The sequence below is a fragment of the Kitasatospora sp. NEAU-CNBT7 genome, from assembly GCF_057220535.1.
Window position 1 is genome coordinate 56,788 of sequence record NZ_JBXQQB010000025.1, and the last position, 57,671, is coordinate 114,458.

A 57,671-nucleotide genomic window follows, 5' to 3' on the forward strand; every position below is an offset into this window, starting at 1 on the left:
GAAGTCGGTCACCAGGTTGCGGGCGCCGAAGCCGATCGCCACACCGGCGACACCGGCGCTGGCCAGCAGCGGCGCCAGGTTCACCCCGAGGGCGGAGAGCACCATCAGCGCGGCGGTCCCCAGGATGGTGAACGAGGCCACGCTGCGCAGCACCGAGCCGATCGCCTCCGAGCGCTGCTGGCGGCGCTCGGTGTTGACCATGCCGCTGTTGGCCAGCAGCCCGCCCAGCCGGCCGAGCTCGGCCTCGGCCTCCGAGGGGCGGCCCATCCGGGCGATCAGCTTGTCGATCAGCTTGCGGACCATCGCCCGCAGCACCAGGGCCAGCAGCACGATGAACAGGATCCGCAGCGCACCCTCGACCCAGCCCTGCCAGTTCGCGTCGAGCCAGCTCGCGGCCTGTTTGGTCGAGCTGCTCACCTCGTCCGCGCTGGTCGGCAGGGTGAACGTCAGCGACGGCGAGGCGGGGGCGGGTGAGGGGGTGGCGTCAGCGAGCAGGCTGACCGGGGCGGACCGAACCACGTGCAGGGCTTCCTTCCGGGCGGGAGCAGTAACGGGCCGCCCGGCCGGGGCGGACCGTTCCCGCAACCCTAGCGGCCGATCCCCGCCCGGGCGGACGCGCCGTCAGCCGGCCGGACTCCCCTGCACCCGCTCCCACCAGGCATCCCGGGTGCAGGGGAGGCGACGGTTGGGCATACCGGGTATGACGGAACGCACACCGGCGTGCGTGGATAGCAGCACTGTCCGTTACCGAACGATCTGTTAGGAAGGAAATGGTGGCGCCACACGAAGACGTAAGGCGACACTGGGGGAGATCGCGCTCAAAATGCGCGGTCACCCGCTCGTCCCGGCGCGAGCCACGCGCCGCAGGCGTCCAAGGAGGCCTCCGTGCCGCATGTCCTGGTCCTCAACGCGTCGTACGAGCCACTCGGCGTCGTATCGATGCGCCGCGCACTCATCCTGGTCCTCAGTCACAAGGCGGTCTGCCTGGAGGACTCCGGAATCACTCTGCACAGCGCCACCAGCGCCGTCCCGGCGCCGTCCGTCGTCCGACTGACCCGTTTCGTCCGGGTCCCCTACCGCGGGCCCGTCCCGCTCACCCGCCGCGCACTGTTCGCCCGTGACCACGGGCGCTGCGTCTACTGCGGGGCCGCCGCCACCAGCGTCGACCACGTCATCCCGCGCAGCCGGGGCGGCCAGCACCGGTGGGACAACGTGGTCGCGGCCTGCCGCCGCTGCAACCACACCAAGGCCGACCGGCACCTCACCGAACTCGGCTGGCGGATGAAGCACCCCCCGGCCGCGCCGAGCGGCCTCGCCTGGCGGGTGATCGGCACCGGGATCAAGGACCCGCGCTGGCGCCCCTACCTGGAGCCGTACGGCGGTCTCGACCAGCTGCACCAGCAGCTGAGCGGCTTCGAGCACCACGACCATACCGACACCGGGGGCGTCCTGCCGGGCCCGCACGGCCGGTCCCGCCCCATCCGCCGCGGTGAGCAGCCCGAGCCGCTCTCCGCCTGACAGACAAGGGCCTGCCCGACACATCAATCGGTACGCCTCATGGGCCGCCTGTGCACCCCCAGCGGGAGCGCAGGCGGCCCGCCGTCTGCCCCGGGGACCCCGACACGGCGGTCGCGCCCGGCGCACGGAAGCTCACCAGGGCGCGCGGAGCCTCCCGCACGCCGCAGCCGGACCGCAGTCGGCCCGCCGGAGGGCTCCCGGGGGCCGCCCGGGTGTCACGGCGTGACCGCGTAGGCCTCCACGCCCCAGAGCGAGTAGCCGTAGGCGGTAGCCCTGGCCACGCCCTGGACCCGCAGGTACTGGGTGTCCGGGGCGTCGAAGCGCACCGTCTCGGTGCCGCCGGTGCTGTCGTCCACCACGGCCGCGGTGGTCCAGGTGACACCGTCCGGCGAGGTCTCCAGCCGGTACGCGGAGGCGTACGCCTCCTGCCAGTGCAGTACCGCCGAGCCCAGCCGGACCTTCTGCGGCAGCTTGATCTGCACCCACGCGTCGTCCGTCGCCTTGGCGGACCAGCGGGTCTTCGGGTCGCCGTCGGTGACCGCCGAGGCGGGCTGGGACGCCGACGCGTCGCCGGAGGAGCTGGCGGTGCCGGTCCTGGCCAGGTCCGGGCCGCCGGTCGGCGGCACCACGTGCACCTGGAGCACCTGGCGCACGGTCAGCGTCCCCACGGTGAAGGTGATCGGCACCTGGTAGGTGCCCGAGGGCGTGGTCGCCGCCGCGGTGACCAGCACCGGGGACCCGACCTTCGCGCCGCGCGGCACCGTGACGGCCCCCGCCGGGGTCACCGTCAGCCCCTGGGCGACGGCCGGCACCTCGGCCTTCAGCTGGCCGGCCGCGCCCTCCGGGCGGCCCGCCTCCAGCACGGCCTTGGTCTGCGCCGGGGCCGTCTGGCCGGCCACCACGTCGAGGGTGGCGGCGGACAGGCTGAGCCGGGCGGCCGGGACGTCGGCGTACCAGGGGATGATCTGGTTGACCACGGGGGCCTCGCCGCCCGGCTCCCAGACCAGCCGGATCGCCTCGGCCGGGACGCCCCCGCCCGGCAGCTCGTTGTAGCCGGGCTTCACCGCGCCGATCGCCACCCAGCTGCCGTCCGGGCGCCGCACCTCGGCGGTGGCCGCGGCCCGGACCGTCGGGTCGGTGAGCACGGTCACCCGGTCCAGCGGGCGCGCCGCGCCCAGCTCGACGGTCAGCGGCGCGGTGGCGCTGTTCGGCGCGCCGGCCGCCCGCCAGGCGGTGTCCGGGTCGCCGTCCAGTACGGCCGCCGCGGAGGAGCCCGGTGCGGCGGGCGGCGCGCTGACGCTCGCCGGGCTGTCACCGGGCGCGGCCACGGTGAACTCGCGGATCGCCACCGCGGTCTTCTGCCCGGCGGTGGCCCGCAGCCGGACGGCCTTGGCGACCGTGCCCGCCGGGGCGTCCACCGAGATGCTCTGCTGGTTGTGCACCCGGGCCAGCTGGCGCCAGCCGCCCGACCCGGTGGAGTACTCCAGCACCGCGTCGCGCAGGTAGTCCCCGGCCGCGGCGGCCGCGTCCGGGCCGTCGCCCCACGACCCCATCAGGACGGTGACCCGGCCGATCGGCCGGGCGGTGCCCAGGTCCAGTCCGACGGTGTCGCCCGCGGTCGGCGGTCCGGCGCTCCAGTAGAAGGTGGAGGCGTCGCCGTCGGCCATCAGCCCCGGCACGTGGTCGTGCGCACTGCCGAAGGTGGTGGCGGCGGTCGCGCCGCCGGCGGTGATCCCGGACCAGGTGTCGGCGGACTGCACCGCCCGTTCGAGGAAGCCGTCCAGCACGCTGCCGCCGATCGTCACCGGGCTGGCGTCCAGCTGCTCGCGCAGGCTGCGCAGCCGGATCCGGTCGTCCCAGGCGGCGTTGCCGTCCCCGCCGCGCTGGGCCACCAGCATGTCGACGGCGGCCTGCCCGGCCTGCCCGTACGCGGCGAGCTTGGCCAGCCACGGGCCGGTCTCGGGGCCGATCGCGTCGCCCGACAGCACCTGCGGGGCCGAGGTCATGGTGGCGAACGCGTCCCGCAGCGGGCCGGCCGCCTCGGTCAGCTTGGCCAGGTCGGGCGGGGTGCCGCCGGTCGGCTCCAGGACCGCCCAGAACCGCTCCAGCAGCGGCGCCAGGTAACCGGACTCCTCCCGGGACAGCGGGGAGGAGGAGCTGTTGCCGGCCAGCGCGGTGAGCGCCGCCAGCTCGGCCGGGTCGGCGGCCAGCGCGTGCAGCGCGGCGCGCCAGGAGTCCAGCGGCTGGTAGCCGTCCGGCTGCCAGCCGAAGTCCGCGGCGGTCGCCAGCGGGAGCCGGGAGGCGACCGGCTGGCTCATCGCGGCCGTCAGCAGCACCGCCGAACGCTTGGCCACCGCGGCGTCCCGGCCGGTGTAGGCGCCCAGGTAGAGCCGCTCCGGGGTGGAGTCGTTCACCGGGTAGTTGTCCATCGTCACCAGCGGCCGGCTGAACAGCGCCGCGGTGTCGTCGAGCTGGCTGCCCGCCACCTTCGCCGGGATGGCCGCCCCGCCGCTCCACGCCACCAGGACGTCCACCGGCAGCGCCGCCGCCAGCGCGCTGCGGTACGGGGTGGCGCCCTGCTTCTGGTACTCCGTCGGCATCACCGACAGCGGTGCCATCTCCGGCTGCTTGGACAGCCGCTCGCGGACCTTGCCGACCAGCCCGGCCTGCGCCTTGGCGGCGGCCGCCGGCCCGGTGCCGAAGAGCTTGCGGTCCGCCCCGCAGTGCCACTCGTCGTAGCTGGCGTCCAGGAACTGCAGCTGGAAGGAGCGGAAGCCGATCCGGCGCAGCGACTCCAGCTTGGCCAGCAGCGCGTCGACGTCCTTGCCGGAGCTGTAGCAGAACGACTGTCCGGGGTCGATCGCGTAGCCGAGGGTGACGTGGTTGGCCCGGGCCCGGGCGGCCAGCTCGGCCAGCTCCTGGGCCTGCGCCGCGGGGTAGGCCTCGCGCCAGCGGGACAGCCGGTACGGGTCGCCGCCCGGCGCGTACAGGAAGAAGTTCTGCTTGGTGCGGCCGAGGAAGTCGATCTGCGCCAGCCGCTCCGCGGCGGTCCACGGGGTGCCGTAGAAGCTCTCGGCGGTGCCGCGCACGGGGGCGCCGCTCGGCCAGTCCCGGACCGCGATGCCGGGGAAGCCCTTGGCGCCCTCGCCCTGCCCCTGGCCCGGGGCGAGCGGGGAGAGCAGCTGGCGCAGGCTCTGCGCGGCGTAGAAGGTGCCGGGGCCGTCCGCACCCGCCAGCACCACCGCGCCGTACGTGCCGCCCCCGGCGGCGGGCAGCTGCCCGGCCGCCAGGACGTACCCGCCGGCCGGCAGGCCCGCGCTGTCCTGGCCGGCGCCGCCGGCGGCGGCCAGGTCGTGCAGCATCCGGTCCGCCTGCGCGCCCGCTGCGCCCACGTACACCACCAGCGAACCGGCGGCGGGCGACGGCGCCTCCGGCATCGGCGTCACCTCGGCGGCCCCGGCGGAGGCCAGCACCTGCCGGACCACGTCGAGCGCCGCCGGGTCCGCGCCGTCACCGGTCACCAGGCTGACGGCCTGCGGTACCGAGACAGGCCGGCCGGCGGACTTGAGCTGCTGCGGGCGCGGGTACACCTGCGGGTCGGCGATCGAGCCGAGCGGGGTGACCTCGGCGGGCGCGCTGGCCACCCGCTGGTCGCCGGGCGGGGCGGCGTACCCGGGCGGCGCGGTGATCAGCAGGCCGCCGACCACGGCGGCGGCCGAGAGCGTCGCGGCCAGCTGCAGGGTGCTGCTGCGGCGGCCGGACCGGCGCTCGGCGCGCACCGAGGCGAGCAGCGGGGCGGTGCCCTTGATGTCGGCGATGAACCGGTCGGCGGCCCTGGGGGCCAGCTGGCGGGCGGTCCGGGCGGCGGTCCGGCGGGCGGCCAGCGCGGCCGGGTGCCACAGCACCTCGCGCAGGGCGGGGCTGTGCTCGATCCGGTGCCTCAGCCGCCGTCCCGCCGCCTCAGAAACGCGCGCCTGCACAGGAGCCTCCTCGCACCGAAAGCGCAGCTCACCGACCGCCGCCGCGGATCACCGAACTGCCGCACCACTCTGACCCGCCTCGGCGGCCCAGCCCACCAGCTACCTCGTCCGGTGTCAACGCCGTTGGCTTCATTGCGATGAATGTCGGAATTGTCGTCGTCTCGGCCGGCCGGGCCGGTCCCGGGGCGGCAGGGCCCGCTCCTGACCGAACCCGGTGACGGGCCTGTCCCGAGGGGCCATAGTTACCGTCACTGACGGATGTTCACGACCGGCGTGGACACCGGACCTCCTGATGGACGGTGCAGCTCGATGGGTCGACGGGTCTATCGGGCCGCCCGTGCGCGCAGCGGCGCCCTGCCGGGCGCCCTGTCCGGCTCCGCCGGGCTGGCGCTCGCCGCCCTGGCCCCCGCGCCCACCTGGTTCGGCCGAATCTCCGTCGTGCTGGCGGCCGTGCTCGGCGCGACGGCGGCCGCCCTGCTGGTACGGGCCCGGACGGTGCTGCGGATCGGCCCGGCCGGCCTGTTGCTCGCGCTCCCCGGCGCCCGCCCGGCCGCCGGGCGGATGACACTGCCCTGGCGGCACGTCAGGTCGCTGGCCTTCCGGGAGATCAGGCTCTGCGGCGTCGACGTCCCGTTCCTGACGGTCGGGTTCGCGGCCGAGGACGCCGCCGCCCCGCCCGACCTCGATCTCGGCGACGCGGACGGGATCGCGCTGGCCGGCCTCCCGGTGCGAGGCTGGGCACCGGACCTCGCCCGCGTCTCGGCCCTGCTGGCCGTGTACGCGCCCGGGCTGGAGATCCGCGGGCCACTGCCGGCGGAGCTGCGCCGCCGGGAGGAGCAGCGGGCGGCCGACGCGAGCGACCGGGCGGCTCGGCCCTGGGGGGCCGACCTCGCGGGGGTCGCCCGGTTCGGCTGGGAGTACCTCGGCGGCGCCGTCGCGTGGGTCCTGCTGGTCCTGGTGTTCTTCGGCCTGGCACAGCCGGACCTCTCCGCCCGCTTCGGCCACGGCCGGCCGGGCGTCTGGACGGTCACCGGCAGCCGCTGCGGCGCCGACGGGAGCTGCAACACCTGGGGCGACTTCGCGAGCACCGACGGCGGGCCGGCCCGCGGCCACCTCACCCTGCGGGGCGCGCCCGGCCCGCTCCCCCCGGGGCAGCGGTACGCGGCCGTCGACGTGGGCGCGCCCGAGCGGGTCTACCCGCCCGGCGGCGGTGGCGGCTGGCTGAGGAGCGGCCCGCTGGTGCTGTTCCTCGCCGCCGTACTCGCCGCCTGGCTGTGGGCGGTCCCCGTCCGGGCGGCGAAACGTTTCCTGGCCGGAACCCCGGCCGACTGACCCTTCGACCACCAGGAGCAGATCAGGTGGAATCCGGCGTATTGGTGTTCACCCAGTCCCGCGGGGAGCGGCTGCGGATCCTCGGCCTCTCACTCGTGGCCGGAGCGGTCGTGGCCCTGATCGGGTACGCGGTCCCGGGCGGCCGGGGAACCGCCGCCGCGGCCGTGGCGGTGCTGTGCGGCGTGGCAGCCCAGGCCGGGGTGTGGATGTACAACGCGGGCTCGACGTCGCTCGGTCCGGACGGTGTCCGGATGAGCCGGGGAGGGCTGATGCGGCGCTCCGTGGCCTGGGACGAGGTCGGGTCGATCGACGTGCAGGAGTCCGCCCATCCCGGCTTCGGCGTCATCAGGACGGTACAGCTGCGCACCCTCGACGGACGCGATCTGCGCATGCCCCCGCTGGAGGACGGGATCCGGCGCGGCGATCCCTCCTTCGACGACAAGTACGCCGCGATGGTGCGGTACTGGCAGTCGGTCAGGCCGGGAGCCTGGCCGCGGAAGGAGGGGACATGATGTCCGGAACGGGCCCCGGCTCCGGGGCGTTCGCCTGGACCGGGGTGGTCCTGCTGCTCGCGGGTGCGCTCCTGGCCTCCGACCTGGGCGGGGCCGCCGGGCGGCTGCTCGCCTTCCTCGGCCGGATCCTTCCCGCCCGCAGGGCCACGGCGGACACGCTCAGGTGGGTGGGGGCGGGCTGGGTGCTCGTGGGTCTGATGTTCATCGCTCCTGCCCTGCTGGGTCACTGACGGATGGTCAGTGGAGCCCGGGGCGCCGCCGCCCCGTGTCGGTCGGGGTCGCGGGCCCCCGGTACGGGTAGGACTGTGGCTGTCCGCAGCATCGGGTGCCCTTCAGACCTGTGGGAGCCGCAGAGTGGCAGCATTCCTGGACCGTGACGAGACCGGTGGCAACGGGCAGCAGGTGCCCGCCGAGGACAGTCCGGCGCCGCCGCCGGAGCTGGTCGCGCTGGCGCACGCGTACGGGGTGGACAGTACCTACGACCCGGGCAGCGGGCCGGTCCCGGTGGCACCGGACACCCTGGTCGCGGTGCTGGCCGCGCTCGGCGTGGACGCCGCCACCCCCGGGTCGGTCGCGGCGGAGCTGGAGCGGCACCGGGCCGCGCAGGCCGCCCGCCTGCTGCCGCCGTGCATCGTGGCGCGGGCCGGCCGCCGTACCGCGCTGGACGTGCCGGCCGGCGTCCGCCTGGGCATCGAGCTGGAGGACGGCGGCACCTGGACCCTGCCCACCGGCCACTCGCACTGGCTGCCCGCCGACCTCCCGCTCGGCCGCCACCGGCTCACCGCCCGGCTGGGGGAGCGCGAGGGAGCCGCCGCGCTGATCGTGGCGCCGCAGAAGGTCCCGGAGCCGTCCGGCCGCAGCTGGGGCTTCCTGGCGCAGCTCTACTCGGTGCTGTCCGGGCGCTCCTGGGGGATGGGCGACCTGGGCGACCTGGCCGAGCTCGCCCAGTGGGCGGGCAACGAGCTGGGCGCCGGCTTCGTCCAGATCAACCCGCTGCACGCGGGCCTGCCCGGGGCCCCCTCCGACCCGTCGCCGTACCGCCCGTCCTCGCGCCGCTTCGCCGACCCGGTGCACCTGCGGATCGAGGCGGTGCCCGAGCACGCGTACGCCGACCTCGGTGACCTGCCGCGCCGGGCGGCCGCGCTGCGCGAGGAGGTGCTGCGGCACGACGGCCTGATCGACCGGGACGCGGTCTGGGCGCTCAAGCGCCAGGCGCTGGAGATCCTGCACACCGTCCCGCGGGGCGTCGGCCGCGAGGCGGCGTACCGGGCGTTCGTCGCCCGCGAGGGCGAGTGGCTGGAGCAGTACGCCACCTGGTGCGCGCTGGCCGAGGTGCACGGCAGCGACTGGCACCGCTGGCCGAAGGGGCTGCGCCACCCCGGCAGCCCCCAGGTGGTCAGGGCCGGTCAGGAGTCGGCGGCGTCCGTGGAGTTCCACCGCTGGCTGGCCTGGCTGGTGGACGAGCAGCTGGGCCTCGCCCAGCAGGCGGCCGAGCGGGCCGGGATGGCGGTCGGCCTGATCCACGACCTGGCGGTCGGCGTGCACCCGGACGGCGCGGACGCCTGGGCGCTGCAGGACGTCCTGGCCGAGGGCATCTCGGTGGGCGCCCCGCCGGACGCCTTCAACGCGCACGGCCAGGACTGGGGCCTGCCGCCCTGGCGCCCGGACGCGCTCGCGGAGGCCGGCTACGCCCCGTACGCCGAGCTGCTGCGGGCCGCGGCCCGGCACGCGGGGGCGGTCCGGATCGACCACGTGATGGGCCTGTTCCGGCTCTGGTGGGTGCCGGCCGGGCAGCCGCCGACCCGGGGCGCGTACGTGCGCTACGACGCGGAGGCGATGCTCGGCGTGCTGGCGCTGGAGGCGCATCGCGCCGGGACCGCGGTGATCGGCGAGGACCTGGGCACGGTCGAGCCGGGGGTGCGCGAGGAGCTGACGGCCCGCGGCGTCCTCGGGACCTCCGTGCTGTGGTTCGAGCGGGACTGGCAGGACAAGGGCGCGATCCTGCCGCCGGAGCGCTGGCGGTCCGGCTGCCTGGCCACCCTGACCACCCATGACCTGCCGAGCACCGCGGCCCGGCTGACCGGGGAGCACGTCGAGCTGCGGCACCGGCTCGGGCTGCTGGCCCGTCCGCTCGGCGAGGAACAGGCCGAGGCGGCGGCCGAGCTGACCGAGTGGCACGCCGAGCTGATCCGGGCCGGGCTGATCGGCGCCGGCGAGGACCTCACCCCGGAGGCGCTGTACGGCTTCCTGCTCGCCACCCCGGCCGACCTGGTCGGGGTGTGGCTGCCGGACACGGTCGGCGACCCGCGTCCGCAGAACCTGCCCGGCACCTGGGACCAGTACCCGAACTGGCGGCTGCCGGTGGCGGACGCCTCCGGCTGCCCGGTCACCCTGGAGCAGCTGGCCGCCGCGCCCGGGACCGCGCGGCTGGCGGCGCTGGCGCCCCGGCACTCCGGAAGGCGGACCCCGGCGCGCGGGGCCCGGTAGGCGGCCGGTACCTTGGGAAACGTGGACAAGAGGAACGCAATGCGCGCTGGTGCGGTCTCCGCAGCGGCCACGCTGATGATGCTGATGTCGTCGCCCGCCATGGCGCTGGTCCGGGACGACGGTGACGACCCCGGGCAGAGCCTGAGCGTCGCCCAGACGCTCGGTCTGTTCGTGGCGCTCCCGATCGTGCTCTTCGCGGTGATCGCCGGCCTGTGCCTGCTGCCCACGCTCGGCAAGAACAAGAAGTAACGGCAGCCCGTACCGACGACCCCCGTCGCCTCCTCGGAGGCGGCGGGGGTCGTCGTGTCGCAGCGGCCGTCGTGTCGCAGCGGCCGTCGTGTCGCAGCGGCCGTCGTGTCGCAGCGGTCCCGTCCGGGCGGCGGCCCGGACGTTGACGGGGGGTCCGGCCCCGGGTCAGCGGGCGCCCGCCGCGCGGTCCGCCGCCTGGGCCTTCAGCGCGCGCTCGATGCCCGCGCGGGCCTCCACCACCTGCCGGCGCAGCGCCGGGGCCGGGTCGGCCGAGGCCAGCCAGGCGTCGGTGGCGTCCAGGGTGGCCTGCTCGACCTGCGAGGACGGGTACAGGCCGACGATGATCTGCTGGGAGATCTCGTGGCTGCGGGTCTCGTAGATCCCCTTGACCGCGGCGAAGTACTTGGCGGTGTAGGGGGCGAGCAGCTCGCGCTGGTCGGACTGCTGGAAGCCGCCGATGACGGCCTCCTGGACGTAGTTGGTGAGCTCGTCCGACTCCACCACCGAGGCCCAGGCCTCGGCCTTGGCGGCCGCGGTCGGGCGCGAGGCCCGGCAGCTGGCGGCGTGCTCCTGGCCGGCCGCGGTGTGGTCGCGGACCAGCTCGTCGTCGATCGCCTTGTCGTCGGCGCGGCCGGTCGCGACCAGGCGGCCGAGCAGGCTCCAGCGCAGCTCGGTGTCGACGGCCAGGCCGTCCAGCACCGTGGAGCCGTCCAGCAGGCCGGCCAGCAGCGCGAGCTGCTCGTCGGTGCGGGCGACGCCGGCCAGCGTCCGGGCCCAGGCCAGCTGGTGGTCGCTGCCGGGGGCGGCGGCGCGCAGCTGCTCCTCGGCGGCGGCGGCCCAGCGGGCCAGGCCCTGCTCGCGCCAGGCCGGGTCGGCGTAGGCGTCCAGGGCCAGCTTGACCTGGCGCTGCACCGACTGGACCACGCCGATGTCGGACTCCCGGCCGAGGCCGGACAGCGCCAGCGACAGGTAGTCGCGGGCGGCCAGCTCGCCGTCGCGGGTCATGTCCCAGGCGGAGGCCCAGCACAGGGCGCGCGGCAGCGACTCGGTGAAGCCGCCGAGGTGCTCGGTGACGACGGCCAGCGAGCCCTCGTCGAGGCGGACCTTGGCGTAGGACAGGTCGTCGTCGTTGAGCAGCAGCACGGCGGGCTTGGCGCGGCCGGCCAGCTGCGGGACCTCGGTGCGCGCTCCGTCGACGTCGAGCTCGATCCGGTCGGTGCGCACCAGCGCGCCGTCCTGCAGCTCGTAGACGCCGATGGCGATCCGGTGCGGGCGCAGCACGGCCTCGCCCTTGGCGCCGGCCGGGAGGGCCGGGGCCTCCTGGAGGACCGCGAAGGAGGCGATGGTGCCGTCGGCGGCGACCTCGAGGGCCGGGCGCAGGACGTTGATGCCGGCCGTCTCCAGCCAGGCCTTGGACCAGGTCTTCAGGTCCCGGCCGCTGGCCTTCTCCAGGGCGCCGAGCAGGTCGCTGAGGCGGGTGTTGCCCCAGGCGTGCTGCTTGAAGTAGGCGCGCACGCCCTCGAAGAAGGCGTCCTGGCCGACGTACGCCACCAGCTGCTTGAGCACCGAGGCGCCCTTGGCGTAGGTGATGCCGTCGAAGTTGACCTGGACGTCCTCCAGGTCGTTGATCTCCGCCATGATCGGGTGGGTGGACGGCAGCTGGTCCTGCCGGTACGCCCAGGTCTTCATCTGGTTGGCGAAGGTGGTCCAGGAGTTCGGCCACTTGGAGCCGGGCGCCTCGGCCTGGCAGACCGCCTCGGCGAAGGTGGCGAACGACTCGTTCAGCCACAGGTCGTTCCACCACTCCATGGTGACCAGGTCGCCGAACCACATGTGGGCGAGCTCGTGCAGGATGGTGGCGGCGCGGCCCTCGTAGGCGGCGTCGGTGACCTTGGAGCGGAACACGTACTGGTCGCGCAGGGTGACCGCGCCCGCGTTCTCCATCGCGCCGGCGTTGAACTCCGGGACGAAGAGCTGGTCGTACTTGGCGAACGGGTAGGGGAAGTCGAACTTCTCCTGGAAGTAGTCGAAGCCCTGCCGGGTGACCTCGAAGACCGCGTCGGCGTCCAGGAACTCGCGCAGCGACGGGCGGCAGTAGACGCCGAGCGGCACCCGCTGGTCGCCGTTGGCGTACTCGTCGAAGACGCCCACGTACGGGCCGGCCACCAGCGCCGTGATGTACGAGGAGATCCGCGGGGTGGGCTCGAAGGACCACACCTGGGTGTCGCCCTCGCCCGCCGGGACGGGGGTGGGGGAGTTGGAGACCACGACCCAGCCGGTCGGGGCGGTCACGGTGAACCGGAAGGTGGCCTTCAGGTCGGGCTGCTCGAAGCTGGCGAACACCCGGCGGGCGTCCGGCACCTCGAACTGGGTGTACAGGTAGGTCTCGCCGTCGACCGGGTCGACGAAGCGGTGCAGGCCCTCGCCGGTGTTGGTGTACGCGCAGTCGGCGACCACGCGCAGTTCGTTCTGCGCCTTCAGGCCCGGCAGGGCGATCCGGCTGTCGGCGAACAGGGCGAGGTCGAGCGACTCGCCGTTGAGCACGATCTCGGAGACGCTCGGCGCCACCAGGTCGATGAAGCTGTCGGCGCCCGGCGTCGTGGCGGAGAACCGGACCACGGTGGTGGACCGGAACGTGCCCCCCGCCCGGGCGGTGCCCAGGTCGAGGTCGATCTCGTACGCGTCCACGTGCAGGAGCTGGGCCCGGGTGCGGGCCTCCTCACGGGTCAAGTTGGTGCCAGGCACTCGCAGGACTCCTTTGTCAGGCTCGGATGCAGAGGCATCCTCCCATGCCGGGTCCGGCGCGGACCTGCGTATATCCGGGGTCGTGCGGGGGCGCACCCAGGTTTCGGAACGGTCCCGGTTGGCGTTTGACCCGGCGCCGGGTGGGGGGCTGAGCTTAGAGTTCAGAAGTTGAAGCTGAACAGCTGGTTGAGGGATCAACACCGCCGGGTGACGACCACCGAAGCCACGGAGCTCCGCCGCAATGGCGCGGCAGGGGCGGGGACGGTCGAGTCCCCGTGCCCTGGGAGGGTGAATCATGTCGATGGACACACCGGGATCGCAGTCGTCGCTGCACCGGGCCAACCTCGAAAGGGTCCTGCGTGCGGTGCGGATGGCCGGCTCGCTGACCCAGGCCGAGATCGCCCGTGGCACCGGACTGTCGGCCGCCACGGTGTCCAACATCGTCCGGGAGCTCAAGGAGAGCGGGACCGTCGTGGTCGCCGACACCTCCTCGGGCGGGCGCCGGGCGCGCAGCGTCTCGCTCAGCGGGGACGCCGGGATCGTGGTGGGTGTCGACTTCGGCCACACCCACCTGCGGGTCGCGGTCGGCAACCTGGCGCACCGGGTGCTGGCCGAGGAGAGCGAGCCGATCGACGTCGACGTCTCGGCCCAGCAGGGCTTCGACCGGGCCGAGGCCATGGTCGAGCGGCTGCTGACCCAGGCGGGCTTCCGGCCGGACAAGGTGATCGGCGTCGGCCTCGGCGTGCCCGGGCCGATCGACCTGGAGACCGGCGCGCTCGGCTCCACCGCGATCCTGCCCGGCTGGACCGGCATCGCACCGGGCAAGGAGCTGGCCCAGCGCCTGGGCATGGAGGTGCACGTCGACAACGACGCCAACCTCGGCGCGCTGGGCGAGCTGGTCTGGGGCGCCGGGCGCGGGCTCGGCGACCTGGCGTACATCAAGGTGGCCAGCGGTGTCGGCTCCGGGCTGGTGATAAACGGCCAGATCTACCGGGGGCCCGGCGGTACGGCGGGCGAGATCGGGCACATCACGCTGGACGAGGCCGGGCCGGTCTGCCGCTGCGGCAACCGCGGCTGCCTGGAGACCTTCGTCGGCTCCCGCTACCTGCTCAACCTCTTGAACGCCAACCACCCGGGGGAGTTGACCCTGACCAAGGTGGTGCAGCTGGCCCAGCAGGGCGACCTCGGCTGCCGCCGGGTGATCGCCGACGCGGGCCGGCAGATCGGGATGGGCGTGGCCACCCTGTGCAACCTGCTCAACCCGCGCCGGATCATCCTCGGCGGGGACCTCGCCGAGGCCGGTGAGCTGGTGCTTTCCCCGATCCGGGACTCCGTGGCCCGGTACGCGATCCCGAGCGCGGCGCGGCAGCTGTCGGTGGTCCCCGGCACCCTCGGGGGCCGCGCCGAGGTGCTGGGCGCGCTCGCCCTGGTGATGAGCGAGATGGGTGAATCCGGCGCAATCCGGCAGACCGGCCCGGCGGTGGCGGCCCAGGCCTGACCGGTCGGCAGAGGTGGCGCCGGGGCCGGTTGGTCTCGGCTTCGCCTTCAGGAAGATAACGAAAGGGTTCGAATCCCCCGAGTTCCGGTTTTACTTATTGACGACAAGCCGACGAGACGGGTTGACTCCCTTCCACCTCGCCGCAACGTTGCGGCTCTGTCAGGGAGGCACCCCCACCATGAACGCAATGATGCGTCGCGCTGTCATCGGTACCGCCGCGGTCTCGATGGCCCTCTCCATGGCCGCCTGCGGCAAGGCCGGCAGTGACAAGAAGGACAGCGCCGCGTCCGGCGACACCAAGTCGATCGGCCTGCTGCTCCCCGAGAACGCCTCGTCCACCCGTTACGAGTCCTTCGACAAGCCCTTCATCGAGGCCAAGGTCAAGGCGCTCTGCGCGGACTGCAACGTCAAGTACTCCAACGCCGAGGGTTCCGCGGCCAAGCAGAAGCAGCAGTTCGACACCCTGATCGCGCAGGGTGTGAAGGTGATCATCCTGGACGCCTTCGACGCCAAGTCGACCCAGTCCTGGGTCAAGGAGGCGGCCGACAAGGGCGTCAAGGTCATCGCGTACGACCGCCTGGCCACCGGCCCGGTCGCCGCGTACGTCTCGTTCGACAACGAGAAGGTCGGCGAGCTGCAGGGGCAGGCCCTGGTCGACGCCCTGGGTGCCAAGGCCGCCGACGCCAACATCGTGATGATCAACGGTGACGACGCCGACCCGAACGCCGGCAAGTTCAAGGCCGGTGCGCACAAGGTCCTCGACGGCAAGGTCAAGAAGGTCGTCTACGAGCAGTCCGGTGAGTGGAAGCCCACCGTCGCGGGCCAGAAGGTCGGCGCCGCCATCACCCAGCTCGGCAAGGACGGCTTCCAGGCCGTCTACTCCGCCAACGACGGCATGGCCGCCGCGATCATCACCCAGCTCAAGGGCGCGGGCATCACCGTCCCGGTCGGCGGCCAGGACGCCGGCCTCGACGCCATCCAGCGCCTGGTGTCGGGCGACCAGGCCTACACCATCTACAAGGCCTACCGCCCGCTGGCCGACTCGGCCGCCGAGCTCGCCGTCGACCTGCTGCAGGGCAAGGACATCAAGTCCGTCGCCTCCGCCAGCATCGACAGCGACACCGACAAGGGCATCCCGGCCAAGCTGCTCGACCCGAAGGTCGTCACCAAGGCCAACATCAAGGACACGGTGATCGCCGACGGCCTCTACAAGGCCTCGGACATCTGCACCGCGGACTTCGCCGCCGCCTGCACCGCGGCCGGCCTGCAGTAATCCCCCGAGCGGGCGGCGCCTCCCTCCCCGGGAGGCGCCGCCCGCCCCGGCGTGACGTGCCCACCCCCTGCCTTCCGGACGTGAAGGCAGCCGCCACGCCCCCCACCCTTTTCGCACTACCCCTTCGCGCCCGGGCCGGCGCGCGGGCGGCCGTGCCGCGCCCGGTAGCGGGCGGCGCGGAACGAAGGAGATGGTTCACGTGACAGGCGCACCCGTACTGGCGTTGCGCGGGGTCTCCAAGCGCTTCGGCGCCGTCCAGGCGCTGACCGATGTTCAGCTGGAGGTCCACGCCGGCGAGGTGGTCGCCCTGGTCGGCGACAACGGCGCCGGCAAGTCGACCCTGGTGAAGACCATCGCGGGCGTCCACCCGATCGACGAGGGCGTCATCGAGTGGGACGGCAAGCCGGTCGGCATCAACCGCCCGCAGGACGCCCAGCACCTCGGCGTCGCCACCGTCTACCAGGACCTGGCGCTCTGCGACAACCTCGACGTGGTCGGCAACCTCTTCCTCGGCCGCGAGCTGAAGAAGTTCGGCACGCTCGACGAGGTCGGCATGGAGAAGCGCGCCAAGGAGCTGCTCGACACCCTGTCGATCCGCATCCCCAGCGTCCGCATCCCGATCGCCGCGCTCTCCGGCGGCCAGCGCCAGGTGGTCGCCATCGCCCGCGCCCTGGTCGGCGACCCGAAGATCGTCATCCTGGACGAGCCCACCGCGGCCCTCGGCGTCGAGCAGACCGCCCAGGTGCTCGACCTGGTCGAGCGGCTCCGCGAGCGGGGCCTCGGCGTGATCCTGATCAGCCACAACATGGCCGACGTCAAGGCCGTCGCCGACACCGTCGCGGTGCTGCGCCTCGGCCGCAACAACGGTGTCTTCGAGGTGGCCTCCACCTCGCACGAGGAGATCATCTCCGCCATCACCGGCGCCACCGAGAACGCCGTGACCCGGCGTCAGGCACGTCTCGCGGAGGACGCGAAGTGACCACCAACCAGACCACCACCGACACGCCGCCGGCCGCGATCGACCCCCGGCTGCTGGTCCGCGAGGCGGGCTTCGCGGGCTACCTCGAAGAGTTCAAGCGGAAGATGAAGAGCGGCGACCTCGGCTCGGTGCCGGTCGTGCTCGGACTGATCCTGATCGCCGCCATCTTCCAGACCGTCTCCGGCGACTTCCTGAACGCCGACAACCTCACCAACATCACCAAGTGGATCGCCGGCCCCGGCCTGATCGCGGTCGGCATCGTCTTCGTGCTGCTGCTCGGTGAGATCGACCTGTCGCTCGGCTCGGTGGCCGGTGTCTCGGCCGCCATGGCCTCGGTGCTCTCGGTGCGCTCCGGCCTCAACGAGTGGCTGGCCGTCCTGATCGCGATGGGCGTCGGCATCGGCATGGGCGCCCTGCACGGCTTCTTCTTCGCCAAGATCGGCGTCCCGGCCTTCGTGGTCACCCTGGCCGGCATGCTGGCCTGGATGGGCCTGCAGAACTCCGTCCTCGGCGACAAGGGCACCGTCAACCTGCTCAACGACGGCGTGATCGCCAAGCTCGACACCTACTTCCTCGGTGACGGCGACGTCTTCTTCACCTGGGCCTTCGCGCTCCTCGGCATCGCGCTGTTCGGCGCCGGCCAACTGATCGACAGCCGCCGCCGCTCGGCCGCCGGCCTCGCCGCCCGCCCGATGAGCGAGATCGCCCTGCGCACCGGCGTGATCGCGGTGATCGGCCTGGTCGCGGCGTACATGCTGAACCAGGACCGCGGCCTGCCGCTGCCCCTGGTGGTCTTCTTCGGCATCGTCGTGGTCACCGACTTCGTGCTGCGCCGCACGTCCTACGGCCGGCAGATCTTCGCGGTCGGCGGTGGCGTCGAGGCGGCCCGCCGCGCGGGCATCAACGTCGCCTGGGTCCGGATCTCGGTCTTCATGATCTCGGCCGGCATGGCCTCGCTCGGCGGCCTGTTCATCGCCTCCCAGCAGGGTTCGGCGGACAAGCTGCTCGGTGGCGGCAGCGTGCTGATGAACTCGATCGCCGCGGCGGTCATCGGCGGCACCAGCCTGTTCGGCGGCCGCGGCAAGACCTGGTCGGCGCTGCTCGGCATCCTGGTGATCCAGTCGATCATCACCGGCCTGGACCTGGTCCACGTCAACCAGGCCATCCAGTACATGATCACCGGCGCGGTCCTGCTCGGCGCGGTGGTCCTGGACTCGGTCTCGCGCCGGACCCAGAAGTCCTCCGGCCGCGGCTGACAACCGCCGTACGGTGTGAGGCTCGGCACCCGAACCATTCGGGTGCCGGGCCTCGTCGTGTCGGTGGAGGGTCCATCGGTGCTGATGGGACGGCGTCGGACGACCGGCCGCCGGCCCGGACGCCACCGGTGCGATCAGTACGACAACCGCCGTGCCGCATGGCGTCCGGCAGGCGGACATTAGACTCGACCGGTCAAGGGTGTGCCGGCCCCGCGCCGAAGCACCCCGCACCCACGGGCGACGCCGCCCGTCGGGCTCGTCCCGGGCCCGGGAACTTGTGAACGAGGAGGAACGGGTGGCCCTGCTGACCCGCATTAGGGGACCGCGCGATCTCGACCGGCTCACCCCGGCGCAGCTGGCCGCACTGGCCGAGGAGATCCGCGGCTTCCTGGTCGAGGAGGTCTCCAAGACCGGTGGCCACCTCGGCCCCAACCTCGGCGTGGTCGAGCTGACCATCGCGCTGCACCGGGTCTTCGACTCGCCGCGCGACCGCATCCTCTTCGACACCGGCCACCAGAGCTACGTCCACAAGCTGCTCACCGGCCGCCAGGACTTCTCGCAGCTGCGGATGAAGGGCGGCCTGTCCGGCTACCCGTCCCGCGCCGAGTCCGAGCACGACGTGATCGAGAACTCGCACGCCTCCACCGTGCTCGGCTACGCCGACGGCCTGGCCAAGGCCAACCAGCTCCAAGGCCACAAGGACCGCCCCGTGGTCGCCGTGATCGGCGACGGCGCGCTCACCGGCGGCATGGCCTGGGAGGCGCTCAACAACATCGCCGACGCCAAGGACCGCCCGCTGGTCATCGTCGTCAACGACAACGAGCGCTCCTACTCGCCGACCATCGGCGGCCTCGCCAACCACCTCGCCACCCTGCGCACCACCCAGGGCTACGAGCGCTTCCTGTCCTGGGGCAAGGACGCGCTGCAGCGCACCCCGGTGGTCGGCCAGCAGCTGTTCGAGACGCTGCACGGCGCGAAGAAGGGCCTGAAGGACTTCATCGCCCCGCAGGGCATGTTCGAGGACCTCGGGATCAAGTACATCGGCCCGATCGACGGCCACGACCTCACCGCCCTGGAGTCCGCGCTCACCAAGGCGCGCGGCTTCGGCGGCCCGGTGATCGTGCACTGCCTGACCGAGAAGGGCCGCGGCTACCACGCCGCCGAGAACAACGACGAGGACCGCTTCCACGCGGTCGGCGTCATCCACCCGGAGACCGGGCTGCCGATCAAGACCGCGGGCAAGGACTGGACCTCGGTCTTCGGCGAGGAGATGGTCGCCCTCGGCCGCGAGCGCAAGGACATCGTCGGCATCACCGCCGCGATGCTGCACCCGGTGGGCCTGGCGCCGTTCGCCAAGGCCTTCCCGAACCGGATCTTCGACGTCGGCATCGCCGAGCAGCACGCCGCCGTCTCCGCCGCGGGCCTGGCCACCAACGGTCTGCACCCGGTGGTCGCGGTCTACGCGACCTTCCTCAACCGGGCCTTCGACCAGGTCCTGATGGACGTCGCCCTGCACAAGCTGGGCGTCACCTTCGTGCTCGACCGGGCCGGGGTCACCGGCACCGACGGCGCCTCGCACAACGGCATGTGGGACATGTCGATCCTCCAGGTCGTCCCCGGGCTGCGGCTGGCCGCCCCGCGCGACGCCGACCAGCTCCGCGCCCAGCTGCGCGAGGCCGTCGAGGTCGACGACGCGCCCACCGTGGTCCGCTACTCCAAGGGCACCGTCGGCCCCGCGGTCCCCGCCGTGGGCACCGTCGGCTCCATGGACGTGCTGCGCGAGAGCGAGCCCTCGGACGACGGCCGCCGCGCCGACGTGCTGATCGTCTCGGTCGGCGCGATGGCCCCGCTCTGCCTGGAGCTGGCCGACCTGCTCGCCGCCCAGGGCATCACCGCCACCGTGGTCGACCCGCGCTGGGTGAAGCCGGTCGACCCGGCGCTGCCCGGCCTCGCGGCCGAGCACCGGGTGGTCGTCACGGTCGAGGACAACGGCCGGGCCGGCGGCGTCGGCTCGGCGGTCGCCCAGGCCCTGCGCGACGCCGACGTCGACCTGCCGCTGCGCGACTTCGGCATCCCGCAGCAGTTCCTGGACCACGCCACCCGCGACCAGATCCTCGCCGAGATCGGCCTGACCGCCCCGGACATCGCCCGGCAGGTCACCGCACTGGTCGCCCGGCTCGGCGCCGAGGCCGTCCAGGCCTGACCGGCCCGCCCGACCCGGCCGGCCCCGGGAGCGGTACCGCCGCTCCCGGGGCCGCTCCGCACCCGGCGCCGGGACCGCCCGGGGGACCCGGGGCCGGACCCGCCCGGGCCCGGATCGCCGCTCCGGGAACCGTCGTCCGTGACCGGACCATCCGTACCGATGCCGGGACCGCCGGCGCCCGCCCACTGACCGCCCGGTAGGTTGTCACTCGTGCCCATCAACACCAGCCGCCTCAGCGCCGCCCTGACCGCACGCGTACCCGAACGCGTCCGGACCGGGTACTGGACCAGGGTGGTCCCGGTGCTCGCGCTGATCGCGGTGGTCACCCACCTCCCGTCCTTCCTGCGGCCGGTGTGGAGCCCCGACGAGGGCTACCTCGCGACGCAGGCCCGGATGCTGGCCGACGGCGGCGTGCTGTACGACACCGTGGTGGACCGCAAGCCCCCGCTGCTGCCCTGGCTGTACGAGGCCTGCTTCGCGGTCTTCGGCTCGGCCTCGCTGTGGCCGCTGCGCACCCTGGCGATAGTCGCCCACCTGGTCACGGCGGTCCTGCTGGCCTCGCTGGCCCGCGGCCGCTGGGGCAACCGGGCCGGAGCCGCGGCGGGCGCGTTCTACCTGCTGCTGTCCATCGGGCTGTCCCCGGAGGACACCCAGGCGGCGACCTTCGAGGTCTTCATGCTGCCCGCCATGGTGGCCGCCTTCCGGTACGCCGAGCGGCGGCGCTGGCTGGCCGCGGGGATCGCGGTCGCGCTCTGCTCGCTGACCAAGCAGACCGGCGGGGCGGTGATGCTGCCGGTGCTGTGGATGCTGTTCCAGGACGTCCGGCACCGCGGGGTGCCCTGGCGGCCCGCGCTGTTCAAGACCGCCTTCGGCTTCGCCCTGCCGATAGCGCTGGTCGCGGCCATCCTCACCAAGCCCAAGGGCTTCCTGTTCTGGGTGGTCACCGGCAGCGGGGACTACGCCACCCTCGGCTCCAACTGGCTGCAGATGCTCGGCCGCGCCCTCGGCAACTCCGGCATCCTGCTCGCGGCCGGCCTCGGCTTCCTCGCCCCCGTCGGGTACCGCTTCTGGCTGCGGCGGCGCGGCACGCTGCCGACGGCGCAGGAGGAGCACGGCTCCACCAGCGACCTGTGGATCTGGCTGCTGTCCTCGGTGGTCGCGGTCAGCGTCGGGTTCCACTTCTTCGGCCACTACTACCTGCAGCTGATGCCGCCGCTGGTGCTGCTGGGCGTCGGCGCGGTCTCCACCTCGGCGGTCCGCTGGCGGCCGGTGGCCGTCTACTCGGCGGTCGCCGCGACCTTCTTCTGGGGTCTCGCGGTCTTCTGGCCCGGCCAGCGGCTCTACCAGACCACCGAGGTCGCCACCGCGGTCGCCGCCCAGACCACGCCCAAGGACACCGTGCTGGTCTGGGGCATGCACCCCGAGCTGTACTGGCTGGCCGACCGCCGCCCGGTCTCCCGCTACCTGACGGCCGGCTTCCTGACCAACTTCAGCGGAGGCAAGGACGGCCGCCAGGTCGGCGAGCAGTACAGCGTCTCCGAGGCCTGGCAGACCTTCGACGCGGAGCTCGCCAAGGGCTACCCCGAGGTGGTCGTCGACGACTCCGGCACCGCCCCGTACAACCCCGAGCTGGTGCCCCGGATCGAGAGCCTGCTGGAGTCCCACTACGAGGTCGTCGGCATGACCGGCGACACCGTCATCTACCGCCTCAAGCGCTGACCCGCACGCCCGCCCCGGGGGCGCGTAGCGGCACCTCCCGGGCGGGGCCCGGGGGAGAACCGCGCACCCGCCCCGCCGCCCCTGACGCACCGCCCCCGCCGTACCGCCCCCGGACATGCGAAACGGCGGAGCAGCCCCCGCCGGGGCCACTCCGCCGTCCGTCCCTCAGGCCGTGGGTCAGGCCGGGATCGAGGCCACACCCGGGGCGAGGAACCGCTTCCCGTTGACCCGCTCCGAGACACCCTCACGGTCCAGGTACGGGGTGATCCCGCCCAGGTGGAAGGGCCAGCCGGCGCCGGTGATCATGCACAGGTCGATGTCCTGCGCCTCGCCGACGACGCCCTCGTCCAGCATCAGGCCGATCTCCTGCGCGACGGCCTCCAGCGCCCGGGCGAGGACCTGCTCCTCGGTCAGCACGGTGTCGCCGAACGACAGCAGCGCCAGCACCTCGGGGTCCAGCACCTGCTGGCCGTCCTGCCACACGTAGAAGCCCCGCTTGCCGGCCTTGACCAGCTTGCCGAGGTTCTCGGAGACGGTGAACCGCTCCGGGAACGCCGCGGCCAGCGTCTCCGACACGTGCAGCGCGATGGCCGGGCCGACCAGCTCCAGCAGCACGATCGGCGACATCGGCAGGCCGAGCGGCAGCACGGCCTTCTCGACCGTCTCGATCGGGGTGCCCTCGTCGATGGCGCCCTGGATGGCGTCCATGAAGCGCAGCAGGATCCGGTTGACCACGAACGCCGGGGCGTCCTTGGTCAGCACGGCCGTCTTCTTGAGCTTGCGGGCGACCCCGAACGCGGTGGCCAGCGAGCCGTCGTCGGTCTTCTCGGCGCGGACGATCTCGAGCAGCGGGAGGATCGCGACCGGGTTGAAGAAGTGGAAGCCGACGACCCGCTCCGGGTGCTCCAGCTTCGACGCCATCTCGGTGACCGACAGCGAGGACGTGTTGGTGGCCAGGATGGTGGTCGGCGCGACCACCGCCTCCAGCTCGGCCAGCACGTTCTGCTTGACGCCCATCTCCTCGAACACGGCCTCGATCACGAAGTCCGCGTCCCCGAAGGCGACGGCCTTGTCCAGGTGGCCGGAGACCAGGCCCTTGAGCTTGTTGGCCTTGTCCTTGCCGATCCGGCCCTTCTCCAGCAGCTTGTCGATCTCGCCGTGGACGTAGCCCACGCCCTTGTCGATGCGCTCCTGGTCGATGTCGGTCAGGACGACCGGCACCTCCATCCGGCGGGCGAACAGCAGCGCCAGCTGGGAGGCCATCAGACCGGCGCCGACCACGCCGACCTTGGAGACCGGGCGGGCCAGCGACTTGTCCGGCGCACCGAACGGCTTCTTGGCCCGGCGCTGCACCAGGTTGAAGGCGTAGATGCCGCTGCGCAGCTCGCCGCTCATGATGAGGTCGGCCAGGGCCGCGTCCTCGGCGTCGAAGCCGGCCTGCAGGTCCTGGTCCTTGACCTGGGCGATGATGTCCAGCGCCTTGTACGCGGCGGGGGCCGCGCCGTGCACCTTGGAGTCGGCGACCAGCCGGCCCCAGGCGACGGCGTCGTCCCAGGCCTTGCCGCGGTCGATCTCCTCGCGCGCCACCTCGGTGGCGCCGGTGAGCACGGAGGCCGCCCAGTTCAGCGACTGCTCCAGGAAGTCGGCCGGCTCGAAGATCGCGTCCGCGATGCCGAGCTCGAACACCTCCTTGCCCTTGAGCTGCTTGTTCTGGCTCATCGAGTTCTCGATGATGACCTTGACGGCCTTGGCCGGGCCGATCAGGTTCGGCAGGATGGTGCAGCCGCCCCAGCCCGGGACCAGGCCGAGGAAGACCTCGGGCAGCGAGAACGCCGGGACGCCGGAGCTGACGGTGCGGTAGGTGGCGTGCAGGCCGACCTCGACGCCGCCGCCCATCGCCGCGCCGTTGTAGAAGGCGAAGCTGGGGACGGGCAGCGCGGCGATCCGCTTGAAGACGTCGTGGCCGCCCTTGCCGATGGCCAGCGCGTCGCTGTGCTCCTTGAGCACCTCGACGCCCTTGAGGTCGGCGCCGACCGCGAAGATGAACGGCTTGCCGGTGATCGCGACGGCGACGATGTCACCGGCGGCGGCCTCGGCCTCGACCTGGTCCAGCGCCTCGGACAGCTTGGCCAGCGAGCCCGGGCCGAAGGTGGTCGGCTTGGTGTGGTCGAAGCCGTTGTCCAGGGTGATCAGCGCCAGCTTGCCGGCCGCGAGCGGCAGGTCCAGGTGGCGTACGTGCGCGGTGGTGACGACCTCGCCGGGGAACAGCTCGGCGGCGCGCTTCAGCAGCTCAGTGGTGCTCATGGTCACTTACCACCCTCGAAGTGCGGGTTCTCCCAGATGATGGTCCCGCCCATGCCGAAACCGATGCACATGGTGGTCAGGCCGTACCGGACGTCGGGGCGCTGCTCGAAGCGGCGGGCCAGCTGGTTCATCAGGCGCACGCCCGAGGAGGCCAGCGGGTGGCCGAAGGCGATCGCGCCGCCGTACGGGTTGACGCGCTCGTCGTCGTCGGCGATGCCGTAGTGGTCCAGGAACGCCAGCACCTGGACGGCGAACGCCTCGTTGACCTCGAAGGCCTGGATGTCGTCGATCGTCAGGCCGGCCTTGGCCAGCGCCTTCTCGGTCGCCGGGACGGGGCCGATGCCCATCACCTCGGGCTCGACGCCGGCGAAGGCGTACGAGACCATGCGCATCCTGACCGGGAGGCCGAGCTCCTCGGCGACGTCCTCGGCGGCCAGCAGCGAGGCGGTGGCGCCGTCGTTGAGACCGGCCGAGTTGCCCGCGGTGATGTTGCCGTGCGGGCGGAACGGGGTCTTCAGACCGGCCAGGTTCGCCATCGTGGTGCCCGGGCGCATCGGCTCGTCCGTGGTCGCCAGGCCCCAGCCGGTCTCGCCGGCGTCGGGGTTGGTGTTGCGGATCGCGATCGGCACCAGGTCGGGCTGGATGTCGCCGTTGGCGTACGCCTTGGCGGCCTTCTCCTGGGAGCGCACGGCGTAGGCGTCGCAGCGCTCCTTGGTGAGGTGCGGGAAGCGGTCGTGCAGGTTCTCGGCGGTCATGCCCATGAACAGGGCGGACTCGTCGACCAGCTTCTCCGAGACGAAGCGCGGGTTCGGGTCCACGCCCTCGCCCATCGGGTGGCGGCCCATGTGCTCGACGCCACCGGCGACCACGATGTCGTACGCGCCGAAGGCGATGCCGCCCGCGGTCGCGGTGACGGCGGTCAGCGCACCGGCACACATCCGGTCGATGGAGTAGCCCGGGACGGACTTCGGCAGGCCGGCCAGCAGCGCGGCGGTGCGGCCGATGGTCAGACCCTGGTCGCCGATCTGCGTGGTGGCCGCGACGGCGACCTCGTCGATCCGCTCGACGGGCAGGTTCGGGTTGCGGCGCACGAGCTCACGGATGCACTTGACGACGAGGTCGTCGGCCCGGGTCTCGTGGTAGATGCCCTTCGGGCCGGCCTTGCCGAACGGGGTGCGGACGCCGTCGACGAAGACGACGTCCCTCGCGGTACGAGGCACGGGGGCTCTCCTCCCAGGGGGACATGACGTTGGACGCAGGGATCGGCTCACGGGTGGAGCTGCGCTGCTTCACGGTCATGCTACCCGCCGGTAACTAGGTTGCCCATAGCCGACCACCGGTTCGGCCCGTGTGTCCCCGGACACGTGCCCGCGGGAAGCGGCGAGGGGGCGCCGGGAAGACTCCCGGCGCCCCCTCGCGGCGGGCCCGCCGCTACTCGGCCGAGGCCGGCGCCGGCGGCTCGACGAAGGCGGCGGCCAGCGCCGGACCGACCAGGTCGACCTGCCACTGGCGGGCGCCGAGCCGCCGCAGGGCCGCCGAGACGTGCTCCGCGCTCGCGTCGGCCGGCGGCTCCCAGGCCACCCGGCGGACCAGGTCCGGGGTGATCAGGTTCTCGGCCGGCAGGTTGTGCTCCTCGGCCAGCGCGGCGACCGCGGCGCGGGCGGCGGTCAGCCGGGCCGCGGCGACCGGGTCCTTGTCGGCCCAGGCGCGCGGCGGCGGCGGCCCGTCGTGCGGGGCGGAGGACGGCGGCAGCTGGTTCTCCGGGATCTCCCGGGCGCGCTGGAGGGCGGCCAGCCACTGGTCCAGCTGCTTGCGGTTGACCCGCGGCCCGAAGCCGGAGACCGCCAGCAGGGCGGGCGCGTTCAGCGGCATCGCCAGGGCGGCGTTGACGATCGCGACGTCGGGCAGCACCCGGCCGGGGGAGACGTCCCGCTCCCGGGCGATCCGGTCGCGGGCCTGCCAGAGTTCGCGGACGGCGGCGAGCTGGCGCCGGCGGCGGACCTTGTGCAGCTGGGAGGTGCGCCGCCAGGGGTCGACCCGCGGTGCGGGCCGGGGTGCGTCGGCCAGCGCGGCGAACTCCTCCAGCGCCCAGCCGAGCTTGCCCTGGGCGTCCAGCTCCCGCTCGAGCGCGTCCCGCAGCTCGACCAGCACCTCGACGTCCAGCGCGGCGTACCGCAGCCACGGCTCCGGCAGCGGACGGGTGGACCAGTCCACCGCGGAGTGCTCCTTGGCCAGCGAGAGGCCGAGCACGTTCTCGGTCATCGGGCCGAGCCCGACCCGCGGGAACCCGGCCAGGCGCCCGGCCAGCTCGGTGTCGAACAGCCGGCGCGGACGCATGCCGACCTCGGAGAGGCACGGCAGGTCCTGGGTGGCGGCGTGCACCACCCACTCGGTGTCGGCCAGCGCCTCGCCGAGCCCGCTCAGGTCGGGACAGGCGATCGGGTCGACCAGCGCGGTGCCGGCCCCGGCCCGCCGCAGCTGGATCAGGTAGGCGCGCTGGCCGTAGCGGTAGCCGGAGGCCCGTTCGGCGTCCACGGCGACCGGACCGGTGCCCGCTGCGAAGGCCGCGACCGTCGCGGCCAGCGCGTCCTGGTCCGCCACCACGGGTGGCAGCCCCTCCCTCGGCTCGAGGAGCGGGACCGGGGCTGTCTCTTCTGGGATGGCTGCTACGGCGTCGGTCACCCCCCAAGGGTACGACGGTACCCGCGCCCGGGAGTGTTGTCGGACTGGTCAGACCGGGTTCCGACATATGCCCCGGGCGCGGGCGGGCAGGTCGCAGGGGGATGGACGGTGAAAAAGACGGCGGCCCGGAGGAAACGTTCCTCCGGGCCGCCACCACTGTGTCGGGCATGTGTGGACCGGGTCAGTGGATGATGCCCGTCCGCAGCGCGACGGCGACCATGCCCGCCCGGTCGCCGGTGCCGAGCTTGCGGGCGATCCGCGCCAGGTGGCTCTTGACCGTCAGCGCGGACAGGCCCATGGCGACGCCGATCGCCTTGTTGGACTGGCCCTCGGCGACCAGCCGGAGCACCTCGACCTCGCGGCCGGACAGCTCGCGGTACGCGGAGGACTGCGTCCCGGGTGCGCCCGGCGCACCGGGCGCACCCGGGGCTCCGGCGGCGCCGGGGACGCCCGGCATGCCGGGGCGGCGCATCCGCCCGGCCATCCCGGCCGCGCCCAGCGGCATGCCGGGACGGCCCGGCATCGCCACGTTGGTGCGGGTGCCGGTGACCACGTATCCCTTGACGCCGCCGGCCAGCGCGCTGCGGACCGCGCCGATGTCGTCGGCGGCGGACAGCGCCAGACCGTTCGGCCAGCCCGCGGCGCGAGTCTCGGCCAGGATGGTCAGCCCGGAGCCGTCGGGCAGGTGGACATCGGCGATGCAGATGTCGCGGGGGGTGGTGACCCGGGGACGGGCCTCGGCGATCGAGGAGACCTCGATGACGTCGCGCACACCCAGGGCCCACAGGTGGCGGGTGACGGTGTTTCGGACGCGCGGGTCGGCGATGACCACCATGGCGGTGGGCTTCGTCGGACGGTACGCGACCACGTTTGCGGGGTGCTCGAGAAGGACCGACACCAGGCCTCCTGTGGGGAGTGGCGGACGGAACCCCGAGGGGGCGGTCGGAGTGTTCCGCGTGTGGAAAGGGTCACTGACACCTTCGGCAGCATGCGTGCCCGGCTTTAGCGAATGATCACGATCTAGTGAGTAACAATACGGACAATTCGCGCAGATGACTGATACGACATGCCCGGAAATCGCACAGGCTCGATCGTTTCCGAAGCCCGATGGTCGCGTCTGGCCAGGTAATTGACACAGAGCGCGACGGAAGTCACACTCCGTCAGCCCTGCGGGTGGCGCTGCGGTGAGCGCGGCGTGACGTCCCTCAGTGGGGGCGCGGGCGACGGCGCGCGGGCATCGGCACCACTCCGCCGAGTGACGGGGCGTCGGCTGCCGGGAGCGGCGCGGGCACCGCCGGCGGCAGGCCGGCGCAGATGCACAGCAGGTCGCCCCAGGCGGCCAGGTGCCGTTCGAACCGGCCGTCGGACGGGGTCCAGGAGGCGCGCAGTTCGATCTCGGTGGACGAGGGCCGGTCGGCGAGCGCGCCGAAGTACTGCGAGGCGCAGTGGCTCACCGTGCCGCCCGGCGCGGTGTACCCGGCGCCGTGCGCCTGCAGCGCGTCCATCAGCCAGGACCAGCCGACCTCGGAGAGCATCGGGTCGCCGGCCATCTCCGGCTCCAGCTCGGCCCGGGCCATGGTGACCACCCGGAAGTCCCCGTTCCAGGGCTCCTGGCCGGCCGGGTCGTGCAGCAGCACCAGCCGGCCGTCGGCCAGCTCCTCGCCGTCCACCTCGACCGTGGCGCCGATCGCGTACGCGAACGGGGCCAGCCGGCGCGGCGCGGGCGTGGCGGACAGCACGAGCTCGGGGCGCAACCTCGCCCCGGCCAGCGCCTCGACCGCGTCCTGGAACTCGATCGGCGCCGACTCCTTGCCCGTTCCTCCACCGTGTGCGGGGTGCCCGCCGACCGCTGCCATGGTCTGAAGACTAGGTGCCCCGGCGCCGCATTCCGAGCACCTTTCGCAGGTCCGGCGTGCCGGAGCGGCCGCGCGAGGGCGCATCCCGGCCGCATCTTGGACGAAAGCACCACTTCCCGGGGCCGGGCGCGCGCGGGGCGCGTGCGAAGATTTGGAGCGTGAGCGAGACTTCCGCGGCCACCCCCGCAGCCCAGACCGGTCAGCAGCCCCTCGCGCGCCGGGGCGCCGCGTACGACTCCGCCTTCCTGCGGGCCGCCCGCGGCGAGCCGGTGCCGCACACCCCGGTGTGGTTCATGCGGCAGGCCGGCCGCTCGCTGCCCGAGTACCTGAAGGTGCGCGAGGGCATCCCGATGCTGGACTCCTGCATGCGGCCCGACCTGGTCAAGGAGATCACCCTGCAGCCGGTGCGCCGGCACAAGGTGGACGCCGCGATCTTCTTCAGCGACATCGTGGTGCCGCTCAAGGCCGTCGGCATCGACGTCGAGATCAAGGGCGGCGTCGGCCCGGTGATCGCCGACCCGATCCGCACCGCCGCCGACCTGCAGCGGCTGCGCCCGCTGGAGCCCGACGACATGCCGTACATCACCGAGGCGGTCGGCCTGCTGGTGGACGAGCTCGGTACCACGCCGCTGATCGGCTTCGCCGGGGCGCCGTTCACGCTGGCCAGTTACCTGGTCGAGGGCGGCCCGTCGAAGAGCTACGAGAACACCAAGGCGATGATGTACGGCGCGCCCGAGCTGTGGGCCGAGCTGGTCGACCGGCTGGCCGTCATCACCTCCGCCTTCCTGAAGATCCAGATCGAGGCCGGCGCCTCCGCGGTCCAGCTCTTCGACTCCTGGGCCGGCGCGCTGGCCCCCGAGGACTACCGCCGCTCGGTGCTGCCCGCCAGCGCCAAGGTGTTCGACGCGGTCGCGCCCTACGGCGTGCCGCGGATCCACTTCGGCGTCAACACGGGTGAGCTGCTCGGACTGATGGGCGAGGCCGGCGCGGACATCGTGGGCGTCGACTGGCGGGTGCCGCTGGACGTCGCCGCCGAGCGGGTCGGCCCCGGCAAGGGCCTGCAGGGCAACCTCGACCCGGCCGTCCTGTACGCCCCCACCGCGGTGGTCGAGGCCAAGGCCCGCGAGGTGCTGGACGCCGCGGCCAAGGCGGTCGGCGACAGCCACCACATCTTCAACCTCGGCCACGGCGTGATGCCGAGCATGGACCCGGACGCGCTGAGCCGGCTGGTCGCCTTCGTACACGAGGCCTCCGCCCGCTGAGCCCGCGCGGGCCCGGCCCGTCCCTGACCGCCCGGCCGCCCCGCCCCCGTGGGGCGCGGCCGCCGGGCGGCGCCGTCGGATCAGTTCGGCGGGGCGGCGTCCTCCGCCGGGGGCGCCGGCGGTGTTTCCGGTACGGCGGGCGCCGCCGGAGCGGCCCACGGGCCGGCGCCCGTCACCCGGACCGGGGCGGCCGCGCGCACGGCGGCGGGACGCGCGGAGCGGCGCCGCAGCAGCACCCGGACCAGGACCCCGACCGGTACGGCCACCAGCAGGAACGGCGCGACCGCCGCCAGCGCCACCAGCACCCCCTGGACCAGCAGCACCAGGACGTGCCAGCCGCCCGCGGCGGCGTGCCCGACCGAGGCCGCCAGGCCGGTCCTCTTCTTCGCGGCGGGCGGCGGCGCCGGCGCGTGTTCGGTGTGCAGCTCCAGCGTGATGGTGGAGAACGAGGTCCGCGCCGACAGCTCCTGCTGCTGGCGCTTGAGCGACTCCAGGTCGGCCTCGCGCCGGCTCAGCTCGCTCTCCAGCGAGACCACCTCGGCCAGCGTCCTGGCGTCCGCCATCAGCGCCCGGACCCGGTCCACGCTGGCCTGCTGGGTCTTCACCCGGCTGTCGACGTCCACCATCTGCTGGGTGAGGTCCTCGGCCTGGCTGGTCAGCCGGAGCGTCCTGGTACCGAGCGCGGCCAGCTGGTCCAGCATCCGCTGGTGCCCGGCGGAGGGCACCTTGAGGGTCAGCTGGGCGTCGCCGGCGGACACCGACTGGCTGCCGACGTAGCCGCCGGCCGCCTGCACCGCGTCGGTGGCCGCGGTCACCGTCCGGCCGACGTCCTGCACCTCCAGGCTCAACTGGGCCTTGTACTCGATGTACTTGGGGTCCACCGCCGGGGCCTGCGCCGCGCCGCCCCCGGACTGCTTCGCCTCGGCCGGCGCCTTGCCGTCCGCCGCGGCCGGCTGCCCGCCGCCCGGAGCGGCCGCGGCCGGCGCCGCCGCCCGGTCGCCCGCCGCCGACTTCGTGCTCCCCGACTCCGCCGAGCAGCCGCTCAGCAGGAGCACCGCCGCGACCCCCACGGCTGCCGCGATTCTTCGTCCCGTCACGATTCCAGGCCCTCCCCGTTGTTCTCGGCCGCGCCCGCCGTGGGCGCGTACTGCGGGTTCGACGCAGTCGCCTCCCCGCAGGATCCCGTCGGTTGATCCCAACCTGGTCACGTACCGGACGCGTTCGGATGTAGACCGGGAGGCGGGAACGGCATCGGCGGGGACTGTTCACCGGATTCGCGCTCCAGGCCCACCGGGTGGCGACCGGTCGGACCGCGCCGCCGGCGCCGGGCCCTCGCCCACCCCGCCCGCGGACGGCACCCCGCGGGCGGCCGCCGGGAGGAGAGCGGGCACGTCCGGGACCTGCGCGCCGCGGCGGCCGAGGGCGGGCTCAGCCGCGCGCCGTCTGCGCCACCACCCACGCCAGATAGCCGGGACTGCCCGCCGTGACCGGCGTCGCCAGGACCTCCGGGGTGTCGTACGGGTGGCCTTCCACCAGGTGCGCCTCCAGCTCCGGATAGCGTGCCACGGTGGTCTTGAGCACCACCCGCCACTCCCGGGCCGTCTCCAGCTCGCCCTGCCAGCGGTAGACGGAGGTGATCGGGCCGTCCACCTGGGCGCAGGCGGCCAGGCCCGCGGTCACGGCGGAGCGGGCCAGCGCGGCCGCGAACTCCGCGCTGTCGGTGGTGGTCGTCACGGTCAGCACGTCGGTCATACCGCGATCCTGGCACCCCCGGGTGGTCCCGGTCTCCTTCCGTCCGTCCGCCGGACCCCGCCACCGCGACCGGTCTACGCTGCCGGGCAGATGATCGTCCGTCGACATGGACCGGGGGCAGGGATGACCGAGCGGCTGGCAGTGGTGTCGGGTGGCGGCAGCGGGATCGGGCGGGCCGTCGCCGGCCGGCTCGCCGAGGACGGCTGCCGGGTGGTGCTGCTCGGCCGCCGGGCCGAGCCGCTGGAGCGCACGGCCCGGGAGATCGGGCGGCGGACCGGGCCCGGTACGGCCCTCGCCGTCCCCGCCGACCTGACCGACCCCGGGCAGGTGGAGGCCGCGGCCGACCGGATCCGGGCGCTCGGGCCGGTCGACGTCCTGGTCAACAACGCCGGTGCGATCATCACCCCGCCCGCCGACGGCACCCTCGCCGCCCTCGCCGACTCCTGGCGGCGGGACCTGGACACCAACCTGCTCACCGCGGTGCTGCTCACCAGTGCCCTGCAGGGTTCGCTGCGCCGGCCCGGGGCCCGGCTGGTGGTGATCAGTTCGGCGGCCGCCCAGCGCGGCGGCGCGGGCCCGCACTCGGCGGGATCGTACGCGGCGGCCAAGGCGGCGCTGCACGGCTGGGCGTTCGGCCTGGCCCGGCAGCTCGGTCCGGACGGTGTCACGGTCAACGTGCTCGCCCCCGGGTACGTCGCGGACACCGAGATCTTCGGCGCCGGCTGGACCCCGGAGTTCCACGCCGGCAAGGTCGCCGACACCCTGGTCGGCCGGGCCGGCACCCCGGCGGACGTCGCCGCCGCCGTCGGCTACCTCGCCTCGCCCGACGCCGGCTACCTGACCGGCCAGGTCATCGGCCTCAACGGCGGCGCGGTGCTCGGCCGCTAGACCGCGGACCCCGCCCGCCCGCCGGGCTGTCGGTGCGGCGCACTAGCATCCCCGGCATGACCACCCAGGGCACGGCCGCGGCCGGCTACCGCATCATCGGCGCGGCCGAGGCCGAGGCCCGCTTCCACGTCTCGGCCGAGGTCGAGTACCCCTACCGGGAGTTCGCCGACGAGCAGGAGATCCGCCTCTACGAGGGCGGGCTGGAGGTCCCCGGGGACCTGGCGGCGGAGAGCGACGGCGACTGGGTCCCGTACAACGTCATCGTCGACGGCGATCTGGCCGTCGGCGGCGCGCTGGACTGGTGGGACTCGGCGGGCGGCAACTTCCTGCTGGTCACCGGCGATCTGACGGCCCGTGCGGTGCTGCTCTCCGGCTGCCCCAACGTGGTGGTCCGCGGCGATCTGACCGCCGCCGACGGCGTCCAGGGCAGCTACGGCGACGACGGCGGCCTGCTGGTGGTCGGCGGCCGCACCACCGCACCGGTGGTCATCAGCGGCCTGTACTTCTCGATGTCCTTCGGCGAGCAGCCCGCCGCGCTGCTCGCCGCCGACCCCCACCGCACCGACCACCCGGTCGACTTCACCGACGACGAACTGGACCAGGTCGTCCTGCCCGCGCTGCTGGACGCCGACGGCGACGTGGACCTCCGCCGCACCGCCGCCGAGCTGCGGGCCGGCCGGCCCGTGCTGCGGCCCGGCGTCCGGCCCGCGCACCTGGCCGCCCTCGACGAACTGGACGCCCTGCTCGTCCGCGCCGACGGGATCACCGAACTCGACCTGTCCGGGCGCAAGCTGCGCGGACTCCCGGAGCAGCTGTTCCGCTTCCCCGCGCTGCGCTCCCTCGACCTGTCCGACAACCCGGACCTCGGCAGCCTCGACCCGCGCCTGGGCACCCTGACCGCCCTGCGCGAGCTCGACCTCTCCGGCACCGGGCTGCGCCGGCTCCCCGACGCCGTCGGCGACCTGGCCGAGCTGCGGGTGCTGGACATCTCCGGGAACCACTTCGAGGCGCTGCCCGACCGGCTCGGCGCCCTCGCCCGGCTGGAGGTGCTGCGCGCGGCCGACCTGAGCTGCGCGGTGCCCGAGGCGCTGGCCGGCCTCGGCGCGCTGCGCGTGCTGGACCTGTCCGCGCTGCAGCCGGGCGGGTACGACGACCCGGTCGCCTTCCCGCTGCCGGTGACCGCCCTGACCGGCCTGCGCGAACTGTCCCTCGCCCGCACCTGGCTCACCGAGGTCCCGGACGCGCTGCTGGCCCTGACCGAGCTGGTCCACCTCGACCTGCGCGGCTCGCTCTCGGCCGGCCTCCACCGGCTGCCGGACCTCGCCCGGCTGCCGCACCTGCGGGTGCTGCGGCTGAGCGGCCACACCCCCTGGGCGTTCCAGCCCGAACCGGGCCACGCGCTGCTGGACGCGGTGTGGGGCATCACCACCCTGGAGCACCTGGAGATCGACCGCTGGGGCGAGAAGAAGCACGGCGGCCGGATCCTGCGGCCCGCCCTCACCGCCCTGCCCGACGACGCCTTCGCGGCCATGCCGGGCCTGCGCCGGCTCGACCTGTCCTTCAACGAGCTCACCACGCTGCCGGAGTCGTTCTTCGCGCTGCGCCACCTCGAGGCCGCCGACCTGCGCTGCACCCGGCTGGACCACCGCACCGCCGAGCGGGCACGCACGGTCTTCCCGCTGCTGCGGTCGCAGCTGCGGGAGTGAGCCGCCCGGGCTGGTTCGTGGCCGGTCCGTAAGACCTGGAAGACTTCCGGGCATGGCAGAACCTCATGTCGTGCCCGCTGTCGTGCCCCCCGTCCTGCCGCCTGCCGTACCCCATGTGGTGGTCGTGGGCGGCGGCATCGCGGGACTGGCCGCGGCCGCTTTCCTGAGCGGGCCGCCCGGCGGCGCCCCCCGGGCCCGGGTGACCCTCCTGGAGGCGTCCGGGCACCTGGGCGGCAAGCTGATGACCGGCCTGGTCGGCGGGGTCCGGGTCGACCTCGGCGCCGAGTCGATGCTGGCCAGGCGGCCCGAGGCGGTCGAGCTGGCCCGCCTGGTGGGCCTGGACGCGGAGCTGGAGCCGCCGACCACCGCCAAGGCCGCGGTGTGGACCAGGGGGGAGCTGCGCCCGCTGCCGGCCGGCCAGCTGATGGGGGTCCCGGGCGACCTGGCCGCACTGGCCGCCTCCGGCGTGCTCTCGGCCGAAGGGCTCGCCAGGGCCGGCCGGGACGTTCCGGCGGAGCTCGGCGAGGACACCGCCATCGGCCGCTACGTCGCCGAACGGCTCGGCCGGGAGGTGGTCGACCGGCTGGTCGAGCCGCTGCTCGGCGGCGTGTACGCCGGCCGCTCGGACGAGATCTCGCTGCGGGCCGCCGTCCCGCAGCTGCTGGCCGCCGCCCGCGACGGCGGACCGCTGGTCGACGGCGTGCACCGGCTGCTCGGCCGGGCGCAGGCCGCCGGTCAGGCCGCCGGGCCGGTGTTCCAGGGGCTGCGCGGCGGCATCGGGACCCTGCCGGAGGCCGTCGCGGAGCACTGCCGCAAGGCCGGGGCCGACCTGCGCACCGGCACGGCGGTGTCCGGGCTGAAGCGGACCGCGGACGGCTGGCGGGTGACCGCCGGCGAGGAGGAGTTCGCCGCCGACGCCGTGGTGCTGGCCGTCCCCGCGCCGCAGGCCGCCGCCCTGCTGCGGGCCGAGGTCCCGGCCGCCGCCGCCGAACTGGCCGGGGTGGAGTACGCCGGAATGGCGCTGGTGACGATGGCCTTCCACCGCGCGGAGCTGGACCGCCCGCTCACCGGCAGCGGCTTCCTGGTGCCCCCGGTGGACGGTCGTTCGATCAAGGCCGCCACCTTCTCCTCCAACAAGTGGGGCTGGCTGGAGCGCGCCGCCCCCGACGCCTTCCTGCTGCGCACCTCGCTCGGCCGCCACCGCGAGGAGCAGGCGCTCGGCCTGCCGGACGAGGAACTGGTCGCCCGCTCGCTCGCCGACCTGGACCTGGCGGTGGGCCTGCGCGCCCGGCCGTACGACACGGCGGTCACCCGGTGGGGCGGCGGTCTGCCGCAGTACCCGGTCGGGCACCTGGACCGGGTGGCCCGGATCCGGGCCGCGGTGGCGGGCGCGGGGGCGCTGGCGGTGTGCGGCGCCGTGTACGACGGGGTGGGCATCCCGGCCTGCATCGCCAGTGCCCGCCGGGCCGTCGACGGACTGGGCGGCGCCGGCGGCGCCGCCGACCCCGTGCGGGACACCCCGCGCGGTGAAGGGAGAATGGACGCATGACTGAGACCACTGCAGACCAGCCCGTGAAGAAGAAGGCCCGTGACCTCAACCAGGTCATCCGCTACACCATGTGGTCGGTGTTCAAGCTGAAGGGCGAGCTGCCCGAGGACCGGGCCGCACTGGCCGCCGAGGTGGACGAGCTGTTCGCCCAGCTCGACGCCAAGGACGTGACGGTGCGCGGAACCTACGACGTCTCCGGGCTGCGCGCCGACGCCGACCTGATGATCTGGTGGCACGCGGAGAACTCGGACGACCTCCAGGAGGCGTACAACCGCTTCCGCCGCACCGCGGTCGGCCGGGCGCTGGAGCCGGTCTGGTCGAACATGGCGCTGCACCGCCCGGCGGAGTTCAACAAGTCGCACATCCCGGCGTTCCTGGCCGACGAGCGGGCCCGCGACTACGTCTGCGTCTACCCGTTCGTCCGCTCCTACGAGTGGTACCTGCTGCCGGACGAGGAGCGCCGGGCGATGCTCGCCGAGCACGGCATGATGGCCCGCGGCTACCCGGACGTCCGGGCCAACACGGTGGCCTCCTTCGCGCTCGGCGACTACGAGTGGCTGCTCGCCTTCGAGGCGGACGAGCTGCACCGGATCGTCGACCTGATGCGCGACCTGCGCCCGTCCCGGGCCCGGCTGCACGTGCGCGAGGAGGTGCCGTTCTTCACCGGCCGCCGCAAGCCCGTCGCCGACCTGCTGGCCGGCCTGGTCTGACCGCCGTCGCGGGCGGCGCCGCGCTCAGTGCAGCAGCGCCGCCCGCAGCCGCGCGTCCGGTACGGCCTGCGGGCCGACCATCGCGACCGCGGTGAGCAGTTCGCGCTCGGCGTCGTCGACCGGCCCGCCGTGCTGCTGCGGCAGCCGGGCCGCCCGCAGCACCCGCTGCCCGGCCGGTGCGGCCCACCGGGTGTACGGGTGGACGTCGACCCGGGCCATCAGCAGCGTCCCGCCGGTGAGGACCAGCGGCAGCGCGAACCAGGCCGCCGCGGGCCCCGCCGTCCCGGGCCCGCCCAGCAGCAGCGCCGCCGCCAGCAGGGCCAGCGCCGCCAGGAACGCGGTCCTGACCTGACGGACCGCCAGCACCGTGGCCTCGCGGACCCGGGGCGGGGTCGCCAGCCCGGCCGCGGCGAGCCGTTCGCCGATCTCGAGTACGGTCGGGTGCCCGGCCAGCAGCGTGCGAAGCCGGGCGGTCCGGCACTGGCCGTCGCGGCCGACCGAGCCGATCAGCGCCCGCTCCAGCCGGCTGCGGCCCTGCGGGTCGACCACCGTGGTCCAGCCGGTGTGGGCCAGGTGCAGCCGGCCCCGGGCCGCCATCAGCACCAGCACCAGGTCGACCACCCGGGTCGGCCCGCCGGCCAGGTACGCGGTCTCGTAGAGGCCGACGCCGGCCGGCTGCCCGGCCGCGGCCGGCGGACCGTCCGGGTCGGGGCCGAAGGTGGCGGCGACCCGGACCAGCCGCAGGCAGGAGACGACGGCCGTGACGCAGGCGGGGATCAGCAGGAGCAGCCACATGGGGCTGTTGTATTCCGGTCCGGGACACCGGCGGAACACAACCCCGGACCGCGATACCGAACTGTGACCGAACCGTCCCGGTCAGGACCCGCAGCCGCCGCCACCGCCGCAGCTGGATCCGCAACTGCTGCTGGAGCCACAGCTGCTGGACGATCCGCAGCTGGACGAGGAGGACCCGCAGCTGCTGGACGATCCGCAACTGCTGCTGGAGCCGCAGCTGCTCGACGATCCGCAACTGCTGGAGGAGGAGCCGGAGTCCGAGCTGCTGCCGCACCACACGGCGGTCGAGCAGCTGGAGCCCGAGGAGTCCGACGTACCCGCCGAGGCCGAGCCGATCCGCGGCAGCAGGTTCTGGCGCAGCACGTCGTCGCTGAGCACCGCCGCGCCGCCGAGCGCCACCCCGCCGAAGAGCAGCAGGTCCGCGGTCGAGGTGGAGCCGGTGTCGTGGGGCCGCCAGGGCGCGCCCTGCTGCATCATGGCCAGCTGCCGCTTTCCGGCCGGTGTGATCCGGGCCCGGCCCGGCCGGGTGGACACCAGGCCGATCAGGCCGACGATCAGCAGGACGGCGAACGCGGGGAACGGGGGGAAGGAGAACTCGTTCTCCTCGGAGATCCGGTGGATCCAGGCGATGGAGGCCAGGACTCCCAGGACGACCGTGGCCGCCATGGCCAGCAGCCAGAAGCGGCGGGCCCGCACCACGGCCCGGTGCAGGTCCGGACGGCGCATCAGCCCGCGGTCCGCGAGGCGGTTGCCGATCTCCTGCACCGCGTCCGCGCGGGCGACCTTGCGGCGCAGCGCGTCGAGGTCCAGGCGGCGGGCCGGGCCGGCCGCCTCGATCAGCGCCGCCTCCACGGCGTCGCGCGGCGCCGGGTCGGTGACCGTGACGGTCCGGTCGCGGGAGACCACGATCCGGCCCTCGCGCTCCATCCGGACGACCGCCGTGTCGGCGACCCGGCCCGGCCCCCCGGCCAGGAAGGCGGTGTCGAACAGGCCCAGGCCGCGGCCCGGCAGCCCCTGCGGGTTGGGGACCCGCCGCATCCGCCGCAGGGCGGTGGAGGTCCAGATCATGCCCACGGCCACCAGGGCGCAGGCGATGAGGAAGTGTGTGTGCCACATGGTGTGTCGTCCCCCGTCGGATGGGTCGTGAGGTGGTGCTGCGGCCGGCCGGTGGGCCGGCCCGGCTCAGCGGCCGAAGCGGCGGCGCAGCCGCCCGGTGCCGGCCGGCCGGAGCCACTGGGTGAGGGCGCCGCGCCAGGGTGTCGCGGGCTCGGCGGTCAGCGCCCACTCGGCGAACGCCCGGGCGTCGGCCCGGTAGCCGCCGCTCTGCCGGTGCTGCCGCGCGTACCGGCGGAACAGCGGGTCGTAGGCCTCGCCGAGGATCGCCGCCAGGTCCGGGGCCACCCGGGCGACGGTGTCCCGGCGCTTGGCGGCCAGGCCCTCGGCCTGGGTGCGGACCTGCTCGGGGTCGAAGCCCTCGGGCACCGGGCCGTCGGCGACCAGGGCGGCCAGCAGGTCGGTCTGCTGCCGGGCGAGCCGGGCGCGGGCCATCAGGAGTTCGGGGTCGGCCTCGCCGTCGCCGCCGCGCAGCACGTACTCGTCGCGCTCAGACATGCTGCACCTGCTGGGTCAGCACCCGGCGGATGTCGTCGAGTTCGCCGGCCAGTTCGGCCGGCGGCGGGAAGTCGGCGTCCCGCTCCAGCAGGACGCCGGGCGGTGCGGTGCGGGCGCAGAGTTCGGCCAGCACCTCCAGGACGGGCGCGGTGACCGGGTGGGCGTGGGTGTCGTGCCAGACACCGCCGCGCTCGATGCCGCCGGCCACGTGGACGTAGGCGATCGCCTCCAGCGGCAGCCGGTCGAGTTCGGCGCCGATGTCGAGGCCGAGGTTGACCCGGTTGGTGTGCAGGTTGGCGACGTCGACCAGCAGCCGGACCCCGGTCCGTTCGACCAGTTCGGCGAGGAACTCGCCCTCGGTGAGCTCGTCCTGGGGCCAGCGCAGGTGGGCGGCGATGTTCTCCAGGGCCAGCGGCACCGGCAGTTCCTGCTGGGCGATCCGGACGTTCTCCGCGATCACCCGCAGCGACTCCCGGGTGCGCGGCACCGGCAGCAGGTGCCCGGCCTCCAGGCCGCCCGCCCGGACGAACGCCAGGTGCTCGGTGACCAGCGGCGCGGCGAGTGCCCCGGCCACCTCGGCGAGCCGGGCCAGCCGGGCGCGGTCCGGCGGCTCGGCGCCGCCGAGGCCGAGCGAGACGCCGTGCGGGACGACCGTGACGCCCCGGGCGCGCAGTGCGGTCAGCGACTCGGGCAGGTGCCCGGCGCAGATGTTCTCGGCGACCACCTCGACCCAGTCGAGGCCGGGCAGCCGCTCCACCACGGTGTCGATCTCGGACCGCCAGCCGATGCCGACGCCCAGCCGGGGCGCGGCCGCGGTGGTGGCCGCGGTGCGGTGTGTCATGGGTGACGCCTCCTTCCGGAGGTGCTGCCGAAGCGGCATGGGAGAGGAAAGGCAGGGAAGAAGGGCAAAGGTACCGGCCCGGGCGGGGGGCTCCGTCGCGCGCCCGCCCTGATGCTGAGGGTGTATCCCCGGGGGCCCGCTGCCAACCCGTCCCCGGCAATCTCAGAGCTGAACTTGAGCTTTCCGCGGGGCCCCGGATATTTCAGCGGCGCCCGGCCACCGGAGTGGCTAACGTGGCCCGCCTATGACTGTCACCGTCCGTGCCTTCCGCCCGTCCGACGCCGTCGCGGCGACCGCCGCCCACCAGGCCGGCCGGCCGCATCTGGTCTCCACCCCCGAGCTGGTCGGCTGGCTGGCCGCCCGCCCGCGCTACCACCTGCTGGTCGCGGAGTCGGACGGTCTGGTGGTCGGTTCGGCCAGGTTCGGCGAGCTGACCGACAGCGTCACCCCGCACCAGGCCTTCCTCAACGTCAGCGTGGTGCCGGAGCACCGCCGCCGGGGCGCCGGGGCGGCGCTGCTGACCGCCGCCGAGCAGGTGCTGCGGGCCAAGGGCACCACCCGGGTGCACGGCTGGGTCGACGACCGGCCGGGCGACCTGGCCTTCGCCGCCCGGTACGGCTACCGCGCGGGCCGCGTCGCCTACTTCGGGCACCTGGACCTGACCGCCGCCCTGCCGCCGCTCACCCCGCCGCCGCCCGGTGTCGAACTGCGCGGCGCCGACGCCTTCCTGGCCGACCCGTACCCGCTGTACCTGATCGACGTGGCCGGTTCCCTGGACGAGCCGGGCGACCTGCGACTGGACGCCCAGCCGTACGAGGAGTGGCTCGCCGAGGTCTGGGACCGCCCGGACCTCGACCGCGCGCTCAGCGTCGTCGCGGTGGCGGACGGCGTCCCGGCGGCGCTCAGCGCGGTGCAGACCGACGGCGCCACCCGGTACTGGTCGGCCTTCACGGCCACCCGTCCCGAGTTCCGCGGGCGGGGCCTGGCCAAGCTCGCCAAGCTGGACTCCCTGCACCGGGCCCACGCGGCCGGCCTGACCGCGGCGTACACCAGCAACGACGGCACCAACGGGCCGATGCTGGCGATCAACGCCTGGCTCGGCTACCGGCGTTGCGCCGGCGAGCTGAAGCACGTCCGGGACCTCGCCCCCTGACGGTGCCGGGCGGCGCCGGCTACTCGATCTCCACCCCGTGGGCGCGGGCCAGGCCCGCCAGGCCGTCCGACCAGCCCTGGCCCACCGCGCGCAGCTTCCACACCTCGTCGGCGGCGCCGGCCCGGTGCCGGTAGACCTCGGCGACCAGCATCGCGGAGATGCCGGGGTCGGCGGGCGGGGTGAAGGTCCAGCCGGTACCGGCGGCGCCGCGCACCTCCAGCCGGGCGTCCCGCAGCTGCCCGCAGTCGGTGCCCGCGTCGGTGTCCATGTTCACCGAGACGGCGACCCGCCGGACCGCGGCCGGCAGCACGCGCGGCCGGATGGTCGCGGTCTCGGTCGTGCGGCCGCCGGACGTCCCCTTCGGACCGAGCACCACGGCGCCGCCGGCCGCCCGCGGCTGGTGGTAGAAGACGAAGTCCTGGTCGCCCCGCACGGTGCCGTCGGCGGTGAGCAGCAGCAGCGTGAGGTCGGCCTCGGCCCCGGCGGCGCCGAACACGACGGACAGTTCGGCGAGGTCGGCGTCGGGCAGGACGACGTTCTGCCCGGGGGCCAGCGGCTCGGCCTGCTCCGTGCGGGCCGGGGTCGTGCGGGCCGGGGCGGTGCGGGGGCGCGCGGCACCGGCGGTCCCGGGGCGGGCGCCGAGCCGGCCGGCCAGGCCGTGCTGGTGCAGCAGCTCCACCAGCTGTTCGCCGTCGACCAGGGTCAGCGGCTTGCCCTTGACCCAGTCCCGGGAGCCCTTGCCGAAGGTCGCGGTGGTGACCAGGATGCCCTTGTTCGCGCCGTGGTGGACCCGGGTGGCGTCCAGGTCGCGGACCGCGGTCGGGTCGACCCGCCCCCGGTAGCGCTTGGCCTGGATGACGATCTGTCCGCCGGTGATCGGGTCGGGGTCCTCGGCGACCACGTCCACGCCCTGGTCGCCGCTGCGCGCGGTGGTCCTGGTGAGGAAGCCGCGGCGGCGGAACAGCTCGGCGACCAGCTCCTCGAACTCCAGCGGGTCCATCACGAACAGGTCCGGCTCCTCGCCGTCGCCGGACGCCGGGCGGCCGGCCGCGACGGGCGCCGCGGGTTCCGGCGCGGCGGCGGTGGCGTCGGCGGGCCGGGCGGCCGGTACCGGCTGGAGCTTCTCCGGGCGGGCCGAGAGCGCCCCGCCGAGCCCGTCGACCAGGCAGCTGACCGGTTCGACCCGGTCCAGCGCCAGGGACAGCAGGCCGGTGCGGGTCACCGTGACCGACAGCAGGTACCGCCGGTCCGGGCGGCCGGTGGCCGGGTCGGGCGCCGGGACGTAGCCGTTGAGCGCCACCGAGTCGAGCAGCCCGTCGGCGTCGGCGCGGAAGAGTTCGGTCAGCACCCGCAGCGCGCACTGGGCCAGCACCTCGCGGTAGACCTCCTTGCGTTCGGTGGCCGACCGGTTCACCTCGGCCTCGCGGTCGTCCACCTTGACGTAGCGGTAGCGGGCCAGCGCCGGGACGACCTCGTACCCGGGCAGCAGGACGTCGACCGCGAGCAGCCGCCGGTCCGGCTCCCAGGCGGCCGAGCTCTCCTGCGGCACCCCGTCGGGCCAGTCGCCGCGCCAGGCCAGCGCGGTCTCGAAGTACTCCGCCACCGCGGCGGGTTCGCCCGCCGCGAGCCGGGCGGCCAGCCGCCGGGCCGGTTCGCCCTGCGCGGCCGCCGCCCGGCGCTGCCCGGCGGCCCAGGCGTCGTACTGCGCCCGGTACTCCTCGAGTTGGCGCAGCCGCTGCTGCTCGGCGGCCTGCGCCGCGTACCAGTCGTGCTCGAAGCGGGCCCGGGCGTGCCCGAGCCGGTCCTCGTACTCCCGGCGGATGCCGGGGTCGAGCAGCTGCTGACCGGTCGGCGGGACCACGTGGTACCAGGACTGGTCGGGCAGCGTGACCGGCACGCCCAGCTGCCCGGGGTCGAACGGGGCCGGCTTGACGGCCTGCCCCAGCTGCGCCAGGCCGAACGCCGGACCGGTCAGCCCCTGCGCCAGGATGCCCCGCAACTGCGCCATCCGGGCGTCGAGTTCGGCGGTCCGCCGGGCCGCGTCGTCCTCCCTGGCCTGCCGGTAGGCGCGCAGCGCCTCGCGCTGCCCCTGGGCGGCGGCGCGCTGGGCGGCCCGCTGGTCACGTTCGTACCGGGCCTGCGCCGCGGCGGCGGAGCGGCGCTGGGCCTCCGCCTGGCGGTGCTGTTCGCGCTGGGCCTGCGCCAGCATCCCGAGTACCCCCGTGCCGTACCGCTGTGCCACCGCGCGCCTCCCCGCCGTCCTGACCGATGATCAGTCTGGCACGGCGCGGGCGGCCCGGCGGCAGCGGTGATCGGACGGTTACTCAGCGGCTTCCCGGGCGCGCGCCGCCGCCCGCCCGGACCACCGGCCCGCCCCGGTCCCCGCTCAGCCGTCGGCGGGCCGCAGGGTGAGCGAGATGCTGTTGATGCAGTACCGCTGGTCGGTCGGGGTGCCGTAGCCCTCGCCCTCGAAGACGTGCCCGAGGTGGCCGCCGCAGCGGGCGCAGCGGACCTCCACCCGGCGCATGCCGAGCGTGGTGTCCTCGATGTACTCGACCCGGTCCCCGGCGAGCGGCGCGTAGTACGAGGGCCAGCCGCAGTGGCTGTCGAACTTGGTCTCGCTGCTGAACAGTTCGCTGCCGCAGGCCCGGCAGGCGTACACCCCGACGGTCTTGGTGTCGGTGTACTCGCCGACGTGCGGGCGCTCGGTGCCGGCCTCGCGGAGCACGTGGTACTCCTCCGGGGACAGCTGCTCGCGCCACTCGGCGTCGGTCTTCTCGATCTCGTAGCTCACGGCTGGCTCCCCGGCTCGCTGGTGTCGGGCCTGTCGCTCGCAGACCCGGCGCGCCTCCCGCGGAGCGGGCCGGGCCGGCGACGCACCGCTGCCGGTGCGTGGACGGCGCCCCCGGCCGCCGGCCGGGAGCACCCCCATCCTGCGCCCGGCGGGTGCCCGTCCGGTACGCCGTGGGCCGCCCGGGCCCGATCCGTAAGACACGCGTTAGCTTGCAACGTCCGCGAGGCGCGCCAGAATTTCGGGGCCCAGGTTGGTGACGTCACCGGCACCCATGGTGAGCAGCAGGTCGCCGGGCCGGGCCAGGCCCGCCAGCAGGGCCGGGGCGGCCGCGAAGAAGTGCTCGGCGGTGACGTCGGCGCCGGCCCGGCGGGCCGCGTCGATGATCAGCTCGCTGGTGACGCCGGGGATCGGGTCCTCGCGGGCCGGGTAGATGTCCAGCACCACCGAGGCGTCGGCCAGCGCCAGCGCCTGCCCCATCTCCTCGGCCAGCTGCTGGGTGCGGCTGAACAGGTGCGGCTGGAAGACCACCAGGACCCGGCCGGTGGCGGCCTCCCGGATCGCCTCCAGGTCGGCGGTCATCTCGGTGGGGTGGTGGGCGTAGGAGTCGATCACCTGGACGCCGGCCGCCTCGCCCTTGAGCTGCAGGCGGCGGCGGACGCCGGTGTAGCTGCCGATGGCCTTGGCCAGGTCGGCGGCCGGGACCCCGAGGGCGACGCCCGCGGCCAGCGCGGAGACCGCGTTGTGCGCGTAGTGCCGGCCGGGCACCGACACCGTGAAGACCAGCTCGGCGCCGTCCAGCTCGACGGTGACCTCGCTGGTCATGCCGCGGGCGACCACCGAGCGCACCCGCACGTCGGCGTCCTCGGCGGCGCCGACGGTGACCACGTTCAGGCCGGGCCGGCCGGCCACCCGGGCGGTCAGCTCCCGGGCGCCCTCGTGGTCGGCGGAGACCACCAGGGTGCCGCCGGGCACGATCCGGCCGACGAAGGTCTCGAAGGACTGGTAGATCTCCTCCATCGACGCGTAGTTCGCGTGGTGGTCCAGCTCCACGTTGAGCACGATCGCCACCTCGGGCGCGTACTTGTGGAAGCTGCGGTCGCTCTCGTCGGCCTCGGCGACGAAGATCTCGCCGGTGCCGTGGTGGGCGTTGGAGCCGGGGGCGTCCAGGTCGCCGCCGATCGCGTAGGACGGGTCCAGGCCCAGCTCGGCCAGGCTGACCGCGAGCATGCTGGTGGTGGTGGTCTTCCCGTGGGTGCCGGCCACCGCCAGCGCCCGGCGCCCGCCCATCAGCGCGGCCAGCGCGTCGGAGCGGTGCACCACCGGGATGCCGCGCTCGCGGGCGGCGGCCAGCTCCGGGTTGTCGGTGCGGATCGCGCTGGAGACCACCACGCTGCTGGTGCCGGCGGGCAGGTTCTCGGCGGCGTGGCCGATGTGCACCTCGGCGCCGAGCTCGCGCAGCGCCAGGACCGTCTCGGACTCCTTGGCATCGCTGCCGGACACCTTGGCGCCGCGCACCGCGAGGATCTTCGCCAGGCCGGACATGCCGGCGCCGCCGATACCGATGAAGTGCGGGGCGTGCAGGTCGTGGGCGGCGTCGTTCAAGAGAGTGCTCCGTACTCGGGTGCGGCGGGGCGGCCGTGGCGGCAGGACGGCGAATCGTCCTCGCGGAGGATCCGCAAGGACGATTCTGCACTACCGGACGGTGGGGCCTAGGAGTCCCGGGCGAACAGTTTCAGGACCGGGACACCCACCTTGTGCCGGGCCTGGGAGGCCCAGTCCCGGTGGAAGAACTCCTCCACGAAGTGCGGGGAGGTGAGCACCAGCACCTCGTCGGCCCGGTGCTGCTCGACCACCTCGCGCAGCCGGTCCAGCGGGCTGTCCTGGACCACTTCGCCGCTGGCCTCGGCCCCCGCGCGTTGCAGGTGGCGCAGGCTGTGCGCGAGGGATTCGCTCGCAAGAGTGGGGCTGTCGGCCGCCTCCCCCTCGTGTTCGTGCACCGCCTTGTCGAGATGGCCGAGGGCCACGTCGTCGAGCGCGCGCAGCAGCTCGTCCTGCCGTCCGCGCGGCTGCATCAGGACGACGAAGGAGACCTTCTCCTCGCCGTGGAGGGTGGTGACCAGCTCCACATCGGCGTCGGAGAGTGCTTTTTCGATCATCAATACGGTCTTGAACACGTGAGTCCCTTCGCGGTTGCAGGCCCCCGGGTCCGGCGTCCCTTCTCATACTGCCCGGAGGAAGCTTTCCTCACGCTGCTCACGCGCCACATGGGCCACGGTGGGGCGGGAACACCCGGTACCGGGCCCGATCAGGCCCCGGCCGCGGTCCCGGCCGCCGTCCCGGCCGCGGTGTCGGCGGCGCGCAGGTAGCGGGTGAACAGGAACCCGTTCTGCTCGATCAGCGACACCAGCCGCATCCGCGCGGCGGACTGCAGCGCCGGACCGTGCAGGATCCGCGGCGACTCCCCGCCGCTGAGCACCGGCGCCAGCGACAGGCAGAGTTCGTCCAGCAGACCGGCCGCGGCCAGCTGGCCCAGCAGCCGGGGGCCGCCCTCGGTCAGCTGCCGGTGCCAGCCCCGCCGGGCCAGCTCCGCGAGCGCCGCCGGCAGGTCCACCGCGTCCTCGCCCGCCACCACCAGGTCGGCCGCCGCGGCCACCGCCCGGCGAGCCTCGGCGGGCGCGCTCTCGCAGGTCACCACGACCGTCCTGACCAGCGGCGCGGTGAACAGCGGCGCCGTCAGGTCGAGGTCCAGGCCGCGCGAGACGATCGCGATCACCGGTGCCGGCGGCTGCCCGGCCGCCGCGCGGGCCGCCGCGAACTCCTTGCGCGCCCGGGCCGGCCGGTACCCCTCCGCGCGGACCGTCTGCGCGCCCACCAGCACCACGTCCGCCAGCGCCCGCAGAACACCGAAGATCCGCTTGTCGGCGTCGCCGGACAGCCCCTCCGAGAGACCGTCCAGCCGGGCCGCGCCGTCCAGGCCGCTGACCATGTTGGCGCGCAGCCACGGCAGGCCGCGGCCGACCTGCTCCGGGTACGCGTACACCTCGGCCAGCGATGCGAGCGACCACAGGTCGTCCACCGGCCCGGACAGGGGATTGATCAGCTGCTGCATGGGGCAGAGTCTCCCACCCGGGGCCTGCCCGACCACGCGCGCGCGCCCGGCGGGAGCGGTCGCACAGGCCCTCGCGCGTCGGCGGGGTGCACGGCAAGGCGTACCCTTTCCACGTGTCTGCTGCCCCTCACCCCGAGACCGCCGAGGCGATACCCGTGGCCCGCCCGGCCGCGCTCGCCGACCGCCGCCCCGTCGTCTCCGCCGAGCGCCTGGTCGCCGAGATGGTCCCGCCGCCGCGCTTCACCGGGGTCAGCTTCGGCAGCTACCTCCCCGACCCCACCCAGCCGAGCCAGTACGAGGCCGTGCAGGTGCTGGAGCAGTTCGCCGCCGGACTCAACGGCGCGGCCGCCGCCCCCAGGCGCAGCTGGTTCCGGCGCTCGGCCCCGGCCCCGGCCGGCCCCTCCGGGATCTACCTGGACGGCGGCTACGGCGTCGGCAAGACCCACCTGCTGGCGTCGCTCTGGCACGCCACCCCCGGCCCCAAGGCGTTCGGCACCTTCGTCGAGCTCACCAACCTGGTCGGCGCGCTCACCTTCAAGGGCGCCGTCGAGACGCTGTCCGGGCACCGCCTGCTGTGCATCGACGAGTTCGAGCTCGACGACCCGGGCGACACCGTGCTGGTATCCACCCTGCTGAGCCGGCTGGTCGAGAACGGCGTCAAGCTCGCCGCCACCTCCAACACCCTCCCCGAGAAGCTCGGCGAGGGCCGGTTCGCCGCCACCGACTTCCTGCGCGAGATCCAGGGCCTGTCCGCGCACTTCCGCCCGCTGCGGATCGACGGCCAGGACTACCGCCACCGCGGCCTGCCCGAGGCGCCGCCGCCGTACTCCGACGCCGAGGTCACCGAGCGGGCCGGCCGGGCGCCCGGCGCGGTGCTGGACGACTTCGACGCCCTGCTGGAGCACCTCAAGGAGGTGCACCCGAGCCGCTACGGCGCGCTGCTGGACGACGTCCGGTCGGTCTTCCTGCGCGGCGTGCGCCAGGTCGACGACCAGTCCACCGCGCTGCGGCTGGTCGTCCTCGCCGACCGGATGTACGACCGGGAGCTGCCGATCACCGCCTCCGGCATCCCCTTCGACCAGGTCTTCCCGGAGGAGCTGCTGCGCGGCGGCTACCGCAAGAAGTACCTGCGGGCGATCTCCCGCCTGGTCGCGCTGGCCCGGGACAGCGCCAAGTCCTGACCCCGGCCGCCCGCCGCGGCCCTACCGGGCGGCCGCCCGCGAGGCCGTCCGCCAGGCGGCCGTCACCGCCGCGTGCGCCTGCGCCGTCGCCGCCTCGACCTCGCCGGCCAGCCGCACCGGCGCACCGACGTGCACGTGCAGCACCGGCCGGCGCAGCGGCGCGGTCGCCAGACCCGCCAGCTGCTTGGCGGTCGACCCCGAGCTGATCCGCCGGGAGCCGGCCTGGCCGAGCGGGACCACCGGCGCTCCGGTCCGCGCCACCAGCCGGGCCAGGCCGGTCCGGAACGGCCCGGGTGCGCTGTCCGCCGCGTCCACCCGCCGGGGCAGCCGGCCCTCCGGGTAGATCACCACCACCCGGCCCGCCGCGAGCGCCTCGGCGGCCGCCTCCAGCGCCTCGGCGGCCCGCTCGCTGCCCCGGTGCACCGGGATGTGCCCGCCGCGCACCAGCGCGCCGCGCAGCACCGGGATCCGCCACAGCCCGGCGGTGGCCAGCACCACCGGCCGCACCCCCAGCCGGTCCAGTGCGGCCAGCACCACCCCGGGGTCCGCCAGCGAGGAGTGGTTGGCCGCCAGCACGCTGCCCGGGGCGATCCCGGCGCCCTCCTCGGTGCTGACCCGCAGGCGGCCGAGGGCCGGGACGACGGTACGGGCGACGGTGCTGAGCATCTGCGGTCCTCGGTTCGGTGCCGGAACGGGCACCCCAGTGTCCCGCCCGTCCGCGGCGGCCGGCCTGAGCCCCCGTACTCATCCCGGGCCCCGCACCCGTCCCCGGCCCCCGCACCGCCGCATCCCGCCCGGACTGTCGGTGCCTGGCCGTACGGTGGTGTCGTGCGTCCCATCACGAGTATCGAGCGGTCCGTGGCGCCCTTCGAGGTCGTCAGCCCCTACCAGCCGAACGGAGACCAGCCGACGGCCATCGCCGAGCTGGAGCGCCGGATCCGGGCGGGTGAGAAGGACGTCGTCCTGCTCGGCGCCACCGGCACCGGCAAGTCGGCGACCACCGCCTGGATGATCGAGAAGCTCCAGCGGCCCACCCTGGTGATGGCGCCGAACAAGACGCTGGCCGCCCAGCTGGCCAACGAGTTCCGCGAGCTGCTGCCGAACAACGCGGTCGAGTACTTCGTCTCGTACTACGACTACTACCAGCCCGAGGCGTACGTCCCGCAGACGGACACCTACATCGAGAAGGACTCCTCGATCAACGAGGAGGTCGAGCGGCTGCGCCACTCCGCCACCAACTCGCTGCTCACCCGCCGCGACGTGGTGGTGGTCGCCTCGGTCTCCTGCATCTACGGCCTCGGCACCCCGCAGGAGTACGTGGACCGGATGGTGCAGCTCAAGGTCGGCGAGGAGGTCGACCGGGACGCCCTGCTGCGCCGCTTCGTCGACATCCAGTACACCCGCAACGACCTCGCCTTCACCCGCGGCACGTTCCGGGTCCGCGGCGACACCATCGAGATCTTCCCGGTCTACGAGGAACTCGCCGTCCGGATCGAGATGTTCGGCGACGAGATCGAGGCGCTCTACACCCTGCACCCGCTCACCGGCGAGATCATCAGCCAGGACGACTCCGTCTACGTCTTCCCCGCCTCCCACTACGTGGCCGGCCCGGAGCGGATGGAGCGCGCGGTCAACGACATCGAGCAGGAGCTGGAGCAGACGCTCGCCCGGATGGAAAAGCAGGGCAAGCTGCTGGAGGCCCAGCGGCTGCGCATGCGGACCACCTACGACCTGGAGATGCTCCGCCAGATCGGCACCTGCTCGGGCGTCGAGAACTACTCGATGCACTTCGACGGCCGCGAGCCCGGCTCCCCGCCCAACACCCTGCTCGACTACTTCCCGGAGGACTTCCTCCTGGTGATCGACGAGTCGCACGTCACCGTCCCGCAGATCGGCGCGATGTACGAGGGCGACGCCTCCCGCAAGCGCACCCTGGTCGAGCACGGCTTCCGGCTGCCGTCCGCGATGGACAACCGCCCGCTGAAGTGGGAGGAGTTCCTGGAGCGGATCGGGCAGACCGTCTACCTCTCGGCCACCCCCGGCAAGTACGAGCTCTCCCGCGGCGACGGCGTGGTCGACCAGATCATCCGTCCGACCGGCCTGATCGACCCCGAGGTGATCGTCAAGCCCACCGAGGGCCAGATCGACGACCTGGTGCACGAGATCCGCAAGCGGGTCGAGCGGGACGAGCGGGTCCTGGTCACCACCCTCACCAAGAAGATGTCCGAGGACCTCACCGACTACCTGCTCGGCCTCGACATCCGGGTCCGCTACCTGCACAGCGACATCGACACCCTTCGCCGGGTCGAGCTGCTGCGCGAGCTGCGGGCCGGCGAGTACGACGTGCTGGTCGGCATCAACCTGCTCCGCGAGGGCCTCGACCTGCCCGAGGTCTCGCTAGTCGCGATCCTGGACGCGGACAAGGAGGGCTTCCTGCGGTCGGGCACCTCGCTGATCCAGACCATCGGCCGCGCCGCCCGCAACGTCTCCGGCCAGGTCCACATGTACGCCGACAAGATCACCCCGGCGATGGAGCTGGCGATCTCCGAGACCAACCGCCGCCGCGCGGTCCAGCAGGCGTACAACGAGGCCAACGGCATCGACCCGCAGCCGCTGCGCAAGAAGATCGGCGACATCCTGGCCACCATGTCCCGCGAGGACGTGGACACCGAGGAACTGCTCGCCACCGGCTACCGGCAGCAGGGCAAGGGCAAGGCCCCGGTGCCCTCGCTCGGGGCCGGCAGCAAGCCGCCCAAGAGCCTGCCCGCCGCCGAACTCGCCGAACTGATCCAGGACATGACCGACCGGATGCACACCGCCGCGGCCGAGCTGCAGTTCGAGGTGGCGGCCCGGCTGCGGGACGAGATCCGGGAACTCAAGAAGGAACTGCGGCAGATGCGCGAGGCCGGGATGGCCTGACCCGCCGCCCGGACGGCGCTCCCGGGGCCCGCGGCCCGTCCCGCGGTTTGTCTCAGGAGCGCCACAAACCACCGGTCCTGACCTGGCGACCCCCGGTCAGGCCATAGGGTTGGCCGCGGGAAGCTCTGCGACCCGCCCGTACGGGCCTCGACCGGTGTCGGCACCGAGGCCATCCGAGAGAGGACAGCACCGTGTCGGTGAACCTGGCAAAGGGCCAGAGCGTCAGCCTCCAGAAGTCCACCGGCGAGTCGCTGACCGTCGTGCGCATGGGCCTCGGCTGGAAGGCCGCCGCCCGCCGCGGCCTGTTCGGCCGCCGCACCAAGGAGGTCGACCTCGACGCCTCGGCGCTGCTGTACGCCGAGAAGACGCCCTCGGACGTGGTGTTCTTCCAGCACCTGGTGAGCAACGACGGCTCGGTCCGGCACACCGGCGACAACGTGGTCGGCGGTGTCGGCGCCGGCGGTGACGACGAGTCGATCCTGGTCGACCTGGCCCGGGTGCCGGTGCACATCACCCAGATCGTCTTCACCGTGAGCTCCTACACCGGCCAGACCTTCCAGGAGGTCGAGAACGCCCACTGCCGCCTGGTCGACGAGACCAACGGCACCGAGCTGGCCCGCTACGAGCTCGCCGGCGGCGGCGCGCACACCGGCCAGATCATGGCCAAGGTGGTCCGGGACGCCTCCGGCGGCTGGCAGATGACCGCGATCGGCGCGCCCGCCAAGGCCCGCACCTTCCAGGACATGCTCCCGGACATCGCCCCCTTCCTCTGACCGGCCCGATTGTCCGGCCCGGTGGTGTCCGGCCCGGTGGTGTCCGGCGCCGGCTCCGGCCCGGCCCCCGGCCGTGCCCGGAGCCGGCGTCGTAGCGGAGAGCAACGCAGGGGGAGAGGAACAGCGCCATGGCCGCCGAGCTGGTGCGGGGGCAGAACCTCCCGCTGCCGCACACCGCAGTGACCATCCGCCTCACGGCCGCCGGACACCCGGCGGCCGTGGTGCTGCTCGGCGACGCCGACGGCCGGATCCCCGGGACCGGGCACGTCGCCCACCCGGGCGCGCCCGTGCTGCCCGGGGTGACCGTGCCCGCCGGCCCGGCGGAGCAGTACGAGGTCCGGGTGGACCTGGCCGCGCTCCCGCCCGGCGTGGAGCGGCTCCCGGTGGCGCTGGTGCTTCCGCCGGGCGGCGTGTTCACCGCCGCCGCGGCACCCCGCGCGGCGCTGGCCGGCCCGGACGGGACCGACTTCGCCGTCTTCCCGCTCACCGGGCTCGGCCACGAGACCGCCGTGATCGCCGTCGAGCTGTACCGCCGCGGCGGGATCTGGAAGGTCCGCGCGGTCGGCCAGGGCTACGCCGGGGGCGCCGAGGCGCTGCTGCGCGACCACGGGGTGGACCGGCCCGCCGACCTCGCCGCCGCCCTCACCCCGGCCCCCGTCCCCGCCGGTCCCGCCGGGGCACCGGCCCGGGCCGCGACGCCCGCTCCCGCCCCGGCCGGCGGCTGGAGCGGCCCGCTGAACATCGCCCACCCGAGACGCCCCGCCCCCGGCACCACGCCGCCGCCCGCCACCCCGGCGCCCGCGACCGCCCCGCCCGCGACCGCCCCGCCCGCGACCGCCCCGCCCGCGACCGCCCCGCCCGCGACCGCCCCGGCGGCGACCGCCCCGGCGGCGGGCCACGAGGCGCCGGTCGCCGGTGACGCCCCCGGCTGGACCATGGACGAGCGGCTCTACAACCAGGTCTGGGGCATCTTCGAGGACGCGGCCCGGTCGGCCGCCGCCTACCGCTCCGCCGTCGAGTACGCCGACCGCCGCCAGGACCAGGAGATCGAGGGCCTGCTCGCCGACCCGCGCAGCCGCTTCGGCGCCGAGGCCGAGCTCGGCCGGATGCAGGCCCGCGCCCGCCGGGACGACCTGGTCTCGCGCGCCCGCGAGGTGCTGGACCGCGACACCGCCCAGCTGCTGGCGGAGCTGCGGGTGGTCGAGGAGGCCATGCCGGCCCCGATGGCGGCCTGGGACAGCGCCGTCTGGGCCGGCTGGACGCCCGTCGCCGAGCCGCCGCACGGCGTGCGGATCGGTGAGCTGAACCTGCCCGAGAACCCGGGGCTGCGGGTCCCGATGCTGCTGCGGTTCCCGCTCGGCCGCGGGCTCTGGGTGGACCACGGGTCCGCCCCGGAGTCCGCCGGCGGCCCGTTCACCGACGCGGCCGAGCGCAAGGCGGCGGCCTGCGCCGTGGCCGCCGCCACCGCCGCCCGGCTGCTGGCCTGCCACCCGCCGGGCGGCCTGCTGCTGCACGTCGTCGACCCCGGCGGCGGCAGCGCCTCGCTCGCGCCGTTCGCCCGGGCCGGGCTGCTCACCGGCCCGCCGGCCACCGACGCGGCCGGTGTCGCCGCCCTGCTGACCACCCTGGTCGAACGGGTCGACCTGATGCAGATGGCCCGCCGCGCGGGGGCGCCCGAGGCGCTGCCGCCGCACGTCGACCCGGCCGCCCGGCTGCTGCTGGTGCACGACTTCCCGTACGGCTTCGACGACGGCACCATCGCCAAGCTCCGCTACCTGGCCGAGGAGGGCCCCGAGGCCGGGGTGCACCTGCTGGTGGTGGCGGACCGGGCCGAGGCGAGGGCGTACGGTCCGGTGCTGGACCCGTTCTGGCGCGGGCTGACCCGGATGGCCCCGGTGCCCCAGGAGTACCTGGCGGACCCCTGGGTCGAGCACCTGTGGACGTACACCCCGGCGGTCCCGGAGCCCGGCGGCCTTGTGCTGCCCGCGCTGCTGGAGCGGATCGCGATGGCCGGCCGGGCGGCCCGCTGACCCGGCCCCCACCCCGGTCTTTTACCTTCCGGGGAGATCTCTTTACCTTTTCTTGGTGTTTTTTGGTACGGTGGACCGAAGCGGAGGGGAGTACTCCCGTCGCAGTGCGTCCGTCATCACGGCAGCCGGCCATCCGGCAGCCCGGGCCACTGGTCCGCGCGCCCCGCTCGTCGGGCGCGGCGGGCGGAGGAGACCTCCGGCAGACGACGTGTGTCCCGCCGACCTGCCGGAGGAGCAGCAGTGGACGTTTCCGTAGCGATGTGGGCCGGCACGATCGGGGTCCTGGTGGCCCTGATCGTGGCCGATTTCTTCATCGGCGGCCGCAAGCCGCACGAGGTGTCGATCAAGGAAGCCGGGATCTGGACGGCGGTGTGGGTCGCCCTCGCCGTCGCCTTCGGCGGCTTCCTGTGGTGGTACGGCGGATCGCAGCCGTCCGGTGAGTTCTTCGCCGGGTACATCACCGAGAAGTCGCTCAGCGTCGACAACCTCTTCGTCTTCATCCTGATCATGGGCAAGTTCGCGGTGCCGCGGATCTACCAGCAGCGCGTGCTGATGGTCGGCGTGATCATCGCGCTGGTCCTGCGGGCGGTCTTCATCGCCGGCGGCGCGGCCCTGGTGACCACCTTCTCCTGGGTGTTCTACATCTTCGGCGCGTTCCTGATCTGGACCGCCTGGAAGCTGATCAAGGACGCCCGGGCGGGCGAGGAGGACGAGGAGTTCGAGGAGAACCGCCTGCTGAAGTCGATCGAGCAGCGCTTCCCGTCGACCGACAAGTACCACGGCACCAGGCTCTTCATCCGGGAGAACGGCCGCCGGCTGATGACCCCGATGCTGATCGTGATGCTGGCCATCGGCACCACCGACGTGCTGTTCGCGCTGGACTCCATCCCCGCGATCTTCGGCCTGACCCAGGACCCGTACATCGTCTTCACCGCCAACGCCTTCGCGCTGATGGGCCTGCGGCAGCTGTACTTCCTGATCGGCGGCCTGCTGAAGAAGCTGGTCCACCTCAGCTACGGCCTGTCGGTGATCCTCGGCTTCATCGGGGTGAAGCTGGTGCTGCACGCCCTGCACGAGAGCGGCGTGCACGTCCCGGAGATCGGCATCCCGCTCTCCCTCGGCTTCATCGTGGTGGTGCTCGCGGTGACCACCGTGACCAGCCTGATCGCCTCCAGGAAGCAGCAGGAGCAGGCCGCCGCAGTCGGCGATGCGTGAGATCCCCCGATCGTGACGGTCCCTCCCACTCGCGCCAGGCGCGGCAGCGCCCCGGGCGCGCGCCTACGCCGTCTGGAACTCCTGCTGCTGGCCCTGGCGGTGGCGGTCGTTCTGGCGGCCACCGCCTCCTACGACCTCGCCCTGGACAGCGCACCGTCCGGCAACCTCGACGTCCTGGCACTCACCGTCGCCGGCACGGCCCTGCTGGCGCACCTCGCGGTCCGCCGCTGGGCGCCCTGCGCAGATCCGCTGATCCTCCCCATCGCCTTCCTACTCACCGGCCTCGGCATCGCGTTCATCGACCGCCTCGACCATGCGTACGCCTCCGCCCCCACAGCAGCAGGCCAGCTGAAATGGGCAGCCGTCTCCCTGATGCTGCTCATGGCCGTCCTCGCCCTGCTCCCCGACCACCGGCGGCTTCAGCGCTACCCCCACGTCACCGCCCTCACCGCCCTCGCCCTGCTGATGTCCCCGGCCCTGTTCCCCGGTGACATCTACGGCGCCAAACGCTGGATCATCCTCGGCCCGCTCTCCTTCCAACCGGGCGAGATCGTCAAGATCGCGATCGTGGTGTTCTTCGCCGGCTACCTCGCCACCCGCGCCGACACCCTCAGCCTGGCCGGACGCCGGATCCTCGGCATAGCCCTGCCCCGCGGCCGGGACCTCGGACCACTCCTGGTCGTCTGGGCCGTCAGCCTGCTCATCCTCGTCCTCGAACGGGACCTGGGCACCTCGCTGATCTTCTTCGGCGTGTTCGTCATCCTCCTCTACGTTGCCACCCGCAGAGCAGGCTGGGTCCTCACGGGCCTGCTGCTCGGCGCTACCGGGGCAGGAGTCGTCGGCGCCACCGAACCACATGTGAAAGGCCGGGTGGCGGCCTGGCTTGACCCCACCGCCATCTACCTGCCCCCCGCCCAACGTCCACCCGGCATCGTCTCCGAACAACCTGCCCAGGCACTCTTCGGGTTCGCAGCCGGCGGCGTGACCGGAACCGGCCTCGGCCAGGGACACCCCGAACTCATCGGATTCGCCGGACGCAGCGACTTCATCCTCACCGGCATCGGCGAGGAACTCGGCCTGGCCGGTGTCACCGCGGTCCTGCTCCTGTACCTGCTGCTGGTCACCCGCGCCCTGCGCACCGCCACCCACCTGACCGAGGACACCTTCGGACGTCTGGTCGCGGTCGGCCTCGCCGCGACCCTCGCCCTCCAGGTCTTCGTCGTGGCCGGCGGCGTCATGGGCCTGGTCCCCCTCACCGGCAAGGCCCTGCCCTTCCTGGCACTCGGCGGATCGGCCCTCACCGCAAACTGGATCATCGTCGCGCTGCTCCTGCGCCTGAGCGACCGCGCATACCGTCCCGGTCCTCCACCCGAACCCATCGGCCACCGAACCCCCAGCAGATCCGGCCGACACCCCTTCACGAGTAGACCCAAGGACCCAGCTCCGTGACGAGACTGCGCCGACGCCGCCGATCGTCGGAACGCCCCGACGCCGCCCACGCCCTGCGCCGTACTTCCACCATCTGTCTCCTCCTGATCCTGGCTCTGCTCGCCCAGGCCACCTGGATCCAGGTCCTCTCGGCCTCCGACAACCGCAACCACCGCGCCAACGCCCGCAACGCCATCGCCCGCTACGCCCAACCGCTCGGCAACATCTACGTCGGCGACCGCCCCGTCACCGGATCCGTCGACACCGGCCTGCGACTGCCCTACAAACGCACCTACACCGACGGTCCGATGTACGCACCGGTGACCGGCTACTCGTCACAGAGCTACGGGACCACCCAGTTGGAAGGGATCTACGACAAGGTCATCTCCGGTACCGACCCCACGCTGACCGGCCCGCTGGGCGCCTTCACCGGAGAACGCCGCCCCGCAGACGTCCTCACCACCATCGACCCACGCATCCAACAAGCCGCCTACGAGGCGCTCAAGGGCAAGACCGGTGCCGCAGTGGCCATCGACCCCGGAACCGGGCGCGTCCTCGCCCTGGTCAGCACACCCTCCTACGACCCTGCAACGTTCGCAGGCTCCACCAGCAAGGACCACGCAGCCTGGAAAGCCCTTCAGGACGACCCAGCCAAACCCATGCTCAACCGGGCGCTGCGCGCCACCTATCCGCCCGGCTCCACGTTCAAACTCGTCACCGCCGCGGCGGCGTTGGAGAAAGGCCTCTACACCTCGGTGGACCAGCCCACCGACAGCCCCTACCCGTACACACTGCCGGGCACCCGTACCCCCCTGCCCAACGACAACGCCTCCGCGCCGTGCCGCAACGCCACCCTGCGGGTCGCCCTCCAGTACTCCTGCAACAACGTCTTCGCCAAACTCGCCGCCGACCTGGGGGAGAAGACGATGGCAGCCCAAGCCCAGAAGTTCGGCTTCAACCAGTCGGACGTCGACATTCCGGTGCGCGCATCCACCAGCGTCTACCCCACGGGAATGGACGCCGCCCAGACGGCTTTGACCGGAATCGGGCAGTTCAGCGTCACCGCGACCCCGCTGCAGATCGCCATGGTCAGCGCAGCCATCGCCGACGACGGTCTGCTCCGGCGGCCCACCATGGTCGACAAAGCCGGAGCCACCACTCCGAGCCGCCCGGCCGCCGTCCGGGTCATGAGCCAGAAGACCGCGCGGGCCCTGCAGTCCGCCATGCAGTCCACGGTCAGCGCCGGCACCGCCCGCGTCGCCGCCCTTCCCGGAGCCACCGTCGGAGGCAAGACCGGGACCGCCCAGCACGGCGTCGACAACACAGGGATCCCATACGCCTGGTTCACCGCTTACGGGGACA

43 protein-coding genes and 1 pseudogene (2 of these 44 only partly in view) are annotated in these 57,671 nt (G+C 73.9%); 25 read left to right on the forward strand and 19 right to left on the reverse strand.

Going from position 1 to position 57,671, the window contains the following annotated elements; genetic code table 11:
• A protein-coding gene (locus AC2TEW_RS27330; RefSeq protein WP_484626074.1) for a mechanosensitive ion channel family protein crosses the window boundary here: on the reverse strand, nt 1–525 show its beginning. It extends 615 nt beyond the left edge of the window; the window shows 525 of its 1,140 coding nt (coding positions 1–525); it begins with the start codon at nt 523–525; the stop codon falls past the left edge of the window.
• A gap of 360 nt (nt 526–885) precedes the next feature.
• Between AC2TEW_RS27330 and AC2TEW_RS27335 the strand changes: the two genes are divergently transcribed.
• Nucleotides 886–1,518 carry an HNH endonuclease gene (locus tag AC2TEW_RS27335; protein ID WP_033824416.1) on the forward strand — a complete coding sequence of 211 codons (633 nt, stop codon included), beginning with the start codon at nt 886–888 and terminating at the stop codon, nt 1,516–1,518.
• A 215-nt stretch (nt 1,519–1,733) separates the two neighbouring features.
• Here AC2TEW_RS27335 and AC2TEW_RS27340 read toward each other — a convergent pair whose 3' ends face one another.
• Nucleotides 1,734–5,498, reverse strand: coding sequence for a glycoside hydrolase family 84 protein (locus AC2TEW_RS27340; protein ID WP_484626022.1), 3,765 nt, complete (start codon nt 5,496–5,498; stop codon nt 1,734–1,736).
• 309 nt (nt 5,499–5,807) lie between these two features.
• Between AC2TEW_RS27340 and AC2TEW_RS27345 the strand changes: the two genes are divergently transcribed.
• The 5 genes from AC2TEW_RS27345 (at nt 5,808) to AC2TEW_RS27365 (ending at nt 10,078) form a co-directional block, all read left to right on the forward strand.
• Nucleotides 5,808–6,830: a hypothetical protein gene (locus AC2TEW_RS27345; RefSeq protein WP_484626023.1), complete on the forward strand. Its 1,023-nt coding sequence runs from the start codon at nt 5,808–5,810 to the stop codon at nt 6,828–6,830.
• Between the two features lie 26 nt (nt 6,831–6,856).
• A complete protein-coding gene (locus AC2TEW_RS27350) occupies nt 6,857–7,342 on the forward strand; it encodes a hypothetical protein (protein WP_484626024.1) in 486 nt (161 codons plus the stop codon).
• Nucleotides 7,339–7,572, forward strand: a complete 234-nt coding sequence (locus AC2TEW_RS27355; RefSeq protein WP_484626025.1) for a hypothetical protein — start codon at nt 7,339–7,341, stop codon at nt 7,570–7,572. The genes AC2TEW_RS27350 and AC2TEW_RS27355 overlap by 4 nt, the downstream gene beginning before the upstream one ends.
• A gap of 124 nt (nt 7,573–7,696) precedes the next feature.
• Entirely contained in the window at nt 7,697–9,829 is a 2,133-nt protein-coding gene (gene malQ, locus AC2TEW_RS27360) for a 4-alpha-glucanotransferase (RefSeq protein ID WP_484626026.1), read from the forward strand.
• 21 nt (nt 9,830–9,850) lie between these two features.
• On the forward strand, nt 9,851–10,078 hold the full coding sequence (locus AC2TEW_RS27365; RefSeq protein WP_082527060.1) for a hypothetical protein: 228 nt from the start codon (nt 9,851–9,853) through the stop codon (nt 10,076–10,078).
• A 165-nt stretch (nt 10,079–10,243) separates the two neighbouring features.
• Here the strand turns inward: AC2TEW_RS27365 and pepN are convergent, their stop codons facing one another.
• Nucleotides 10,244–12,823, reverse strand: a complete 2,580-nt coding sequence (gene pepN, locus AC2TEW_RS27370) for an aminopeptidase N (RefSeq protein WP_484626027.1) — start codon at nt 12,821–12,823, stop codon at nt 10,244–10,246.
• Nucleotides 12,824–13,124: 301 nt separating this feature from the next.
• Between pepN and AC2TEW_RS27375 the strand changes: the two genes are divergently transcribed.
• The 6 genes from AC2TEW_RS27375 (at nt 13,125) to AC2TEW_RS27400 (ending at nt 21,751) form a co-directional block, all read left to right on the forward strand.
• Nucleotides 13,125–14,321 (forward strand): ROK family transcriptional regulator, encoded by a 1,197-nt coding sequence (locus tag AC2TEW_RS27375; protein ID WP_033824436.1) that lies wholly within the window; start codon nt 13,125–13,127, stop codon nt 14,319–14,321.
• Between the two features lie 178 nt (nt 14,322–14,499).
• On the forward strand, nt 14,500–15,594 hold the full coding sequence (locus tag AC2TEW_RS27380; RefSeq protein ID WP_484626028.1) for a sugar ABC transporter substrate-binding protein: 1,095 nt from the start codon (nt 14,500–14,502) through the stop codon (nt 15,592–15,594).
• Between the two features lie 190 nt (nt 15,595–15,784).
• Entirely contained in the window at nt 15,785–16,573 is a 789-nt protein-coding gene (locus tag AC2TEW_RS27385; RefSeq protein ID WP_063794507.1) for an ATP-binding cassette domain-containing protein, read from the forward strand.
• Nucleotides 16,570–17,829: a sugar ABC transporter permease gene (locus AC2TEW_RS27390; RefSeq protein ID WP_484626029.1), complete on the forward strand. Its 1,260-nt coding sequence runs from the start codon at nt 16,570–16,572 to the stop codon at nt 17,827–17,829. The genes AC2TEW_RS27385 and AC2TEW_RS27390 overlap by 4 nt, the downstream gene beginning before the upstream one ends.
• Nucleotides 17,830–18,124: 295 nt before the next feature.
• Entirely contained in the window at nt 18,125–20,032 is a 1,908-nt protein-coding gene (dxs, locus tag AC2TEW_RS27395) for a 1-deoxy-D-xylulose-5-phosphate synthase (RefSeq protein WP_484626030.1), read from the forward strand.
• A 210-nt stretch (nt 20,033–20,242) separates the two neighbouring features.
• A complete protein-coding gene (locus AC2TEW_RS27400; protein ID WP_484626031.1) occupies nt 20,243–21,751 on the forward strand; it encodes an ArnT family glycosyltransferase in 1,509 nt (502 codons plus the stop codon).
• 177 nt (nt 21,752–21,928) lie between these two features.
• Here AC2TEW_RS27400 and AC2TEW_RS27405 read toward each other — a convergent pair whose 3' ends face one another.
• From AC2TEW_RS27405 to AC2TEW_RS27425, 5 genes are all read right to left on the reverse strand, one after another.
• Complete coding sequence (locus tag AC2TEW_RS27405; protein ID WP_484626032.1) at nt 21,929–24,055, reverse strand: 3-hydroxyacyl-CoA dehydrogenase NAD-binding domain-containing protein; 2,127 nt, start codon at nt 24,053–24,055, stop codon at nt 21,929–21,931.
• Between the two features lie 2 nt (nt 24,056–24,057).
• Complete coding sequence (locus AC2TEW_RS27410) at nt 24,058–25,275, reverse strand: thiolase family protein (protein ID WP_484626033.1); 1,218 nt, start codon at nt 25,273–25,275, stop codon at nt 24,058–24,060.
• A gap of 211 nt (nt 25,276–25,486) precedes the next feature.
• Nucleotides 25,487–26,737, reverse strand: a complete 1,251-nt coding sequence (locus AC2TEW_RS27415; RefSeq protein WP_484626034.1) for an HRDC domain-containing protein — start codon at nt 26,735–26,737, stop codon at nt 25,487–25,489.
• Nucleotides 26,738–26,918: 181 nt separating this feature from the next.
• Entirely contained in the window at nt 26,919–27,635 is a 717-nt protein-coding gene (locus AC2TEW_RS27420; protein ID WP_033824426.1) for a response regulator transcription factor, read from the reverse strand.
• A gap of 307 nt (nt 27,636–27,942) precedes the next feature.
• Nucleotides 27,943–28,593: a DUF3000 domain-containing protein gene (locus tag AC2TEW_RS27425; protein WP_033824427.1), complete on the reverse strand. Its 651-nt coding sequence runs from the start codon at nt 28,591–28,593 to the stop codon at nt 27,943–27,945.
• A gap of 245 nt (nt 28,594–28,838) precedes the next feature.
• Between AC2TEW_RS27425 and hemE the strand changes: the two genes are divergently transcribed.
• Nucleotides 28,839–29,855 (forward strand): uroporphyrinogen decarboxylase, encoded by a 1,017-nt coding sequence (hemE, locus tag AC2TEW_RS27430; protein ID WP_484626075.1) that lies wholly within the window; start codon nt 28,839–28,841, stop codon nt 29,853–29,855.
• 80 nt (nt 29,856–29,935) lie between these two features.
• Here hemE and AC2TEW_RS27435 read toward each other — a convergent pair whose 3' ends face one another.
• Both AC2TEW_RS27435 and cutA read right to left on the reverse strand, forming a co-directional pair.
• Nucleotides 29,936–30,952, reverse strand: coding sequence for a DUF4349 domain-containing protein (locus AC2TEW_RS27435; RefSeq protein WP_484626035.1), 1,017 nt, complete (start codon nt 30,950–30,952; stop codon nt 29,936–29,938).
• Nucleotides 30,953–31,283: 331 nt separating this feature from the next.
• A complete protein-coding gene (cutA, locus tag AC2TEW_RS27440) occupies nt 31,284–31,607 on the reverse strand; it encodes a divalent-cation tolerance protein CutA (RefSeq protein ID WP_484626036.1) in 324 nt (107 codons plus the stop codon).
• 123 nt (nt 31,608–31,730) lie between these two features.
• Between cutA and AC2TEW_RS27445 the strand changes: the two genes are divergently transcribed.
• Genes AC2TEW_RS27445 through hemQ form a run of 4 tightly spaced genes read left to right on the forward strand, consistent with a single transcriptional unit; the run spans nt 31,731 to nt 36,460 of the window.
• Nucleotides 31,731–32,495 carry an SDR family NAD(P)-dependent oxidoreductase gene (locus tag AC2TEW_RS27445; protein WP_484626037.1) on the forward strand — a complete coding sequence of 255 codons (765 nt, stop codon included), beginning with the start codon at nt 31,731–31,733 and terminating at the stop codon, nt 32,493–32,495.
• A gap of 56 nt (nt 32,496–32,551) precedes the next feature.
• Nucleotides 32,552–34,201 (forward strand): leucine-rich repeat domain-containing protein, encoded by a 1,650-nt coding sequence (locus AC2TEW_RS27450; RefSeq protein WP_484626038.1) that lies wholly within the window; start codon nt 32,552–32,554, stop codon nt 34,199–34,201.
• 52 nt (nt 34,202–34,253) lie between these two features.
• Nucleotides 34,254–35,750: a protoporphyrinogen oxidase gene (gene hemG / locus AC2TEW_RS27455; protein ID WP_484626039.1), complete on the forward strand. Its 1,497-nt coding sequence runs from the start codon at nt 34,254–34,256 to the stop codon at nt 35,748–35,750.
• Entirely contained in the window at nt 35,747–36,460 is a 714-nt protein-coding gene (hemQ, locus tag AC2TEW_RS27460; protein WP_484626040.1) for a hydrogen peroxide-dependent heme synthase, read from the forward strand. The genes hemG and hemQ overlap by 4 nt, the downstream gene beginning before the upstream one ends.
• Before the next feature lie 24 nt (nt 36,461–36,484).
• On the opposite strand, the gene AC2TEW_RS27465 is transcribed toward hemQ, so the two are convergent.
• The 3 genes and pseudogenes from AC2TEW_RS27465 to AC2TEW_RS27475 all read right to left on the reverse strand — a co-directional run bounded on the left by AC2TEW_RS27465 (nt 36,485) and on the right by AC2TEW_RS27475 (nt 39,707).
• Nucleotides 36,485–37,255 carry a TIGR04222 domain-containing membrane protein gene (locus tag AC2TEW_RS27465; protein WP_484626041.1) on the reverse strand — a complete coding sequence of 257 codons (771 nt, stop codon included), beginning with the start codon at nt 37,253–37,255 and terminating at the stop codon, nt 36,485–36,487.
• Nucleotides 37,256–37,336: 81 nt separating this feature from the next.
• Nucleotides 37,337–38,371 carry a TIGR04222 domain-containing membrane protein gene (locus AC2TEW_RS27470; protein ID WP_484626042.1) on the reverse strand — a complete coding sequence of 345 codons (1,035 nt, stop codon included), beginning with the start codon at nt 38,369–38,371 and terminating at the stop codon, nt 37,337–37,339.
• A gap of 66 nt (nt 38,372–38,437) precedes the next feature.
• Nucleotides 38,438–39,707 (reverse strand): annotated as a pseudogene (locus tag AC2TEW_RS27475) (MbnB/TglH/ChrH family RiPP precursor modification enzyme).
• A gap of 244 nt (nt 39,708–39,951) precedes the next feature.
• Between AC2TEW_RS27475 and AC2TEW_RS27480 the strand changes: the two are divergent.
• Nucleotides 39,952–40,860 carry a GNAT family N-acetyltransferase gene (locus tag AC2TEW_RS27480; protein ID WP_484626043.1) on the forward strand — a complete coding sequence of 303 codons (909 nt, stop codon included), beginning with the start codon at nt 39,952–39,954 and terminating at the stop codon, nt 40,858–40,860.
• Between the two features lie 19 nt (nt 40,861–40,879).
• Here the strand turns inward: AC2TEW_RS27480 and AC2TEW_RS27485 are convergent, their stop codons facing one another.
• The 5 genes from AC2TEW_RS27485 to AC2TEW_RS27505 all read right to left on the reverse strand — a co-directional run bounded on the left by AC2TEW_RS27485 (nt 40,880) and on the right by AC2TEW_RS27505 (nt 46,763).
• The gene (locus AC2TEW_RS27485; RefSeq protein WP_484626044.1) at nt 40,880–43,102 is read right to left on the reverse strand and encodes a restriction endonuclease; all 2,223 of its coding nucleotides are present in this window, start codon (nt 43,100–43,102) and stop codon (nt 40,880–40,882) included.
• A gap of 144 nt (nt 43,103–43,246) precedes the next feature.
• Entirely contained in the window at nt 43,247–43,654 is a 408-nt protein-coding gene (gene msrB, locus AC2TEW_RS27490; RefSeq protein ID WP_484626045.1) for a peptide-methionine (R)-S-oxide reductase MsrB, read from the reverse strand.
• Nucleotides 43,655–43,858: 204 nt separating this feature from the next.
• Complete coding sequence (gene murC / locus AC2TEW_RS27495; RefSeq protein ID WP_484626076.1) at nt 43,859–45,235, reverse strand: UDP-N-acetylmuramate--L-alanine ligase; 1,377 nt, start codon at nt 45,233–45,235, stop codon at nt 43,859–43,861.
• A gap of 128 nt (nt 45,236–45,363) precedes the next feature.
• On the reverse strand, nt 45,364–45,828 hold the full coding sequence (locus AC2TEW_RS27500) for an indole-3-glycerol phosphate synthase (RefSeq protein WP_484626046.1): 465 nt from the start codon (nt 45,826–45,828) through the stop codon (nt 45,364–45,366).
• A gap of 131 nt (nt 45,829–45,959) precedes the next feature.
• Nucleotides 45,960–46,763, reverse strand: coding sequence for a pyrimidine reductase family protein (locus AC2TEW_RS27505; protein ID WP_484626047.1), 804 nt, complete (start codon nt 46,761–46,763; stop codon nt 45,960–45,962).
• Between the two features lie 113 nt (nt 46,764–46,876).
• Here AC2TEW_RS27505 and zapE point away from each other — a divergent pair, with 113 nt between their 5' ends.
• Nucleotides 46,877–47,944 (forward strand): cell division protein ZapE, encoded by a 1,068-nt coding sequence (gene zapE, locus AC2TEW_RS27510; protein WP_484626048.1) that lies wholly within the window; start codon nt 46,877–46,879, stop codon nt 47,942–47,944.
• 21 nt (nt 47,945–47,965) lie between these two features.
• On the opposite strand, the gene AC2TEW_RS27515 is transcribed toward zapE, so the two are convergent.
• Nucleotides 47,966–48,610 (reverse strand): lysophospholipid acyltransferase family protein, encoded by a 645-nt coding sequence (locus tag AC2TEW_RS27515; RefSeq protein ID WP_484626049.1) that lies wholly within the window; start codon nt 48,608–48,610, stop codon nt 47,966–47,968.
• Nucleotides 48,611–48,772: 162 nt separating this feature from the next.
• Here AC2TEW_RS27515 and uvrB point away from each other — a divergent pair, with 162 nt between their 5' ends.
• From uvrB to AC2TEW_RS27545, 6 genes are all read left to right on the forward strand, one after another.
• Nucleotides 48,773–50,863 (forward strand): excinuclease ABC subunit UvrB, encoded by a 2,091-nt coding sequence (gene uvrB / locus AC2TEW_RS27520; RefSeq protein WP_484626050.1) that lies wholly within the window; start codon nt 48,773–48,775, stop codon nt 50,861–50,863.
• 191 nt (nt 50,864–51,054) lie between these two features.
• Nucleotides 51,055–51,636: a TerD family protein gene (locus AC2TEW_RS27525; RefSeq protein WP_033820137.1), complete on the forward strand. Its 582-nt coding sequence runs from the start codon at nt 51,055–51,057 to the stop codon at nt 51,634–51,636.
• 128 nt (nt 51,637–51,764) lie between these two features.
• Entirely contained in the window at nt 51,765–53,666 is a 1,902-nt protein-coding gene (locus tag AC2TEW_RS27530; protein ID WP_484626051.1) for a TerD family protein, read from the forward strand.
• 258 nt (nt 53,667–53,924) lie between these two features.
• Nucleotides 53,925–54,881 carry a TerC family protein gene (locus AC2TEW_RS27535; protein ID WP_484626077.1) on the forward strand — a complete coding sequence of 319 codons (957 nt, stop codon included), beginning with the start codon at nt 53,925–53,927 and terminating at the stop codon, nt 54,879–54,881.
• Between the two features lie 12 nt (nt 54,882–54,893).
• Nucleotides 54,894–56,330: an FtsW/RodA/SpoVE family cell cycle protein gene (locus AC2TEW_RS27540; RefSeq protein WP_484626052.1), complete on the forward strand. Its 1,437-nt coding sequence runs from the start codon at nt 54,894–54,896 to the stop codon at nt 56,328–56,330.
• Nucleotides 56,327–57,671, forward strand: the 5' portion of a protein-coding gene (locus tag AC2TEW_RS27545) for a peptidoglycan D,D-transpeptidase FtsI family protein (protein ID WP_484626053.1). The gene runs 131 nt beyond the window's last position; only the first 1,345 of its 1,476 coding nucleotides appear in the window; it begins with the start codon at nt 56,327–56,329; the stop codon falls past the right edge of the window. The genes AC2TEW_RS27540 and AC2TEW_RS27545 overlap by 4 nt, the downstream gene beginning before the upstream one ends.

Excerpts from the sequence above, each read along its gene's own strand:
- AC2TEW_RS27505 (WP_484626047.1), bottom strand. The coding sequence starts at position 46,763 with ATGCAGCAGCTGATCAATCCCCTGTCCGGGCCGGTGGACGACCTGTGG.
- AC2TEW_RS27535 (WP_484626077.1), top strand. The coding sequence starts at position 53,925 with ATGTGGGCCGGCACGATCGGGGTCCTGGTGGCCCTGATCGTGGCCGAT.
- cutA (WP_484626036.1), bottom strand. The coding sequence starts at position 31,607 with ATGACCGACGTGCTGACCGTGACGACCACCACCGACAGCGCGGAGTTC.
- AC2TEW_RS27385 (WP_063794507.1), top strand. The coding sequence starts at position 15,785 with ATGGTTCACGTGACAGGCGCACCCGTACTGGCGTTGCGCGGGGTCTCC.
- AC2TEW_RS27445 (WP_484626037.1), top strand. The coding sequence starts at position 31,731 with ATGACCGAGCGGCTGGCAGTGGTGTCGGGTGGCGGCAGCGGGATCGGG.
- AC2TEW_RS27530 (WP_484626051.1), top strand. The coding sequence starts at position 51,765 with ATGGCCGCCGAGCTGGTGCGGGGGCAGAACCTCCCGCTGCCGCACACC.
- AC2TEW_RS27425 (WP_033824427.1), bottom strand. The coding sequence starts at position 28,593 with ATGGCAGCGGTCGGCGGGCACCCCGCACACGGTGGAGGAACGGGCAAG.
- hemG (WP_484626039.1), top strand. The coding sequence starts at position 34,254 with ATGGCAGAACCTCATGTCGTGCCCGCTGTCGTGCCCCCCGTCCTGCCG.
- AC2TEW_RS27345 (WP_484626023.1), top strand. The coding sequence starts at position 5,808 with ATGGGTCGACGGGTCTATCGGGCCGCCCGTGCGCGCAGCGGCGCCCTG.
- AC2TEW_RS27405 (WP_484626032.1), bottom strand. The coding sequence starts at position 24,055 with ATGAGCACCACTGAGCTGCTGAAGCGCGCCGCCGAGCTGTTCCCCGGC.
- AC2TEW_RS27470 (WP_484626042.1), bottom strand. The coding sequence starts at position 38,371 with ATGTGGCACACACACTTCCTCATCGCCTGCGCCCTGGTGGCCGTGGGC.
- hemQ (WP_484626040.1), top strand. The coding sequence starts at position 35,747 with ATGACTGAGACCACTGCAGACCAGCCCGTGAAGAAGAAGGCCCGTGAC.
- AC2TEW_RS27515 (WP_484626049.1), bottom strand. The coding sequence starts at position 48,610 with ATGCTCAGCACCGTCGCCCGTACCGTCGTCCCGGCCCTCGGCCGCCTG.
- AC2TEW_RS27480 (WP_484626043.1), top strand. The coding sequence starts at position 39,952 with ATGACTGTCACCGTCCGTGCCTTCCGCCCGTCCGACGCCGTCGCGGCG.
- AC2TEW_RS27355 (WP_484626025.1), top strand. The coding sequence starts at position 7,339 with ATGATGTCCGGAACGGGCCCCGGCTCCGGGGCGTTCGCCTGGACCGGG.
- AC2TEW_RS27375 (WP_033824436.1), top strand. The coding sequence starts at position 13,125 with ATGGACACACCGGGATCGCAGTCGTCGCTGCACCGGGCCAACCTCGAA.
- AC2TEW_RS27465 (WP_484626041.1), bottom strand. The coding sequence starts at position 37,255 with ATGTGGCTGCTCCTGCTGATCCCCGCCTGCGTCACGGCCGTCGTCTCC.
- AC2TEW_RS27450 (WP_484626038.1), top strand. The coding sequence starts at position 32,552 with ATGACCACCCAGGGCACGGCCGCGGCCGGCTACCGCATCATCGGCGCG.
- AC2TEW_RS27380 (WP_484626028.1), top strand. The coding sequence starts at position 14,500 with ATGAACGCAATGATGCGTCGCGCTGTCATCGGTACCGCCGCGGTCTCG.